The following is a 57,671-nucleotide window of genomic DNA, read 5'->3' on the forward strand; positions in this document are numbered from 1 at the left end:
ACTGATAACTGATAACTGATAACTGATTACGCGATAATGTCAAAATGGGGAGTGTAGCCTTGCGTTAGGGACAATTTGGAATCGTGGTTTTTAAAATTGGTTTATTAGGACTGGGAACCGTTGGGACGGGAACCGTTGAAATTTTGTTGAACCCAGAAGGTCGTCATCCGTTGTTATCGGAGTTAAGTTTGCATCGGGTGGGGGTGCGATCGCTGTCTAAACCCCGGAATGTAAATATACCCGAATATTTATTAACAACGGATTTAGAAGAAATTGTCATTGATCCGGCGGTTGATATTGTTGTGGAATTAATTGGCGGTTTGGAACCTGCGCGATCGCTAATTTTACAAGCCATTGAAAACGGCAAACACGTTGTTACAGCCAATAAAGCCGTGATTTCTCGCTATGGAAGTGAAATTTTTGATGCGGCGAATCAAAAAGGCGTTTATGTTCTTTTAGAAGCCGCTGTTGGAGGGGGAATTCCGGTGATTCAACCTCTCAAACAGTCGTTAGGCGCAAATCGAATTCATAAAGTCACCGGAATTATTAATGGGACGACTAACTATATTTTGACCCGGATGAAAAATGAAGGGGCAGATTTTGCTGATGTTTTAGCGGATGCTCAACGCTTAGGCTATGCAGAAGCTGATCCCACGGCCGATATTGATGGGTTGGATGCTGGGGATAAAATTGCAATTCTGGCTTCTTTGGCTTTTGCAGGCAGAATTAAATTAGAACAAGTGTACTGTGAAGGCATTAGAAAAGTTACGGCGACGGATATTACCTATGCGGAAAAATTGGGATTTGTGATTAAGTTATTAGCGATCGCCGCGCGAGATCCCCACGCGACTCCTGAACAGGATTTATTATCTGTTCGAGTTCATCCCACGTTAGTTCCTAAAGTTCATCCGTTAGCGAGTATTAATGATGTTTACAACGCGATTTTAGTTGAAGGTGAACCCATTGGACAGGTGATGTTTTTTGGACGAGGTGCTGGTTCTGGGCCAACGGCTAGTGCTGTCGTTTCCGATATTTTAAATATTGTCGCTGTTCTGCAAATGCAAGAAGCGGAAATTGTGAACCCTGTTGTCACCCATGAACTGATGAGTTGTACCCATCAACATTATTGTAAAATTGCACCGATGGAGGATTTAATTACCCGGTTTTATGTTCGTTTTCTCACGAAAGATTCTCCGGGGGTGATTGGGAAAATCGGAACCTTTTTCGGTCAACATAATGTTAGTTTAGAGTCGATTGTTCAAACCGGATTTCATGAAAACTTAGCGGAAATTGTCGTCGTGACTCATGATGTTCTGGAGGGGAATTTCCATCAAGCGTTAAATGAAATTAAAAGCTTAGATTCCATTGATAGTATTCCGAGTATTTTACGGGTGCTATAGCCGTTTTATTGCTCATTTCCAGAAATCGGGTTTCTGAAATAAAAATCTTGATATCAGCCTTTACAAAAGCTGAGAAACCCGGTTTTTGGATTAAATAGGGCTTGCTGAAAAAGTAACAGAAAAAGAAAAGAATGATTCACTAGCTGAGGAATTTAATTATTATCGGTATAATTATTATCACTATTTTTATCCGTCTGACAATCAGGTATCGAGAGTTCAGGGAGTTCTGATGTGGGGATTTTTAGATTAAAATGAAAGACGATTTGATGTTGATCAATATTAATAGTAGTGATATTAATAACGCTTTGTTCAGGTATTAAAGTTTTAACAGCAAGTTTCTCTAATTTCGATTTATAACCGGATTCATCAAGCCATTCACAAATTTTACGCCAATTTTCGACTTTTTCAGTTTTATCTAACAAATATTTAACATATTTATAAATCGTAGCACATAGATCTGATTCGACACCCCTGGGAATTTTATCTAATTTTTCGGCAATTTCAGAGGGACTACAGCCAGACAATAACCCCCTTAAGTGAGCTTTTTCAATGGGAGTGAGATGCTTTCCCTTCGCAGATGCCAAGTCAGCATAAAGACTATCTAAATCCCACTCTTGGGCTGCTTGGCTGAACATTTTGTCCACTTGAGCCATATTTCGGGTATAAAAAAGAGCTAACGCAATTCTAACATAAATTCTAACGTTAGTCAGTAGATAATTAGAACTTAGTTAATTTATTATCAGTTATAGCAGAGTTTGACAAGCCAGAGAAAGAGAGGAAACCTATGCCAACAGGCAATCTAGCGGATTTTGCGATTAATCAGGAACCACGCTGTCCAGTTGTTTTGTTATTGGATAACTCAGGTTCAATGTCCGGTCAACCTATCCAACAGTTAAATCAAGGGGTTGCCGTGTTTAAGCAATCTGTCGAGGAAGATGCACTAGCCAAGAAGAGAGTAGAAGTAGCAGTTATTTCCTTTGGCCCAGTGGTAATGCGTCAAGATTTTGTGACAATCGATCAGTTTGTCCCTCCCCAGCTACAAGCACAGGATTTAACCCCGATGGGAGAAGCGATCAATTACGCTTTGGACTTACTAGACAATCGCAAAGCTGATTATATGAACAGTGGTACTCAGTATTTCCGACCTTGGGTTTTTCTGATTACAGATGGTTCTCCCACTGATAACTGGCAAAACGCTGCACAACGAGTCAGACAGGGTGAGAATGATAAGAAATTTTCCTTTTTCGCAGTTGGCGTTCAAAATGCAGATATGAAAATTTTAAGCCAAATTGCTCCTCCAAGTCGTCCACCTTTATTACTCAATGGTCTTGATTTTAAATCAATGTTCTTATGGCTGAGTCAATCGATGAAACAAGTTTCTCATAGTCAACCTGGAGCAACAACAATGGTACAAACTCCCCCCCCAGGATGGGGTCAAGTAGCGACCTAATAGAGTGAGGAAATTTCATGTCTTGGAAAGCGATCGCTTGTTCTGAAACAGGTACAAGCCATCAAAAATTAGACTTACCCTGTCAAGATTACGCTGAGTTTATCAGAGTTAATGGCTCTGGGAAACTTGACAATAATGGTGACGTTATTATCGGTGCTGTATCCGATGGGGCTGGGAGTTGTAAACATTCTGATATTGGTTCTAAGTTAGCAGTTGCAACAGCCCTAGAAGATTTAGCACGTTGGCCTAAATACTTAAAAAAAAATAATCAAGATTCATCGCCAGAAATCTTAAAAGAGTCTGCTGATAAAGCTTTTAAACGAACTTTAAGAAAAGTTCAAGAAGCGTTTAATACAGAAGCGGAAAACATAAAATGTTTTCCAAAAGATTTATCCTGCACTTTGCTAGTTGTGGTTGCTACACCTAATTGGCTTGCCGCTATGCAGATTGGGGATGGTTTTATTGTGATTCAACAACCTGAATCAGAATATCAATTACTGTTTCATCCCAGTAAAGGAGAGTATGCGAATCAAACAACTTTTGTAACTGCCTCAAATGCTTCACAGATGATGCAAGTTCAGATATCATTTGGGGCGCAAGAGTTTATCTGTGTTTCTACTGATGGACTCGAAAGATTAGGAATCAATATCAAAGATTGGCTGCCACACCCGCCTTTTTTTGATATGTTTAAAAAAGCCTTAGAAATTAGGGTTGAGGATGAGGAAAAACTTTCAACACAAGAGTGGTTAAAATCTGAAGAAATTAACAAAAGAACCGATGATGATAAAACTCTATTATTATGTTGGTATGACCGTGGCTTAAAAACTCTTCCTCCTAATGGGGGTGAAAAACCCGGTTTCTTCGAGAAACCGGGTTTTTCGGGCGTACCTAAAGGGATTGCACATCGCTATAATATAGATTCTGATTTATTAATTATCAATGTTTTATTAGGGATTGTCTGGAACGCACTTTACCACGATTTATTTGTAGATAGAACATTTGATAATTTTTATTTAAGATCAATTATTGCTTTCTTGATTGCAACTCTACTTGCTGTAATTATCTTTGGGATTAACAGGAATATATATAAACCAAAACTGAAACTTAATAATTCTCCAACAAAAAAAATAAAAATATTGGTTTTTCTCATGATCATTTCTGGTTTTAGCTTGGGGTTAGGCGGGATATTGTATTACTCAATTTATAAATATATTTTGTTGCCTTTATCACAACTAAAAATTTGACTTAAACCTAAATTATTATGGCTAGTTACTTTTATGGTCAAAATCAATCTATCTCTCTCGTTAAACAAGTAGGTCAAGGAGGTGAAGGTACTGTTTGGACAACAAATCGGCGAGGATATCTAGCAAAAATATATCATAAAATTAGTCCTGATAAAGTTAAAAAACTCGAATTAATGATTAAGAACCCGCCAAACAATCCAACTGCGGGACAAAACCATACTTCTATTAGCTGGCCTACTGATTTAATTAAAGATCATCAAAATCGATGTGTAGGCTTTTTAATGCCACAGATTACTGATGCTAAAGAAATGATCTGTGTCTATCTCCCTGTATCTAGGATTAAGGACTTTCCTAGATCTAACTGGTATTGCCTGCATATCATCGCTTTAAATTTTATTTCTATTATTAAAGAGATTCATGATAAAAATTATATTATTGGAGATATTAATACTAAAAATATTCTGGTTAATGAGCGCAGTTTAGTTTCTTTAATTGATACTGATTCTTTTCAAGTTACAGACTCTAAAACAGGTGATGTTTATCGTTGTTCGGTCGGTGTAGAAGGTTTTATACCTCCTGAATTAATTGGTCAAGATTTCTCTAAATTGACACAATTCCGATCTCATGATCGATTTCGATTAGGAGTAATGATTCACTATCTACTGTTTGGTTATCATCCCTTTATGGGAAAATGGACAGGTTCGGGAGATCCACCCGGACAAAATGAATCGATTAGTAAAGGTTATTGGCCTTATGGTAATAATAGTCTTTTAAAACCCAGTCAGAATACAATTCCTATTGATGTTGTACATCCTAAACTTAAAAAATGCTTTCTCAAATGTTTTAATGACGGTCATCAATCCCCTCGCTCTCGTCCATCTCCTGAAGATTGGTTGAAGGCTTTAGAGGTTGCTATCAATGATTTAGTTGTTTGTAGTAAAAATAAAAATCATATCTATAGTAAACATTATGGTCGCTGTTGTTGGTGCGATCGCGCTAATACTTTAAACGTTGATATTTTTCCATCTGTTCAAAATCCTATTCCCCCCAAACCACTAAGGTCACCATCTCCCCCGCCACCTCCACCAACTCCAACGCCTCAACCGCCACCTCGACCAACTCCAACACCTCAACCGCCGAGGCCGCCATCTTCCCGACACACCCTAAAACGTCTTCAACCTATGTGGAAAACCGCAGCTATTATTTCTACAACCATTGCTACAACTTTAGCAGGTTTATCTCTCTTTCAATATTACGAAAGAAATCAAATTATTAAGCAAATTGAGCAATTAAGAAAAGAGAATAACCTTTCCTCTGGAAAATGGAACTTATCATCTTACTCTTTTGAGTCTGAGTTAGAAAATTTTAGCAATATTATTAACGGTCGAAATCCTTTGATTTCCTTTGACTTGGATGAGTTAATGAAGGAAATGCAAAAAAAAACAACGTCCTTAGATAATAATATTGGCAAACTTCAAGAGAATATTAATAACTTGGAAACTGTCAATGATGATTTAGAAAATGAGAATAATTCTCTACAAAACGCGATAAATAAATTGGAAAAATACACTTATGTCAATTTTTGTAATAAAACTTCTTATTCAACCATAGAAGCAGCATTCGCGTACTGGGATGGAACCGGATTACGATCAAGGGGTTGGTTTTCTGTTAAATCAGGAGAATGTAGTGGAGAAGTTAGTGTAGCTCAAAACTATAATGGTAATGTCTATGTCTATGGAATGTACCATCGGGGTGAACGTGAATGGGGAAGCGGACAATACTCTTTTTGTGTAGATATAGTTTACGGGTTCAGTATTTCCGAAAGTGATAAAGTCAGTTGTAGTGGGAGTAATCAAAAAAGAGTAACAATGAGTGCATGGTCTGTATCCCCTGGTACAAATACTTGGAATCTTTCTCCGTAGGGATTTAATCATAAGGTAAAGCGTGAGTGCTGTCAGAAACCGGGTTTCTCAACAAATCTGGTGGGATATAATTAACTTTAATTAGAAACCCGGTTTCTTAAGTGTTTGCGATCGCAGTGCAGAAACCGGGTTTCTCAACAAATCTTGATAAGATACAACTAACTTTAATTAGAAATCCGGTTTCTTGATTGTTTGCGATCGCCGTCCAGAAACCGGGTTTCTCAACAAATCTTGATGGGATACAATTAACTTTAATTAGAAACCCGGTTTCTTGAGATTACTAATCTTCTTGCTCATCATCCGATAAAATATATTCATCTTCAAACACTTCTGACCAACTCAGGGAAGTCAAATGACATTTAACTTTCCTCATTTCAAGTTCAGCTTCTTTCACAGCAGCTTGAAAACATTTATCCCAAATTGATTCAATAAAATCTCGATTTAAGCTGGGTACTTCCTCTTGAATATCCTCTATTTCTCGACGAGCCGAAAGAATACTAATTGCCCAACTAGAACTGCGTTTTTGAGGTTGACATTTCCATTTTATCACATGAACCATTAAGCGAATTAACTGACTTTTTAAGGCGCGTCTGTCATTTCTTCCCATTGCTTCAATTAGAGATTCTAAACCTTCTTTAGCTTCCATTACTTGATTCTCCTGTAAGAGTTGCTGAATCATGACAGCCATTTGATACTCTGATCCAGTCGCTAACCAGTCCCAATCTTTTTTAGTCAGCATGGCTATTTCCTTAATATTACTACTATTTAGAAATTGATGAATCTAATAAAAAACAGGATTTATAGCTATTATCTAGGAAATAAAATTATCCTATTTTTACTATAAAACCCTGTTTTTATATAACTTCAGTTTGACTGAGGCTAAATTCTATTAAGCAACAGGAGCACGTTCAGGTACAATAAAGGTTTTCTCACCCGATAATTCAAAAATTTCATGAACGGCTTTTAACGCTTCTACCCCTTGGTCTTCATCTACTAAACAACTAATTTTAATTTCAGAAGTCGCAATCATTAAAATATTAATATTGCGGTTTGCTAAGGCTTCAAACATTTTAGCAGCAACCCCAGGATGATGAATCATTCCTGAACCCACTACACTGACTTTAGCAATGGATTTATTCACGATAATTTCACTATAACCCAATTCAGATGAGCCTTGTGCTAAAATCTTTTCCGCTTCATCAGCATCCCCTTGGGCGACGGTAAAAGCAATATCCCGTGCTAAAATTCCGTTGACTTGATGACAGCGTTGGGATTGAATAATCATATCCACACTAATATTATGATCCGCTAAGAGAGAGAATATTTTGGCTGCCATCCCTGGACGATCTGGAATATGGCGAATGGCTAAACGAGCTTGTTTAATATCTAATGCTACACCTCGGACAGGAGGTAAACTGGGATCAATAGGCGGTTTTTCTAGCTCAAAATTGCTAGTAATTTTACAATCAGAACTAATTTCAAAAGATTGACATAAGGCGGTAACCGCTTGTTGACAATCTTCGGCTGCAATGACACAACTCACTTTAACTTCTGAAGTCGAAATCATCTGAATATTAATACCCGCTTCTGCTAAAGTATTAAACATTTGAGACGCAACTTTTGGCCGTCCAATCATTCCCGCGCCGACAATACTGACTTTAGCAATAGGGGTGTCATCTCCAGTTACTTCAGCATTACCTAGATCAGAATGATTCGGTTTTCCTAAAGCAGGTAATAAAGCATCAGCAACGGCGATCGCTTTAGTAAAATAATCTCGTTCTACAGTAAAGGTAATATCATTACTATTCCCTTCATGAATGGATTGAATAATTAAATCCACATCTAAATTTTGTACCGCAATTCCTCCAAATAATTTAGCAGCAATGCCGGGGCGATCGGGTATTCTTAATAAAGAAACTGCGGCTTGATTGGTATCAAATTCTACCCCATCTACCGGACGGGCTAATTCTAATCCTTCTAAGGGTCGGGGTTGAGGTTTGGGGGCGATTACTTTGGTTCCGGGGTCATCTGTCCAACTAGAACGCACGACTAAAGAAACCCCATAATTGCGGGCAATTTCTACCGCACGGGGATGTAAAACTTTCGCGCCTAAACTGGCAAGTTCTAACATCTCATCACAGGTAATTTCTGTCATTAATTGAGCATTGGGAACTAAGCGAGGATCGGTGGTTAAAATTCCTGGAACGTCGGTATAAATTTCACATACATCTGCTTTTAAAGCGGCTGCTAACGCCACCGCAGAGGTATCAGACCCCCCTCGTCCTAATGTTGTAATTTCCAAATCATCTTGACTACTTACCCCTTGAAATCCGGCGACCACCACCACTTGTCCTTGATTTAAGTGGCGTTCCATACGTTGAGTTTCAATACTTAAAATTCGGGCGCGAGTGTGTTCAGCTTCAGTCACAATTCCAACTTGAGCCCCGGTTAAAGAAATCGCAGGTTGTCCTAATTCCTGCAATGCCATACTTAATAAAGCAATACTGACTTGTTCTCCCGTAGAGAGTAACATATCCATTTCTCGACGGTTGGGAGTTGGAGAAATTTGTTGAGCTAAACTTACTAATTGATCAGTGGTTTTTCCCATTGCAGAAACAACGACAACCACTTGATGATCTTGGGCTGTTTTTATTACCCGTTGAGCAACGGATTGAATGCGTTCAACGGAACCGACAGAACTACCACCGTATTTTTGAACAATCAGCATATTAACTTCAGAATTAGCAATGGGAAAGGTCAAATTAAACTGAAAAATCAGAAGTTTTAGCCTGTGAAATTAAAGCGAATTCGCTTAATTGAACAGCAGGATAAATCAGCCTTTTGTATTTTACAGGATAAGACGAGAAAATTATCCTTAAGTTTCAAGAAAATTGTTTAAGGAATTTGGGACTGAGAGAAGAAAAGTTAAGGTTCCCGGTTATGATAGCCTAGCAGAGAGAGAAGGAACCTGAAAGACTTGATCAGCTAGATTGTGAAATGTTAAATTTTTTACAGAATCTCGCTACTGTCCCCTGCGTTCTTTCGGAAATCTACGCTGACTTGGTATTTTAAGATGAATGACGCAGGTTCACTTACCCAGTTACCAGAGGGAAAACATGATCAAAATTAATCACCCGATGTTTCAGAAACTTCCTCTTCGCATTATTCTGATTGTTCCCTTTGTTTTACAAATTTTTATAGCGGTTGGTTTGACGGGATATTTATCTTTAAGAAATGGTCAAAAAGCAGTCAATAATTTAGCAATTCAATTACAAAATGAAGTCAGTAGCCGCATTTCTCAACATTTAAGTAGTTATCTTTCAATTGCTCCTCAACTCAATCAAGTCAATGCTCATGCGATCGCTATGGGAACAATTACGCCCAATAATTTAACTCAAATGGGGCATTTTTTTTGGCAACAGCGAATCAGCTTTAATATTGGTTATGTTTTGTTTGGAACACCCACGGGAAAATTTTCCAGTATTGGCAATTATTTTGGAGATCAAAGAATTACCTTTGATACGGTAGATTCTCAAGCTTACAGTGATGGTAGAGACTATGTTTATGAAATGAATAATCGCGGTCAAATCACCCAACTTTTATATAAAAGTGCAGAGGATTATTTCTTTCAAAAAGAAGGATGGTATGCTGCTGGAGCCACATTAGGAAAACCCACTTGGAGTCAAGTTTATAACTGGGAAGTTGAACCCTATAACCTTTGCATCGCAGCGAGTTATCCCTTATTTGATAATAATGAAAAATTAACGGGGGTCTTAGGTGTAGAAATGCGATTATCGCAATTACATGATTTTTTGCAAAAATTGAAAGTGAGTTCTTCCGGTAAAACCTTTATTATAGAACGGAATGGATTACTAATTGCTAGTTCTACTGATGAACAACCTTTTCGCATCAAACCTGGAGAAAAACCGCAACGATTAAAAATTACAGAGAGTCAAGAACCGTTAATTAAAGCAACAGCTAATTATTTAGACTCTCAAATTAAAGATTTGAAAACAATCAAAACTATTCAACAACTTAACTTTTCTTTAAAAGGTGATCAACAGTTGGTTCAAATTACACCTTGGCAAGATGAATTGGGGTTAGATTGGCTAGTCGTTGTGGTTGTACCAGAGTCCGATTTTATTGGAGAAATTGATGCCAATACTCGGACTACAATTTTACTTTGTTTTGGGGCATTAATTTTAGCCATTATATCAGGAATTTATACCACCCATTACATTACCCAACCCATTTTACGCTTAAGTTCTGCATCTAAAATGATTGCAACATCGGCTCAACAGGGGTTGAGCGGTGACTTAGTTCAAACCAGAGTCGAAGAACCTAAAATCAAAGAATTAGGCGTTTTAGCTCGCTCCTTTAATCAAATGAGCCAAGAATTACAGGATTCTTTTGGTGCTTTAGAACAGACCAATAAAGTATTAGAAAAACGAGTGGAAGAACGAACGGCCCAACTCACAATAGCAAAGGAAAAAGCGGATGCTGCTAACCAAGCTAAAAGTGAATTTCTAGCCAATATGAGCCATGAGTTACGCACCCCATTAAACGGAATTTTGGGCTATGCTCAAATTTTAGGACAATTGGAACCCCTGACAGAGAAAGGACGCAAAGGAGTAGATATTATTCAGCAATGTGGTTATCATCTTTTAACCCTGATTAATGATGTTTTAGATTTATCCAAAATTGAAGCTCGAAAACTAGAACTCTACCCAACTGATTTTCATTTTCCTGCTTTTTTAGAAGGGGTTGTTGAAATTTGTAATATTAAAGCTCAACAAAAAGGAATTCAATTTCATTATAGACCCCAAGAAAATCTTCCTATTGGGATTCGTGCTGATGAGAAACGTCTGAGACAAGTGTTAATTAATTTATTAGGAAATGCGATTAAATTTACGGACAAAGGAAGCGTAACCTTTTCAATTCAAGCCACACCGATTCCCCCAAATTCAAGGTATCGCCTACATTTTCAAATTAAAGATACCGGAGTGGGGATGACATCAGAACAATTAGAGCGAATTTTTCTTCCTTTTGAACAAGTGGGAGAAACAAAGAAAAATACAGAAGGTACAGGCTTGGGATTAGCAATTAGCCAAAAAATTGTTGCCTTAATGGAAAGTCAGCTTCAGGTACAAAGTCAATTAGAAGCAGGCAGTATTTTCTGGTTTGATGTGGAATTACCCGAAGCTAAAGAATGGGCAAATACCTCTCGTAATATTCGCAAAGGAAAGGTTACGGGATATCAAGGAGAACCCAAAAAGATTTTAATTGTTGATGATAATTGGGCAAATCGTTCGGTAATTGTAAACTTATTAGAGCCGATTGGGTTTGAAGTCATAGAAGCGAATAATGGTCAAGAAGGATTGGAAAAAGCAATAGTTATTTCCCCCGATTTTATTATTACTGATCTGATCATGCCTGTTATGGATGGGTTTGCGTTTATTGCTCAGTTACGTCAATTGCCCAAACTCAAAGATATTGTAATTATTGCTTCCTCAGCTAGTGTATTTGATAGTGATCAACACCGCAGTTTAGATGCGGGAGCTAATGCGTTTTTACCCAAGCCTGTTTCCGCAGATCTATTACTCGAATTATTACAAGTTCACCTGAAGTTAGAATGGATTTATATTTCCTCTGAATCTCCAATTTTGGATCAGAATCCACCTTCCCATTCTCAGCCGGAAACTCCAAAAATCCCATCTGAAATTTTATCAAATTTGTACGAATTAGCTCAAGAAGGAGACGTAGATGGTATACTAGAAGAAGCTCATTTGATCCAAACTCATGATCCGATTTATTTCGCTTTCACTCAACAAGTGATCCAGCTTGCGGAAAATTTTCAACTCAAAAAGCTGCGAGAGTTGTTGAGTCAAACCATCAGCCAATCTTAAATTCTTTATTCTCGGATTAATCTCAATATTTATCCCCTAGCTTCATTCATGCAAGACATTGGTTTTATCCTGATTGTTGATGACAATCCTACTAATTTATCGGTTTTATCTCAAACCTTAAAGGGTGAAGGATTTTCAGTACGAGTCGCAGAAGATGGAGAAAGTGCGTTGCAATTAGTGGAGCGCAAACAACCAGCTTTAATTTTATTAGATGTGCAAATGCCCGGTATTGATGGGTTTGAAACGTGTAAAAAATTAAAATCTGCTCCTAAAAATCAAGGAATTCCGATTATTTTTTTAACCGCGTTAACGGATGTTGAAAATAAAGTCAAAGGACTTTCTCTAGGAGCAGTTGATTATATTTCTAAACCTTTTGAAAAAGAAGAGGTATTAGCCAGAGTTCGAGTGCATTTACAACTGAAACAACTTACAGAAACCCTAGAACAACAAGTTGCGGAACGCACTGCTGCTTTAGAAAAAACCCAAATTCAATTAGTACAACAAGAAAAACTTTCGAGTTTGGGACAATTAGTAACGGGAATTGCCCATGAGATTAATAATCCGATTAGTTGTATTATCAATAATCTTCCGTTAGCTCAAGACTATGTTCGGGATCTAGCTGATATTTTAACTTTATGTCAAACTTCTTATGAGCAACTGCCAATTCCCCTACAAGAGGCAATCTTTAAAGCAGATTTAGATTTTATTTTAAAGGATTTACCTCAATTACTAAATTCCATAAAAATTAGTGCTGATCGAATTAAAGATATTTCGATTTCCTTAAGAAATTTTGCCCGTTCTGATTCCTCAACTCAAGTTTTATTTGATCTTCATGAAGGCCTTGATAGCACTTTATTGATTTTGAGTCATCGCCTCAAACCCGTAGGGAAACGAGCCGCTATTCAATTAGTTAAAGAATATGGGAATTTACCCTTAGTTGAATGTTATCCTAGTCAACTCAATCAAGTGTTTATGAATGTTTTAGCAAATGCCATTGATGCCATTGAAGAAGCGGGACAACAGGGAGAGATGAAAAACCAAATTCCTACCCTGAAAATTTGTACAACCCAGCCCGACCCCCAATCAATTTTAATTGAAATTTCTGATAATGGAATGGGCATACCAGAAGAGATTCTGCCGCGAGTCTTTGAACCCTTATTTACCACAAAGCCTATGGGTCATGGAACTGGATTGGGATTAGTGATTGCCTACCAAATTATTGAAAAACATCAGGGTAAACTCTATCTTGATTCAACCCCAGGACAAGGAACAAATGTCAAAATCTGGCTTCCGGCTACTTCTTAAAATCAATAATTTCAGGGGCAGTTGATTATTCTATCATAAACTTATAATATTAAGCCGATGACTGAGCGATTTTTAATTTAATTTAAACTTTTCTTGAGATTGACTGCTTATGCTTACAAAGGAACAGCAACAGGAATTATTAACCCTATTGTTCTCATTAATTAGCGAGTTTGGGACTCGAATTTTGATATCAACCCTGATTCTATTATTGGGTCTGTGGTTAGCAAAATTTATACAACGTCTGAGTCAACGTTTAATGATTAGGGCACAATTGGAGCCAACGCTGATTCGATTTCTGGTCAACTTAATTTATATTGCGGCTGTTACTTTTGTCGTGTTGGCAACCCTGGGAAAACTGGGAATTCAAACCACATCTTTTATTGCCGTTTTAGGGGCTGCTGGGTTAGCAATTGGTTTAGCCTTACAAGGGTCTTTATCTAATTTTGCATCCGGTGTGTTTATGATTATTTTCCGACCCTTTAAAGTTCAAGATTATATTGAAGGAGGCGGAGTCGAAGGAACTGTTGAGGAAATTTCAATTTTTACAACTCTTTTAACCACACCCGACAACAAAATTATTATTATTCCGAATAGTAAACTTTACGGTGATAAAATTGTTAATCACTCTATTCAACCGATGCGCCGCGTAGATTTAAAGTTGAATTTCAGTTATAATACTAATCTGGAGCAACTTCGAGAATTATTTCTGACTCTCGTTCAAGCTGATCAACGAATTCTCTTAGAACCTACACCTGGTCTGGAGGTTCAGGAAATTGCGGGGAGTGGGATTAAGATTTTATTAACAGTTTGGGTGGCGACTCCTGACTACTCTCTGGTACGTTCCGATCTCAATGAACGTCTGAAACAAAGCTTAGATGCTCAGGGGATTTTATTAGTTTAATCCGTTTATTTTTACGGTCTATCGTCACAGAATAAGTTATCAATGCTAAAATCTCTCCTAGAGTTAGGCAAACTAAATCATGACATCCGACTTAGATCGTGGCATTATGAAATTTAAAGGGGCAGACAGCCCCACTGCAATTATTGTTTCTTCTGTGCTGGTTTTGGGAGGAATTGGCTTGCTGGTTTGGTGGGCTTTACAGACCGCCTATTCCCTATCCTAAAGGTAGAAATAGGAACAAAATCCGTGACTAATCTTGAGGATGCTGGCCAGCATCCTTTTTTTGTATTATACTTGTAACTTGTACGTCTTATATTGTAGTGTTTCACGACTCAAGATTATGGCGACCTTTCGGGATCTCGGTCAATCTTACCGAAAATATTTATCTTTATCTATCCTAAGCATTAGTGCATCCAGTACCTTTGAACTGATTGATTTAATGGTTCCTTATGCTATAGGACAAACGCTCAATGTCCTCTCAAATCAACCTGTTGATAAATTAACCCAATATTTGATTCAAGGAATCTCTAATTTAACGGGAATTGCCCAAACCCCTCAGCTTTCTTTAGGGGTTTTATTAAGTTTAATATTCTGTGTTACTGTTGTTAAAGCTCCCATACAGCCTTGGTTAGGGGTTTGGTATCATTGGTTAATTACATTAAAAACTCGTCGAGATCAATATCAGAATTCTTTGCAAAAAATTCTTACCCTTCCCCTAGAGTTTTATGATGAAAATAACCCTGGACGAATTGCTAGTCGAGTTGCAAAAGGGATTTCTAACCAAACTTGGACATATCCTGAAATTGCGGGTCAACTGATTCCTAAACTCATACGAGTCTTAGGAATTCTTGTAATTATTGCGTGGATTGCATGGCTGATTGCTATCTTCTTTTTATTGTCTTTTATGCTAATTTTGGCTTTTAGCTTAAAAACATTGAAACGGCTAATCGACTTAGAAGAAATTATCGCCCAGTATGAAGAAAATACTGAAAGTCGCAATTCTGAGATTATTACAAATATCAAAACGGTTAAAGCATTTGCAACGGAATCTCAGGAGTTAAAACGACAAACTACTCGTTTAAACCGAGAGTTTAAAATGGTGGTGGGTCGGATTCACAGAGGCTATGTTCATTTAATTACTCGTCAAGCAACCTGTGTACAATTTAGTCTATTTATAGTCTTAGGATTTACCTTAGCTGCAACGATTTCAGGTTATATTTCTCTAGGGTATTTTGTTACTATCTATACTCTAGCGAGTATGGCTTATTCTGAAATTACACCGATTAGTAATATTGCAGAAATTTTCGCCCGTCGCTATGCGTCAATGATTCGTTTACACGAATTTATGCAGTTACCAAGGGGACAAGATGCGGGTGATTTAACGCTCAATAAAACCGAGGTTATTGGGGAAAATTCTGATCAATTTAACGGAAAAATAGAATTTTGTCAGGTGAATTTTAGCTATAATCCCAATACTCCGGTTTTACAGAATATCAATTTATTGATTGAACCTTATCAAACCGTAGCTTTAGTTGGACGTTCGGGTTCAGGAAAATCAACATTAGTGAAACTGCTGTTTCGTTATTTTGAACCTGATCAGGGTCAGATTTTAATTGATGGAATTGATGTTCGCAATTTGAATATTAGGGGTTATCGTAAACGGTTGGCTATTGTGCATCAAGAGGTGGATATTTTTAATGGAACTTTGTTAGAAAATCTGATCTATGGCAATCCTCATGCAACCTTTACAGAAGTCAAAGAAGCTTGTAAAATTGCTAAAGCTGATGAGTTTATTCAACAACTTGCGAAGGGTTATTCTACTCCGGTAGGAGAACGAGGTGTGCGGTTATCAGGAGGACAAAAACAACGGCTGGGAATTGCACGGGCGTTATTAGTAAATCCTGATATTTTAATTTTTGATGAAGCAACATCTAGCTTAGATTATGAATCAGAACGAGCCATCCAATTAGCCATGCAAAATATTTTAGGAACACGCACAACCCTTATTATTGCCCATCGCTTGAGTACCATTCGAGAAGCGGATCAAATTGTAGTGTTAGATCAAGGTCAAATTGTAGAAGTGGGAACCCATGAAGCCCTGCTTCAACACCAGGGAATTTACCACCGTTTACATACTTTACAAGAAACAGGAGAATTATTGGTTTAATTAATAAATCGTCATTATAGAGTTCAGAAACTGGGTTATTGCAGAAATCCAGTTTTTTTGACTTCTGACAGTTGAAGACGGGCTATATTAAGATTAAAGGGGTGTGATTCGTGCAATTGCAAGTTTAGGACAGGAAGGCAGAAGAGTATGTTTGAAATTAAACAAGGGTTATTTCAGTTTGAGTTTACAGATAATCATGCGATTTTAGGGGTTTCCCTAGAAGCAGACTTTGAGGATATTCGCAAACGCTATATGCGGATCGCCCGTCGTTTGCATCCTGATACTTGTCCCTTTGACAACCCCCAGGATCAAGAGTTAGCCAAGCAATTATTAGCGAAGTTAGTCAGTCCCGCCTATAATCAGTTTTCAAAAGAAGGTGAACGGAAAGAATATATTCTGCTGTTAAAAACCATGGGCGATCGCACGGTCAAAGAACAGCATAACCTAAAATTACAAACGGAAGCAGCCCAAAAAATGATGCAAGCTTCTGATTATCAAAATGCTTATGAAGCTGCTCTTCAGGAGTTAGCTAAAAATCAATATGAATCTCCTCAAAAAGTATTAGAAATTATTGGTAAAATTAGTGAGTTAAACTTAATTTATCTCCTCCGTAAAAATCAAAAAGGGGGTGTTTCTCCGGCTCCATCTGCCAAAGTGATCGATCAAACTCCACCGCCACCTTCTGTAATGCCGAAGAAAGATTCTTTTGTTGAACAAGCTTGCCGCCGTGCAGAACAGTTAATGGCGAGTCAAAACTATGCCCAGGCGATTTTAGAGTTAAAAGATGCGATTAAACGAGAACCCGAGAATAGTCATTGTCATGGTTTATTGGGGTTAGTTTATTTAAAACAAAATCAACCGAAATTGGCGACACCCCATATTAATCGAGCCTTACAATTAAACCCGAAACAACCTCAAGCCTTAGAAGCTAAAAAACAACTGGAAAAAGCCACACCCCAAGCTGGAGGAAAATCCAAAACAGCCCAACCAGCATCTAAAAAATCAGAAGGCGGTTTATTTGGGGGGTTGTTTGGAGGGAAGAAGAAGTAGAGAATTGACGGTTGACGGTTGGCTGTTACCCGACAACGGACAACCAACACCCGGAATGCGGTATTGTAGAAAAAGTTACAAATTGCCGTTTGTAACTGGATTCTTAATGATTAATTGTTAATTTTTACGCTCAGTATGGTTTATCAACCCCCGTCGGGTGCGCGAGATTTACTTCCCCTCGATGTTACCCAAAAAGTTTGGATTGAACGGCGCTTACAACAGGTGTTTCACCGTTGGGGCTATCATCAAATTATTACCTCAACCTTGGAACGGTTGGACACGCTGATGGCTGGGGGTGCGGTACAACCCTCAACGGTGATTCAACTCCAAGATTCTGAAAATCAGGGGTTAGGACTGCGCCCTGAATTAACGGCGTCCATTGCTAGGGCGGCAGTGACTCGCATGGGGAATCTACAATCTTGGCCCCAACGTTTATATTACAACGCCAATGTTTTCCGCAAACAAAAGACAATTGATCAGGGACAACAGTTAGAATTTTATCAAGCAGGTGTGGAACTTTTGGGTGCTGGCGGATTACGCGCTGATTCAGAAATTCTGCTGTTATTGCGAGACTGTTTGCAAACTTTGGGGTTAAATAATACTGATTTAATTCTGGGAGAAGCCGGTTTAACTCAATCGTTATTATCGCCTTTTCCGCCTAAAGAACGGGAAAAAGTAAGAACGGCGATCGCTAATTTAGATCGAATTGGTTTAGAATCGTTATCACTTACTTCAGAACTGCGAGAACGAGCCTTATTTTTATTTGATTTACGAGGTCGTCCAGAAACCGTATTATCCCAAGTTTCTCAACTGGATTTAGATTCATCTCAACGACAAGCGGTAAATAACCTCAAATCCTTAATAGAATTATTGCAAAAATGTTGGGAAAATTCAAAAATTCAACCTGCAATAACCTTAGATTTAAGTTTAGTTCAAACCTTTGATTATTACACCGGAATTGTGTTTATTGCGGTGAGTGATACCGCATCAGGGGCAAGAATTTTAGGTCAGGGAGGACGTTATGACCAACTTCTCGGTCTGTATCATCCCCAAGGCAAAACAGAACCGGGAATTGGCTTCTCCTTGAATCTTGAAGACTTGCATCAAGTGTTATTGGGACAAGGTGAATTACCCCATCAAACCCCGGCTAGTGATTGGTTGGTGGTGGCCCAAACCCCAGAAGCCGATGCGGCGACTTTTGCCTATGCCAGTCAGTTAAGACAGTCCAGTGAGTTAGTCCGGGTAGAAGTGGAGTTAGGACATCGGGAAACTGCTGAAGAGATTCGGGACTATGCTCGTCGTCGAGGCATTGATCAAATTGCTTGGGTTGATGTTAACGGCGACCCCAAGATTGAGAAAATTCTCTAAGGGTAGAGAGGGTGAATTGTTAGGGATTTCTAATTAATTTTAGCATAACCTTTTCACCCCCTCTATAATTTTTATCCCTTGCCAATTCGTTGATTTATCGTTAACAATTAAAAAGAATTAACCGCCCTATTTTTTAGCAGGAGAATACTAATTATGCCCCATAGCATTGTCACGGACGTTTGTGAAGGTGTTGCCGATTGTGTTGTGGCTTGTCCCGTTGCCTGTATTCATGAAGGGCCGGAAAAAAACCAGAAAGGAACGGATTGGTATTGGATTGATTTTTCCACCTGTATTGACTGCGGAATTTGTCTGCAAGTGTGTCCTGTTGAAGGGGCAATTGTAGCAGAAGAACGCCCCGAATTACAGAAAACGCCTCATTAAAAAGGGAATGGGGAATGAGCATTCTTGCAATAGGAATTTTACCTTTGCTTATTCCTTATTCATTATTCTCTATTTAATATGCAAAACGCTAATCTATTCGGTCGAGAGATTTATCAGAGGATTAATAATAATATTCAGAAGGTGATGAAAGGGCAATCTCTAGCGATTAGAAAGTTATTAGCAGCCTTTTTCAGTGGGGGTCATGTCTTACTTGAAGATTATCCTGGAACCGGAAAAACTACCCTTGCTAAAGCCCTTGCCTTTTCAGTTGATGCCAGTTTTAAACGGATTCAATTTACCCCTGATCTTTTACCTTCAGATATTTTAGGGGTTTCTATTTTTGACCAAAATGAACGCAATTTTCATTTCCATGAAGGGCCGATTTTTGCTAATATTGTTCTAGCAGATGAAATTAATCGGGCTTCTCCGCGCACTCAATCTGCATTATTAGAAGCAATGGCAGAATCTCAAGTCAGTATTGATGGAAATCTGAGAAAACTTAAGGATTTATTTTTTGTAATTGCCACTCAAAATCCCGTCGAATCTCGTGGGACTTATCCTTTACCAGAAGCCCAAATGGATCGATTTGCTTTACAATTTAGTTTAGGTTATATTTTACCCGAAGATGAAGTAAATTTACTCTCAGATCAAATCGATCAAAATCCAATTGATACCCTCAAACCCTGTGTTTCCTTAGCGGAAATCTTCACGTTAAAACAACAGGTGAAACAAATTAGAATCAGTACGGAAATGAAGCGTTATATTGTTGATTTAGTCAAGGCAACTCGAACCGCAACGGATGTACAATTAGGGGCAAGTCCGAGGGCTTCTATTGCCTTAATGAAAATTGCTCAAGCGCTGGCTTTATTTGATGGCTATGAATTTGTAACTCCTGAACAAATTCAAGAATTAGCAATTCCTGTTATCGCCCATCGTTTAGTCTTAGAACCCCGTTCAAGATTTACAGGAAGAACAGCCCCGGTTATTGTAGAAGAAATTCTCAAATCTGTTCCTGTTCCTGCCTAAGTTAATGATTAGCGATCGCACTAAAATTACTTCACTTGTTCGTAATAGCCTCTAGTTTGTCCTGATTGGGAGAGTAGCCTTTCTTTTGGGTATGGGTTGCCATAGAATGGGTAATTTGTTCCATTAAATAGCTATTTTGTAAAACATACAAGGTTTCTTGTTGTTGTTCCCAATCTTCAGCACTAATAATAATAAAGTCTCCACTATTTTGATCAGTGATTTTGAGAGGAGTATGTTGACTGATAACTTGTTTAAGAAACTCTTGGATGTTATTTTTAAATTGAATAAATGGGATTGAATTCACTTTTTTCTCACTTCAGCTTGAGTTACCCTCTTATTATAACTGTATGTCAGCTAAGGCTGTAAATCCTCTTAATGCCTGATAAGACCAAAAAGCCTCCGAGATCAATTTAAGTTTTATCAGCACAGTCAGTACGAAAGAATCAAGAGACTTACATTTTTACCTGAAATCATCTAAAATATATCTTAGCTAAAACTTGATTGGTTGAAAAGATAATCTGAAGGATTTTTATGATGTTAACCCAAACCAACTTAAAACAACAATTAATCACTAAAATTGAAACTGTTCAATCTCAACTTGGAGGAATAGACGGTTCTCCGGTCACAAATATTAAAATTAAACCCGCCCTTGCTGAAGAAATTGAAGCAATGGTGGTTCAACTAGAGTCTCAAAATCCCAACTATCGACCCTTACTGTATAGTCCTTTATTATTAGATGGAGCTTGGTTACTGCTCTATTCTACAGCCAGGGAAATTCGCAGTTTAGCTTCTCTACCTTTAGGGTTAAAAGTGGGAAAAATCTATCAAATGATTGATGTCAATTCTCGGCAATTTTTTAATCAAGCCTTTGTTAGACATCCATTAGGATTAATTTCCGGTTATGTTAAAGTAACGGCTACCTTTGAACCCGTTGTTGATGATAATAAGTTACCCAATAATCGCCTGAATGTTTTCTTTCAACAACGCTATATTGCTATTTCTAATATTATAGGGGTTAAGACTCCTCAATTAGAACCCGCCCGTGTTGTGCCCGCCCGAAATCCCGTAGGTCGTATTCCCAGTTTAGAAATTACTTACCTTGATGAAACCTTCCGTATTGGTCGAGGAGGAGATGGGAGTTTATTTGTTTTAATTAAGAGTGAATTAGAGTAAGTTTTAATTGGTGCGTGGGATGCAGCTTACGCACCCTACGTTAATTATTTTATGTGTAATATTCAATGAAACGGTTATTTTATCGCCTGTTTTATTTCAGTTATGCCGTTGAACAATCTCGCAAAAAGCGATTCACAAATCGGGGGTTAATCGTTCTTGCAGGCGTTGTTGTTACGGCTTTATTAGGGTTAGATACTAATCAAAGTTTAACTTATCAAATTTTTACCTTTTTAGTCTCTCTTCTGGTTGTTTCTCGAATTTCAGGCTTATTTTTTCGCTTTCATTTTCATGCCACCCGAACTTTACCCAGATTAGCAACAGTAGGTATTCCTTTTAAATCTCGGATTATTATTTATAATAACACAAATAAACTTCAAATTGGATTACAAATTATTGAAAATTTTGCTGATCCTCGGCCCACCCTGCAAGAGTTTCTGGAAACTCCAGAACCCCAGGAAAAACAGCGAAATCCTATTGATAAAATGTTAGGATATTATCGCTGGTTATGGTTAATTGATCAAAAAAAATATGCGATCGCAAAACCCCAAAATTTACCGCCTCTTCCGCCCCATCGTTCAACGGAAATAGAGATTAAAATTACACCCTGTCATCGAGGTATTTTGCAACTTACCAGCTTAACGATTTCCTGTTGTGATCCGTTGGGTTTAGTAAATGCTCGAAAAACAATTTCTTTACCTCAAAAATTATTAATTCTTCCCCCATTATATCAGGTTCCACCGATTCAGCTTCCAGGTTCGAGACGATATCAATCTGGTGGAGTAACCTTCGCTTCATCTGTTGGAGATTCAGAAGAATTTAGAGGATTACGAGATTACCGTCCAGGAGATTCTTTAAGAAAAATTCATTGGAAAAGTTGGGCAAAATTAGGTAAACCCATTGTTAAAGAAGAACAGGATGAATTTTTTGTCCGTCATGCTTTAATTTTAGATACCTTTCATCCGTTAAAATATAGTGAATGTTTAGAAGAAGCGATCGCCATTGCAGCCTCCCTTGCCTATCAAGTTCAAACTCAAGAATCTTTATTAGATTTAATGTTTGTGGGTGATGAAGCTTATGTTTTCACCTTTGGTCGAGGATTAAGTCATACGGATAAAATGTTAGAAATATTAGCATCTGTTGTTCCTTGTCAAGATAAAAATTTTGATTCTATTATTCCTGTTATTCTCGATAGAATTTCTTTATTGAGTGGGTGTATTTGTATTTTTATTGATTGGGATGAAACCCGCAAAACCTTAATCAATCATCTCAATAGCATGGGAATTCATACCTTAGTATTAATCGTAACAGACAAGCAAAAATCAGAAAAATCTATAGACTTAAACTCTTTTAATCTCGATTTAACCACGTTTCATCAATTACATTTAGGAAAAATAAAAGAGGAGTTAATGAAACTATGAAAACCCCACCTTTTCTTTTAGGTGTAACTTTAATTTTTTGGGGATGGCAAACCGGACTGTTAGCGTTTGCCTTACCAATGGCTTTAATTCTTGAAAGTTCCAGGTTCATCCAATGGCGTTGGAATTTTTCATCTCAAGATATTAGAAATATTACTAATTTTTGTTTAATATTGGTAATTTTAATTGGAATTATTTTAATTATTAATACCCATTCTATTCAATTTATTTATACTTTATTACAATGGCTTCCCATTATTCTTTTTCCGCTTGTACTTGCTCAAACCTATTCCATCAGCGATACTATTGATATTCGGACTTTATTTTTATTATTAAATTCCTTCTCATCTCCCCACCAAAAACCAGAACAATTTTATCTGAATTTAACCTATTTCTATTTTATTCTCTGTATTCTATCTACCAGTGCTGTTAATATCCAAGATATCTCATTTTATATCGGGATGTTTTTACTCGTAGCGATCGCACTTTTCTCCAGTCGGTCTAAACGATTTTCGACCCTAATTTGGATAGGGTTAATTCTATGCGCTGGAAGTTTAGGACTGGTCGGACAAATGGGACTCCATCGCCTGCATTTAAGCTTTGAACAAGCTATTATAGAACAATTAAGCAGTTTATCGTTTCAAGATGCTGATCCCTTTCAAAAAAGTACAGCAATGGGTGATATTGGCGTATTAAAGCTTTCTAACAACATCTTCTTTAGGGTGGCGACCGATGACTCAGAAACAACACCCATTCTTTTAAGAGAATCTACCTATAATAAATATAAATCATCGAGTTGGTTTGCAACAAATTCTCAATTTAAGTCAATTCAACCTGCTCAAAATCTTACAACCTGGCAATTAGCACAACAACAAAAAAACTATTCTAAAATGATGTTTACTGGGGGATTAACTCGTAAAAAAGGATTATTAAAACTCCCTAATGGTACATTTAAAATCAATCAATTACCGGTTTTAAAGGTAGAAAAGAATCAATATGGGACAGTTAAAGTACAAGGAAACCCTGATTTAATGTCCTATCAAATTTTATTTAATCCTAATATTAATAGCGATAGTCCTCCGACTGAAGCCGATTTACAAATTCCCCCATCCGAAAAATTAGCAATTTCTCAAATTGTTCAACAACTCAATTTAAAAGGAAAACCCCCCCAAGAAATTTTAAAACGGGTTAAAGGGTTTTTTGAAGATAATTTTAGTTATTCTTTGCAATTATTAGGAAAAGATCGAGGACAAACACCCCTTTCTAGTTTTTTACTCAAAAATCGGTCTGGACATTGTGAATATTTTGCGACAGCAACCGCACTTTTATTGCGAGAAGTCGGAATTCCCACTCGTTATGCAATTGGATTTTCTGTGAGTGAATTTAGTGCTTTAGAGAATCAATTTATTGTTCGAGGTCGGGATGGTCACGCCTGGACTTTAGTTTATATTGATGGAATTTGGCAAAATTTTGATACTACTCCGGGGGGATGGTCAACTATTGAAGATGCTGCTGCGCCTCAATGGGAAATAATAACAGATATCGGGTCTTTTGTTGGGTTTCAATTGACTTTATTTCTAAAATACATATCAACTCTAAATCTATTAAAATATAGTGGGTTATTGATGATTCCTTTAGTGTTAATAGTTATTCAGTTTTCGTCTAAAAAACGAGTCCACCGTTTAACTGCTAAAAGAATATTATCAAAGCCTGTTTTTTCCGCTCAACAACCGGGTACAGATTCAGAATTTTATTTAATTGAGAAATCCTTAAATGAATTAGGCTTTTTTCGCCATTCTTCCGAGTCTTTAAAATATTGGATTCAACGGTTAAAACAAGAGTTACCTAAAAACCCATTAATAGAGGATCTATCGGCTATTGTTGAGCTTCATTATCGTTATCGTTTTGATCCTCAAGGAATTAATAAAATGGAGAGAGAGGAATTAAAAGCGATGATAAAATCTTGGTTAAATCGTTATCAAAAAAAGGAATAAGCTGCTACAGAATACCAGTAAATAGCAGCTTCAATTATTTTACTTCAGGACATAATAAGCTAATACACTTTGAACTTCATAGATATTTAACCGTCTGTTAAACTCTCGTTCAATGGGTGTAGAACTTCCAGATATCCAGATTTTTAACTCTGCATCTAGGTCAAAGTGTCCCGATGTTTCAATACTAAAATGAATAATACTGCGATAGGGGATAGAATGGTATTCAATTTTTTTCCCGGTAATTCCTTGTTTATCAATAAAAATCAATCGTTTATTTGTGAATACAATTAAATCCCGAACTAACTGATAAGCTCTCTCGACAGACTCACCATCGGCTAAAAGTTTCTTAAGTCCGTCTTGTAGCTTTTCTGAATCGACTTCAGATGCGTTACCTAATAAACCATCGATTAATCCCATCATTGACCTCCAAACGAAAATTGATGCCTTTGGATTTTAAAGGTTATGTTTATTATAGCAATTCTATTTGATGGGGGCTTTTAAGCTTGCTGGAAGTTCCCAAATGGGAGTGTCTACCTCGGCTGAAATTGCTAACCTTGAAATTAGTTAGCAAGAACGCTCGCACTGCCTACATTATTAATTAAAAATAATCCGAATTGATCAGGGTTATTAAAAGGATTTTATGCCTTTTATATCAAAAATAATTTAACGCATTGCTAAAACAGAAAAATGAATTGATAAAGATTTAACATTCTCATCAATTAAAAGAAAAATGGGGGTTTTCCCTAAGTTTAATCAGGTTACCAAGGATTAAAAATTGTAATACTACACCCTTCAAAATCAGAAACATTCCGAGTAGCAAGAGTAGCTTGGCGAGTGTAACAAATACTAGCTATTTGAGCATCAGCTTGGGAAATTGGTTTACCCATTTGTCTTCTTTCCGTGGCAATTTTAGCAAAAGCGTTCGCTGCTGTTTCATCAAACGGTAAAATCCGCCCGGCAAAATCTTCAGCAAACATCAATTGAGCAGATTTGCTGAGTTCAGCTTGGCGTTTTCCAGAAGGCAACAAAGCAATTCCATAGAGAATTTCAGCTTGAGTGATAGTTGTTGTAAAAAGATTCGTTATCGGTTGTGCTGCTACCCATTGACGAACTACTAACGAACCTTTCGGGTGCATCAGTTCAGACAATACATTGGTATCAAGTACAATCATATAAATCCTCAAAATTAGGGGGTTCGCGTAAAGGTTCCCTATGAATAGTTGGAAGTTCAAAATCGCTAAAATGAGCAAAGCGTCGTTCAATAGCCACAGCAAGATTTAACGGTTCGGGAGTGTTTTCTGTCAAGACAGCCCGGAGGATTTCTCTAGCTTCTTCTTCGAGAGAACGTCCATAGGATTCGGCTCGCTTTTGCAGGCGATTTTTTAAGTCATCATCAAAGTTTTGAATTGTGATATTGATCATAGTTAATTCAATTGCTAAAGCTACCTTATTAATTAATAATAACCCTAATTGATTGCGGTTATTAAGAATATTTTCTTGATATAAAATCAAGAATATTTTAACGCATCGCCAAAACAGAAAAATTAATTGATAAAGATTTAACATTGTCATCAATTAAACTAGGATAACTTTCTTTGATTTTTTCAAAACTAATCATTTTTTGTAGAAAATCGCTATTGGCTATTGAAAAATCGTGATCAAATTCAATGACAGGAGGATCGGAAACAACCGCCCATAACTTAAAATCACTCGCTTTTGGAACTTCACCTCCTACAACAGCTTGGAGAATTTTTTGGAACACTTTTTCGTGTTTGTTCATAATTAATTAACATATTTGTTACCTAAATAATCAATAAAAAAAGCCATTTTTTTGGGCTATTCTTTGAGAGTAGCATAAATTTCCAAAAATGAGGAGTTACGGATTAATGGGATTAATCGGTAGTTAGCGAGCGAGGACGCTGGGGCTGCTCATAGATCATGAATTCAGCAACGGAACATCCCAGCCAACCGTCAACCCCTGTGGCAGATTGTCCACTTAACGCTATAATCTCTTGATTATTTCTTTATGATCACAGACAGGCCCGACTGCGCCTGGTGAGGAGATGTCAATGAACATACTTGGAATTTCAGCTTATTACCATGACAGCGCTGCGGCGCTCGTCTGTGATGGTAAAATCGTGGCGGCGGCTCAGGAAGAACGGTTTACACGCAAAAAACACGATCCTAGATTTCCAGCCAACGCCATCCGCTATTGTCTTCAGGAAGCAAACATCACCTTTTTTGAAATTGATCAAGTCGTTTTTTACGATAAACCCCTGGTAAAATTTGAGCGACTCCTCGAAACCTACCTCAGCTACTCACCGCGCGGGTTTCGTTCTTTTATTAAAGCCATGCCTGTTTGGTTAAAAGAAAAACTTTACCTAAAATCTGTATTAAAAAAAGAATTATGTGCGATCGCAGGCGCTAAAAAAGCCAAACTTCCCCCCTTATTATTTACAGAACATCATCAATCTCACGCGGCTTCTGCCTTCTTTCCCAGTCCCTTTCAAAAAGCGGCTGTGATGTGTTTAGATGGCGTGGGAGAATGGGCAACAACCTCCGTTTGGTTAGGGGATGGTAATAGTTTAACGCCCGTTTGGGAAATTGATTTTCCCCATTCTTTAGGTTTACTTTATTCCGCTTTTACCTATTATACAGGGTTTAAAGTAAACTCTGGGGAATATAAATTAATGGGATTAGCGCCTTATGGTGAACCCATTTATGTTGATAAAATCCTCACCCATTTAATTGATTTAAAAGACGATGGCACATTCCGATTAAATTTGGAATATTTTAATTATGCCGTTGGTTTAACCATGACCAATACCAAATTTGATCAACTATTTGGTGGCCCCCCTCGCAAACCCGAAACCCCCATTAGTCAACGGGAAATGGACATTGCCGCTTCAATTCAAGTGGTGACGGAAGAAGTGGTATTGCGTTTAACTCGCAGTGTTCAGAAAGAATTAAACGTTGATTACCTTTGTTTAGCTGGGGGTGTAGCCCTTAACTGCGTGGCTAATGGCCGGATTTTGCGGGAAGGCCCGTTTAAAGATATTTGGATTCAACCGGCTGCTGGAGATGCAGGAGGGGCGTTAGGAGCAGCCTTAGCGGTTTGGTATCAATATCATCAGCAACCTCGTAACGTGGAAACGGATCTCGCCCTTGATATTTCGGCTGAAAAACTATTAGAAACTAATGGGGGTTTAAAATCGGCTGTTGTTGCCCTAAAAACCACCCAAAAACGCTTAGATTATATGCAAGGTTCCTATTTGGGGCCGAAATTTAGCGAGGTGGAAATTCAGGAATATTTAGATAACGTCGGAGCCAAATATTTACGATTAGATGATGTTGAATTAATGCCTCGTTTAGCAGAAATTTTAGCCGATGGAAACGTGGTCGGATGGTTCCAAGGACGGATGGAATTTGGGCCGAGGGCGTTAGGCGGGCGTTCAATTATTGGTGATCCGCGCAATCAAAAAATGCAGTCAGTGATGAACTTAAAAATCAAGTATCGAGAATCTTTCCGACCCTTTGCCCCATCGGTGAGGGCGGAACGAGTTTCTGATTATTTTGAATTAGATCGCCCCAGTCCCTATATGTTAATTGTGGCTCCGGTTCAAGAGGATTTAAGAATTCCCATGTCCCCGGAACAGGAACAATTATTTGGGATTGAAAAACTCAATGTTCCTCGTTCAGAAATTCCAGCAATTACCCACGTTGATTATTCTGCACGGGTACAAACCATTCACAAAGAAACCAATCCTCGCTATTACGATTTAATCCATCATTTTGAAAAACGCACGGGCTGTGCTGTGATTGTTAATACCTCTTTTAACGTGCGTGGCGAACCCATTGTGGGCAGTCCAGAAGATGCCTATCGTTGCTTTATGCGAACCGAAATGGATTATCTGGTTTTAGAGAATTTCCTGTTAGCCAAAACTGAACAAACCGCTTGGGAAAAAGATGATTCTTGGCAAAAAGAATTTGAATTAGATTAATTCAGTTATCAGTTATCAGTTATCAGTTATCAGTTTCTAGGTTTTACCTAGAACGACTTTCTGGATGGCTGTGCCATCTGTTATTGAAGAGGCGTGAATGCCTCACTACGGTTTTTCAACATTGAATCAACATTATGACTGATCACGATATTCCTCAACTTGACGCGAAAGGATTACGCGAATTTGGATTAACAACCGGAGCCATTATTATTGGCTTATTTGGTGTTGTTTTGCCTTTATTACTCGGACATTGGCCGCCGCGAACTTGGCCTTGGGTATTAGGAACCATCCTCATCCTTTGGGCATTAATCTCTCCTAAAACCTTAAATCCGGTGTATCACCTGTGGATGAAATTTGGGTTATTCATGGGGGCAATTAACAGTAAGATTATTCTCGGTGTCGTCTTTTACGTTATGATGGCTCCGATGGGATTTATTAAACGCCTATTCGGTTCTGATGCGATGCAGCGTCAATTTAACCCTAATCTCTCAACCTATCGGGTTGCGAGTAAAGTCAGACCTAAAGAAAGTATGGAGCGACCGTTCTAGTGTTTGAAGCAACATTAGATTTTTTAAAAGACATTTGGGCGTTCATGAAAGAACGCAAAAAGTATTGGTTATTGCCTCTAATTATTACACTCGTTTTATTAGGGGCGTTGATTGTTCTCAGTCACGGTTCTGCGATCGCACCCTTTATTTATACCTTGTTTTAAACGATGGGGCAGTGGAAAGCATGGGCAGTAAATCTAGGGCTGGCTTTAAGTAGTTTAGTCCTAGGGATTGCCATCGGAGAAATTGGTTTAAGGTTAGCCAAAATTGAGGGATTAAAAAAACTTCCTGAACCTAGTCATGCAGTTTTTTCTCCCTCCTTTTTTACTCAATCTGATCTTGATCGAGGCTGGTCAAATCGACCCGGAGCAAAAGGATGGTGGCAGTATGAAGGGGAATCCTACGTTGAAATTAATAGCGATGGATTACGGGATCAAGACTATGCGATCGCTAAACCTAAAAATACCTTTCGGATTGCAGTTTTAGGGGATTCTTTTACCTTAGCCTCCCAAGTTCCTGCTAACAGTAACTATACTTCAGTTTTAGAAAAAACCTTGGGAAATTGTGCGAAATTCAAGGGAAAAAATATTGAAGTTCTCAATTTTGGAGTGGATGGCTATGGAACAGCCCAAGAATTAATTACCCTGCGAGAAAAAGTGGGGAAATATAACCCGGATTTAGTAATTGTTTCCTTTTTTATTGGGAATGATGTGATTGATAATTCTCGAAAATTAGAAAACAACTATTATCGGCCGTTTTTTGTTTATAAAAATGGTCAGTTAGAGCCGGATTTTTCCTTCCGCAACTTACCTATGGGCTATAGTAACCGCTATTTAATTACAACGGTTGATCATCTTCCTGATTGGTTAGTCAACCATTCTCGAATTTTACAAGTTGCCAAAAAAGCCGAACTAGAATATCGTAAAAACAATTTAGTTAAACACTCAAATCAGTTAAGTGTAACAACCTTTAGAGAACCTCAAAACTCTGACTGGAAAGAAGCTTGGCAAATTACTGAAGCTCTCCTCAGATTAATGGCTCAGGAAGTCAAAGACAAAGGAGCTAAATTTTTATTAATGGTGATTGCTGATCCAATGCAAGTTCATCAAGATGAAGCCACCCGACATTTTTTTAAAGTCTCTAATAAAATTGATAATTTATATTATCCCAATGAACAATTAAAAAACATTGGAAAACGCAACAATTTTCCTGTCTTAGACCTAGCTCCCGATTTTCAAGCTTATGCTAAACAAAATCAAGTTTGCTTACATGGATTTGAAAAAAATAATACCCTTTGTGGGGGACATTGGAACTTAAAAGGACATCATTTAGCCGCAGAATTAATTACAAATCAATTGTGTAAAACTGATAACGGATTATGAAAGTTTTGAAATCTTTAATTCTCAATACAAGTTTAGTTTTTGGCAGTTTAATCCTAGCTGTTATTTTCGGTGAAATAGCCTTGCGAGTTGCAGGAATTCAATATCCGCCGCCCCTTCCTCCAGACTCAGAAGCCTTAGCTTATACCGTTAAAGATCCCTATCGGGGTTGGTCGCCTCGCCCCAATGCTAAAACCGTTTGGCGGGGAGAAGGAGAAGCGTCAGAATTAAAAATGAATGCCTTTGGAATGCGGGATTATGAACGAACTTTAGAAAAGCCAGCCAATAGTTATCGAGTTGCAATTTTAGGGGATTCTTTTATGGAAGCGTTACAAGTTCCCCTGGAAAAAACCGCCGCCTCGGTAATGCAATCTCAACTGAAAAGTTGTCCTGTTTTAAAAGGCAAAACCGTTGAAGTTTTAAATTTTTCTGTTCAAGGTTATGGCACTGCTCAAGAGTTAATGACATGGCGACATCATGCTCAACAATTTTCGCCAGATTTAGTGATTTTGGGGTTCTATCCGGGTAACGATATTAGAAACAATTATCGTCCCTTAGAGCATGATCATTTACGTCCCTATTTTGTGGAAAAAAATGGTCAACTTGTGGAAGATTTATCGTTTAGAACCTTAAATCCTGCCAGTTTGGAACGAGATTATTATATGTTCTCAAAACTGGATCAATTGCCTTATGAATTAATTGCTAATTCTCGAATTTTACAGCTGATTCGACAAGCCGAGATAGAATCTAAACGTCGTCAATTACAAAAAGATTATGAACAAACCGATATTAATTTTTATAAAGAACCTCCTGATCAAAACTGGCAACAAGCTTGGAAGATTACAGAACAATTAGTCACCTTACTAAAAAATGAAGTCACAGCAAAAGGCAAGGATTTTATGGTGGTAATGGTGAGTGATTCCTTTCAAGTTCAACCTGACCCGAAAAAACGTCAGAAATTTATGGAAGCTCATCAAATTCAGGATATTTTTTATCCTGATAAACGAATTTATGCCCTAGGACAACGAGAAGGATTCCCCGTTTTCCGACTCGCAGAACCCTTACAAAAGCAAGCCGAAAAAACAGGAGTCTGCTTACATGGATTTAAAAATGCTGAAGCCTGTGGCGGACATTGGAACCGGGAAGGAAATCGCCAAGCCGGGGAATTAATCGCAAGTGAAGTCTGTCAACGGCTGATGGGTCAATCCCCAAGCCCTCAAAAATAAAATCAAAAGGAAATTTAAGATTAAATTATTATATAATCAATCTTTATTACCTCAAAAAACACTTAATTTTTTTTAACGTTCTCAGTCTTACCATGAAAAATTTTAAAGTCTCCCCTAAAGTCAAAGAAGGTATAAAAATCGGGTTAATTAACTTAGTTGTTTTATTCGTTTTTTTAGAAATTGGTTCCTTAATTTTTTATTATTTTAAACATCAAAAACTTTATTATACCCGTGACCGTTCAGAGGATATTCAAAATTTAGGAATTAATTTAGAAGGAGTTAGAGTTAACGAATCTGTTGTCGAACGATTACACCCCTATTTTGGATATGTTCAAAAACCAGGCCCGGATTTTAGACCCGGATTTAAGTATAATAATTATGGGTTTATTTCTCCCTACGATTATCCCTACAAAAAAACGAATTCTAATCAAGTGATTGTTGGGGTATTAGGTGGTTCTGTTGCATCTAACTATTCGATTTATGAAATTCAAAATAGAATTTTAGAAACCAAACTCCAAAAATTACCTCAATTTAAAGATAAAGAATTAATTATTATATCCTTAGCGATTGGAGGATATAAACAGCCTCAACAGCTACTTACATTAAATTATATGCTATCTTTGGGGCAAAAATTTGATTTCGTGGTTAATATTGATGGCTTTAATGAAGTTGCCTTAGCGAGTATTAATAATCAACAGAAATTGAGTTTTGCGATGCCCAGCGCATCCCATGTTCAAGCCTTAACAGGTTTAGCCAATAATAGCCTATCTACAAAAGCCCTAGAAGCCTTATTAAGCCTTAAAGATAATAAACCTAAACTCAAAAATGCCTTAGAAACTTTAAAAAATTGTCCCTTAGCTTCCTGTCATGTTGTGATGTCTTTGTATGTTCAGGAATTAGTTAAAGATTATCGTCGGGATGTCGCCCGCTTTGAACGGTATCGTCAGCAACCCTCTGAGGATGGCAGTGCAGAAAGTGTGATTTATTTTTATATGGAAGAGCAGGTTTTACCCGATGCTGAAGTGTTCCAAGACATTACCAATAATTGGGCTGAAACTTCGATTTTAATTCATCAAGTTTTAGCTGCCAATAATATTCCTTATTTTCATATTTTACAACCCAATCAATATTATCCGACAAAACGAGTCTTTAGCGAAGCTGAAAAGAAAATTGCCTTTAGTGAGGATAGTCCTTATAAAGATTCTATCAAAAAAGGATATCCTTTCTTATTAAAAAAAGTGGATGAACTCAAAGCCAATAACGTCCAATTTTTTAATGGGGTATCTATTCTCGATAGTGCTCAAGAACCCGTTTATATTGATAATTGTTGCCATTTTAATAAATCAGGGGAGACAATTTTATCGAATTTTGTTGCTGATTCTCTGTTTAATGTCTTCAAAAATCAGACAACTCCCTAGAAATCGATATTTTTTAATCTTCAATTCGCTCTAAAGCCGCTAATTCAGAGCGACGTTGCTTTAATTCAAACTCTAATTGTTGAATTTCTTGCAATAATTGTTGTCTTCTTTCTTCTCCAGAATTTTGCTGTCGAATAAAATAAGCATCGATTTCGGGCCATAATTGGACTCCCCAATCTTTACTAGCGGTTTTTAACTCATTGAGGACTTCTACACTTCCATCAGGTTCTAAGATAAATAACGTATATAATCGTTCAGTCCCATTCTGTTTTTGTTTTTTCTTTTCACAAAATAAGTATAATCCCGGTTGTTGCGTGGATAATTGATCACATTGATTCACAAAACCGCCAAGAATAGAATAGCCATCGGTGCGACTTTTATCTAAACCTTCGACTAATTTACACCAATTTCCGGTTTTGATTAAAAATCGACTTTGCCAAAATCCAGGCGCATTAAAAAATGCTTCTCTTAAATTGACTAAAATAGCTTGACTCATCATTAAAAACAATTAAGACTGTGAACAGTTTGTTGATAAAAAGTCTCTAAAGCTTGTACACAACTTTTATCGTCATAGAGTTTTTCTATATTCTGTTTAATTTTTTCTCCAATGGCTAATCTCCAGTCTGGATTTAAACCTAACTCAATTGCTATTTTAATATATTCTTCTCGATTTTGGGCAATGGTTTCTGTAATTCCTAATCGCTGTAATAGTCCCGCAGATTGACGACTTCTCATCCATTTCCCCTCACAAGTAACCAGGGGAAGACCACAGGATAAACTATCTAAAGTTGTTAAAAATCCTGTAAATTGGATAGAATCTAAACCTATATCCGCTAGGGTATTTAATTGTAAATAATCTTCTTTATCTAAACGGGGTAAAATAATACAATATTCATCAATGTCTAAACTCGCTTTAGCAAATACTCGTTTTAACCGTTGTCTAAACTTTTCGGTAATGGCAGGATTCCAATGGGCTAAAAACACAAATTGAGCGAATTTAACTTGTTTTGATATCTCTACTAATAAATGATCAAAATCAGGCAAATACTTAAATAAAGATTGACAGGATAAATACAAAACTCCAGCTTGTTTTAATCCAAAATCTAAACGATTTTTGAGGGTTTCCGGTGACAGATGTTGAGAATAATTAATCCCTAAATTAGGTAAACGAATTAACTTTTCTGAATAATGATTTTCAGCATCTTTACGTTCTAATAATTCAGCCGAAATAAAATAGTCAATTGTTGGTAAACCTGTTGTTATCGGATGTCCCCAGGCGGCACATTGAATCGGTGCTAATCGTAACCCTGCGATTTGGGTGAGTTGGGGACACATCCCAATATCTAAAAAAACAATAATATCTAATTCATCTGCTAAAATTTGTTCAACAATTGTCTCTAAATTGCTATTAATATGATAAAATTGATCACTATAAAGATCAAACAAATCTGTAATTTGATCGGCTTCTTCCCCCGTAAAATAACAATAAATCTCAAATTGACTGCGATCGCAATCTCTCAACCAGCCTAAAAATACTAATCCCACAGTATGCCAGGTTAAATGGGGAGAAATATATCCTATTTTTATTTTTTGATCAGACTTCAAAGGCGGTAAAGATAAAGGTTTTGACCATTCAGGATAATTCGCTTTCATCACCTGATAAACCCATTTTCCATACTGTTGTTGTAACGCTAAATCATCATATCCCTGATATTGTAAATAAAAATGAGTTCCCCTGCCAATAGCCGTTAACGCCTGTTGTCTAACCTCTAATTTTTCTAAATCTGTTTCTGCAATTAAGGACGTTAATTCTTGAGTAAACAATTGACGGTATGCTTCAACTTCTTCAAACTGATTATATAAAATCGGAAGTAAAGATTGTTTAGCCAATTTAACAGTAATCTGATGGGGAAATCGAACAATTGCTTGTTGAGCTATTTGCAAAGCGTTCTGAGTCTCTCCTAAATTTTGCCAAGCTGAAATTAAAGCCAAATACAATTCCATCTCATCAGGAAATTGTTGTAAACCTTGTTCATAACTATCAACTGCTTCTTGCCATTGTTCTAACCTTTGGTAACAGTTTCCTAACTTTAAATAAATCTCAACTGTTTCCCCAAAATTCTGTAAAACAGTTTGATAAAATTGAATGGCTGTTTCATACCGATGTTGAGATTCTGCTGCTAACCCAAAATATAAATTAGCGCTCTCTGAATCCTGATGAACCGTTAACACTAATCCCATCTGATATAATAAATCAGAATCATGGGGATGAAGATTTAACCCCGTTTGATAAATGGCGATCGCATTGAGATCTTGATTCTTTCCTAAAAAAAGATTCCCTAATTTTAAATAACCTGTAACTTCATAGGGTTGTCGTTCAATTGCCTTTTGATAACACAATTCAGCCGATGCTAACTCCCCCAATTCCGCCCAAATATCCCCCAATTTTAGACAGCCATCACTGGCATCAGCATCTAACTCAATTCCCGTTTGATAAGCTAGAATTGCTTCTGTAATATTCCCCAGTTTTTCCCAAATTAAACCCAAACGATAATAGTAATAACCTTGAGTTCCATCTAATCTTAAACAACAGTCCAAAGCATCCAACGCAGCATCATATTGATCGAGATCAAAATAAATTCTCGATAACCCATCCCATCCCTCAACTTGATTTTTATCTAATTCTAAAAGCTGCTGATACTTGGCTTCAGCTTCCTGAAGATATCCAGCCTGTTCTAATGCCAACGCCTCAGCATATAAGCGTTGATTCTTAATCGTTAATCCCTGATCCTTCATATCAATAAATAATAGGGTGCGTAAGCCCCTAGCACACGCACCAATCAATAATAGGACTTACGCAAAAACCCGGTTTCTGAACCCAAAATTAAGTTTATAGCTCTTAGCCTTGAGGAGAAACCGGGTTTTTTATCTCCTTGTGCGTAAGTTCTCAATAATTAAGAACGTCTGGGACGGATTTGATTTCCTTGGGGTTGAGGACGAGTCCCCGGTCGGTTCATAAGGGGTCGATTTCCCAGAGGTCGATTTCCCAGAGGTCGGTTCATCTGGGGTCGATTTCCTTGGGGACGCACTCCCGGTCTGTTGGATACCTGAGCTAACTCGTTAGAAGCCAGTTCATCCAAGGTCAGCGCCGCCGTTTGACGAATTTGACGATCACTATTTTGGAGGGCTGCTGTCACCCCCGTAATTCCTGACGCCTGAATATTCCCCAAAGCAAACGCAGCCCTGGCCCGAACCCCCATATCTTGATCATTTAAAGCCTCTTTCAACGCGGGAACCGCCGCAGCCCCCATGCGCTTCAACGCAATAGCCGCCGCCAGTCGCACTTCCTCATCGGAGTCTTTTAAGGCCAGAATTAACGGAGGAATGGCATCCGTCGCCTCTGCACCCACCATTCCTAACCCAAAGGCTGCCCCCTGACGCACGGCAGTATCAGGATGATTTAATGCTACTGTTAACTCCTGAACCGCTTGCTGTAAGCTTTCTGGAGATGCTGTACCAATTTGCTTCAGGGCGACTGCAACATCCATGCGAACCGCAGATACGGGATCTTTCAACGCCGATAGCAACGCCGGAATGGCATCGACTCCCTCACGGCCCATCGCCCCTAATGCAAAGGCGGCACCCCGGCGAATACTCTCCTGGTCGTCGGTTAGAGCTTCCACCAAAATTGGAATAGCCGGAGAACCCAAGGTTTTTAAGGTTTTAATCGCCTCTAAACGGTTTTGTCGGTTAGTATCGGTCAATTTTTGCAATTGATCAATGACTTCCGTTGTGGCTGTGACTTGAGTTTGGGCTTTTCCGGCAAATAATAACATTATTGATAGACATAATAATGCTAATTTTGAGGAACGAAACCCATTAAATTTGGTGTTGGTTTCCATGAAAAAATCCTAGGTTTTTGGATATATATAGCAATCCCAAATAGGTGTAATAATTGACAACTGACCTAAAACAGCCAGAAGTATTATCCCTCTTCCCTCTTCCCCATTCGTAATTCGTAATTCGTAATTCGTAATTCCCTATTCCCTCTTCCCTGCTACAAATTAAAGTCAAAATTGTTACTAAAAACAAAATCTAAATCCAGAGATAATTGAGCAGGTAAGAACCCATCATTAATCACAACACCCAAAATTCGCCCATCTAATAATTCTACGATGATATCATTCAATCCATCGCCATTGAGATCATTGTCTTGGGGTAACAAATCAAACCGATCTCGAAGTAAGGAATTAGGATCAATTGCTGTTCCTATGGGTACTGCAATTTTATCTCCATTTAACACGCTAGTTCCAGCTTCAAATTGTCGAATTTCATCAACATCTCGTACCAGAAAACTCGCTTCACCAGGATCAAAAATCAAGGTATCAAGTCCTAAACCTCCTGTTAAGGTATCAACACCCGCATCCCCATCTACAATATCATTTCCCACATCTCCAAACAGGAGATCATTATTTTCGTCACCATAGAGGGTATCATTGCCTTGACCTCCATAAAGGGAATCCGCATTTAATCCGCCTTCTTGAGTATCATTACCTAAATTTCCGAAGACTAAATCATTATTAGATCCAGCAAAAATTCGATCATTATCTTGACCTCCAAATAAGGTATCAAATCCATTACCTGAAACGATTGTATCATTTCCTTGATTCCCATTCACTAAGAGATTATCGCTCAGATTAATAGCTTGTAAATTATCATTTCCTGCCAATAATAGGATGCCATCTCGATAGGCAGAAACTTGGCCCGAAGATAAGACAATATTATCATCTTGAGGGCTTCCTAATAGTGCAAATAAGCCGGGAACAGTGCTGGGGGTCAGAAAATTAGCCATCGTTAAAACAGTCCTAAATCTTGAATTTTTGAGTGATCTCCGGTGATTTTAACACAGTTAAAAATTATTGGCTAGATTCTCTAGTCATCCTATTTGATGTGTGTTAAAATTTTGATAAAAAAAAGGGTTATTTATGATCCCTTTCTACCCAGAGGAAGAGGCAAAATGATGACAGAGGGTAATATTGAATCGGTCAACTCTTTCTATTTTTATGGGGTTGAGGGTTGACTTGAATACCCAGACAGTACAATTCTAACAATTGTTCCGCCATTGGGTTGAAAAGTTTATCAATCTTTATAATTTTTACCCGAATAATTTCTATTGTTTAAAATTAAATCATAGATCAAGAAGGCTTGCTCACGATAACTCGGGGGAAAAAAATCATAATCAGGATGAGAGTAAATTTTATAATAAAAGTTGAGATCCATTGCTTGATCTTGCTGCATATTCTCATAGGTTTTTTGGTGAAGATGGAGACGAAAATAAGATAAGGTTTCTTCTACAAAGCCGACTTTAAACTGTGCTAATATTCTCCACCATAAATCTAAATCAACTAACTGATTTAATTCCGGGTCAAAACCGGTGATAACTTCAAAGATTGATTTCCGTAATAATACGGTACTGGGTTCCCCAATTTTATTAATCGGATGTTCCCATAAATTGGGATCGTTGAGGAGTTCTATTCCCCATTGAATCAAGTTTAAATTTGACCAACTTTGATGTAAATTAGCAAAATCTTGATACACGGCTATCAAATCTAAATCGATATTATCTTGATTGAGAAAAAACATTTTTCTGGGTGAAAAGACTAATCCAATATCCGGGTCAGTTTCTGCTAAAGTTACCATTTTTTCAATACAATTTGGAAGTAAAATATCATCTTGATACAGAAATTTAATATATTTCCCTTGAGAGTGTTCAATACAAAAATTACTATTTTGGGCAAGTCCGAGAGAATTATGGGTTAAAATAGAAATGGGAATGGTGGTTTGTTTTTGAAAGGATTGAGCGATCGCTACAGTTTGATCGAGAGAATGATCATCAGAAATAATTAATTCAATTGCAGAATAGGTTTGAGATAAAACACTAGAAATTGCTTCAGCAATAAATTGTTCTCCATTATAAGTGGGAATACAAACACTCACTAAACATAATTCTTGAACTTTTAACCTTTGATTTTCTGATTCAAAAAAATCATTTATTTTAAGTTTATATAGTTTTTGATTCAGATAATAAAATTTGTTATAGCTTTGATTATTTTTTAATTTTAATTTAAAATCAAACGCTTCTGTAATTGTTGAACTTTCTTGTAAAACAATCTCTGTTTCCCCAATTGATTTTCTAAAAATCCCTTGAATTTCTGGTTTTTCACCTAGATTTAAATGCTCTAAATTCCATTGATTATTACTATAAACTCCCCAAATTTCTAACTGATTATCTAAAATTTCAATCGCTTCCTGTAACCTTTCAGAGAAAAATACTACCGGATATTGTATCCAAATAATATACTTCCCTTTTGCTTTTGAAATAGCTTGGTTAAAAATAGTTTCTGCTGTCTGGGAAGGTTCAAACCCCAAAAATTGATGACCTTGCAATTCTAAATAATTCCGAATATCTTCTAACTCAAAACTCAATAAATTGCCCTGACCTAAAGTTAAAATAATAATTTCATAATCCACCTCCATCGTGTATTCTAAATCTGTAATAAAATCTAATAAAAAATCCCTCTGTTTCCAGTAGGGAATAATTACCGATAACTGAATTTTTTCTAAATCTAAATTTTTTAACATACAACTTTAGAATAACTGACTAAACACTCAAAGAGAAAATAGTCCCTATTTAATCCAATAAATGGGATAATCAGAACTAACGATTTGTAGCTAAACTCTATCCATGATCCAAACTCCTAAGATTTCTCTACCTTATTTTGATATTCTACTAGAACTTTTCGCCGAGGGCGATACAGATGCACAACAAGTATTTGGTCGTCATGTCCACTGGGGTTACTGGGAAAATCCAGCCAAAGCTGATGGGTCAATTGCAGATTTTGCCGCCGCAGCAGAACAATTATCCCAACAAGTTTATGCAGCCGCTCAAGTCAAAGATGGCTATCGTGTACTGGATGCAGGATGTGGTTTTGGCGGCACAATTGCTAGTTTGAATGAGAACTTTAATCAGATGCAGCTAGTCGGTTTAAATATTGATGCTCGACAATTAGAAAGAGCCAGACAAGAAGTTCAACCCCGTGAGAATAACCAGATTGAATTCGTCGAAGGAGATGCTTGTCACCTTCCATTTCCAGACGCATCTTTTGATGTCGTTTTAGCTGTGGAATGTATTTTTCATTTTCCCAGTCGGGAAGCCTTTTTTAAGGAAGTTAAGCGCGTACTTCGTCCCCATGGGCGGTTAGCAATTTCTGATTTTGTACCCAACGCAATCTTTTATCATTGGTACAAATTTTTACGCACTATAGATAATTCTTCTATCCGTTCAACTTACGGAAAAGTAGATAGTGAATTGACCATCAGTGATTATCAAAAACTAGCAAAAGCAACGGGATTTAACTTGAGTTTGAAAGAAGATATTACCCGAAATACACTGCCAACCTACCCAATCGTTCGCCGTTTTTTTGAGCAAGTCGGGAAACAGGACTCTGCCAATATCACAGCGAGTATAGAACTGGTAAGTCGCTTAAATTTGTTACGTTATTGGGTATTGGGTTTTGAGTTGATTTGAAATTTAAAAATCATCATTCATATCTCTAATTTGGGGATAGGGGGTGCTGCGTCTGTAGGGCGCACGCACCCGACCCTAAAACTCTAATTATCGCAATTTTGCGGGAGTTGCATAGGGGCCTGTTTTCAACGCTGTCGCCAAGGCATTATTATTTTGTCTGAGGGCTTCATAAAAGAAAAATACCTCTCCCTTTACCCCTTTAAATCGATTGTAATCAATTGCTTTTAATAAGTCATCGGTCGTAATACAATAGGAACCAATTTTTGCTAAAATTCCTGGAGAAAGTTTAGGGAGTTGCCAATCTCTAAACTGAACATCCACCAATTGATCCACTAACCCTTTATAACTCCAAAAATTGCGTCGATATAATTGAGGATGAATCCAATCGACTAAATCTTGATCAATCCAGGCAATATAATCTTGTAAATATTCATCTAAACCCCATTTATAAATACTCGGAGCCATTGAAATTAATAAATGCGGTTTAATCGCTTTCACGTCTCGACGTAAACGCACTAAAAAATTCGTTAAAATATTAGCTCGCCATTGTACCCATTGGGGATCTTTATGATAGGTTGGAGGTTGACGGCCAAATTCTGCCCGATAACGAGCCAACGTTTTTGGATCATAGCCTCCTTCAGACGGCATGGCGGGCATCCGGTCATCTCCTTGAATGCCATCAATATCATATTTTCTAACAACTTCTAAAACCAAACTGAGAACAAAATCCTGCACTTCTGGGTCAAAAGCATTCATCCACTCAAAGCCATTTTTAACAACTAATCCTCCCGTAGAATTAATACCTGACCAACTCGGTTTTTGAGCGAGAATTCTACCGCCATTTTGTTGATAAGAACTAGCAAATCCAAATTCAAACCAAGGAATGACGTTTAACCCCACTCGATGAGCTTCCTCAATCACCTCTTGCAGGGGGTCACGTCCCTTAACATAAAAATCGATTTCTACACCAAAGGCTTGAGCCATGACTTGACTGCGATACAACGTCACGCCTTTATTCCAAACCACTGGAAATACAACATTAAAGCCCGTTTCCGCCAAAAACTCCATCGCTTCTGCAATGGTCTGTCGAGAAAACATGACTCGACTATCGGTATTCGTTAACCAGACACCACGAACTTCCATAGAATCTCCTACATAATCGCACTTTATCTTAATAGTCAGGTTTTTCGGGATACTGATTGAGTAATCAGCACTTTTAACCTGCCTCAGAGCTAACAGAATTGAAAAAACCTACCTTGCCTAGTTAAGTTTTCAGCTATTATGTTTAACTAAGAGGCAATTTTAACGGATCGAGGTGAAAAGATAAGTTTTCCCAAATCCTAGCCCAGATGAACCCCCTAGCACAGGTCAAGACGGCAATTATGCCTAGCTTGTCAGCGATTAGGAAGAACGGGTTGTTAGGGTTTGAGGATTCAAACTGCTTTTATGAATATCCCAAATCAACAGCGATGGAGGAATCTCTTTCGGGGTAGACATCTAGCCCGTTATACTCGTCTGAAATCTACATTAGACTCAAGCTTCGTCAATTTATCGAGTTTTAGCTTATCCCTAAAACATCCGGGTCAACCCGTCGCTACGACTGCTCTACATTTTCGCTCTTGTGTTGTTTTTGAAAGTTTGGGGAATGTTCCACTTCAGCCACAGGATTATTTTCAGAAATTTTGTTCAGCAATTGTTTGGAGATTAATTGAACAATACACTCGGATTGCAGGTGATACGAGTTAAGCTGAACTCACTCTATGATCAGTTGTTCACCTGGATAAAGCCGAGGAGCAAAGCCCGATACAGTTAGATTCCGATCAAGAATTTATACTCAAGATCATTCGGGCTAAGTGATCCATAATAACCGACCAAAAACCTTTGGTTTTTTCTAACATCTCAACGTCTATTTTGCATTGTTTTCCGTTGCCATGAACTGCACTAAAAGCGATTCAGGGTCAATTTCCACTATTAACACATTAAACTAAATCGTTCATTTTTTATGAAGGCCAGTGAAATTATCGATGCCCATAAGTTGTTAACGCGATATGCTACAGGAGAAAGGAATTTTAGTTCTGCTAATCTCATAGCGGCAAGCCTAAAAGACGTTAAGCTCAATCGCATTAACCTCAGTAATGCTACGTTACAAGGCGCTAATTTATCTCGCGCTCGATTGATTGGAGCGAACCTGAATGGCGCTGATTTGAGTCAAGTTAACCTCTCAATGGCCGTTTTAGTTGAAGCGAATCTCAGTGGTGCTAGTCTGACCGATACCATTTTACGCCATGCTGACTTAAGTGGTGTTTTATTGAGTGGGGCAATTTTATCTCATAGTGATTTGACGGGCGCTAATCTGACCTCTGCCAGTTTAATTTCAGCTTGTCTGCTCAACGGTTGTAAACTAACCGACGCGATTTTGGTGGGGGCAACCCTGAGCCGAGCTATTTTAAGTGGTGCTGATTTAAGTGGGGCCAATTTAACCCGAACAATTTTAAGTGAAGTCGATCTCAGTGGTGCGAATTTAACGGGAGCTAAATTTGTGCGATCGCATCTTAACCGAGCGAACCTCAGTGGTGCTAATCTGGTGAATGCGGATTTCAGCGAAGCCAGTTTGCGAGACGCTAATCTGGGTGTTGCTAATTTAACGGGGGTTAACTTACAAGGGGCTGATTTAAGTGGCGCGAACTTAAACGGAGCCAACCTCAATGGAAGCCATCTCCAGGATGCGAATCTCCAAAATACAAATTTAAACGGTTTGAGCTTACATAATGCTGATTTGAGACACGCCGACTTGACTCAAGCCAATTTACGCGGCGCTAATCTCAGTGGGGCAAACTTAGAAGGGGCGACCCTTTTAGAAGCCGACTTGCGGGGTGCAAACCTCAGTCATGCCAACCTGACCGGGGCTGGACTCCTGTTGACCTCTCTCAAGGGCGCTAATTTAACCGGGGCTAACCTCTGTGAAGCTAACCTCATCGGTGCGAGTCTGAGTATTGTTAATCTGAATGAAGCCACTTTGGAAGGAGCGATTCTTCCTAATGGAGCCACCTCTTCTTAAGGATTAAATTTTTGCACAAATTCTCAAAATGTATGATATGATGGTCAAGTTTGAGACACTATAGGGTGGAGGTAAAACCACACAGAATGAAACAATTGGGAACTCATCTGGTCGTTGACGCTTGGCAGTGTCCCGCAGAACTTCTGAACGATCCTGAACGCATCCGCCGCGCGATGCTTGATGCAATTTCTGCTGGAGGGGCTACCCTTATCGACTTATGTGTACACCAGTTTAGTCCTCACGGAGTAACTGCAACAGCAACCTTAGCTGAATCTCACATTGCTATACACACTTGGCCAGAACTGGGATATTTCGCGGCTGACTTGTTCTTTTGTGGAAAAGGAAATCCTCAGCGAGCCATTAAATTTCTAGAAACCGCGCTTCAAGCCAAACAGGTAAGATTCCGGGAATTTAAACGCGGTTATGAACCCGAAGACACTGAAATTCCAGATTCAGTTAGTGAAGAATCCTTAGCAACTTTAGTTGAGACTGGAACTCGCGGTTAAAACCCGTCTATCGGTCATCGGAATGAAATCAAGATAGGTTTTGTTCTTCGTCCTTTCGTTAGTTTTGGCATCTCCTCAAAATTGAGTTGAAGAATCCTTAAACTTAACAAAGAAGTAACATTTCCTGTCTTCAACCTTCGTTACAGTCACACAGTGAAGTGACTCATTCTTTGAAAGTTGCATCAACATTCACAACTTCAAACTCAATCTTGGCGGAGGGTTTTCCTTCCGCCATTGTTTGTTGAAATGAACATTCATAGAAAAAAGCATGGGAGTGTGGAAACGAGCGCGTCTTCAGACAACAGAGGAAACACGATGCAGGGGAAGTTATGCCCCTAGATATATTGAATTATGTTAACATGAAGAAGCTGTGCGAGACGTTCCTGTCAAATAGACTCTTAAGCCGTGTGCGGTGAAAGTCGCTCTTCACGGTTCTGAATGGGAGTTGGGGGTTGCAAAGCCCCCCTCGACCCCTAATATATACTCTACTCTAGTTTGAGTGTTTCAACCCTGTTGAGTTAATATGAGACGTAGAACCAAAATGGCACCTGCTAAACCTTCACTCTTTAATTACACAGCTTTAGCAGTGATTGGCGGGGTACTGATTCTGGGAATTGGGATTGGGATTGCAATTAGTTCCACAACCACCTTAACCCCAGAAAACGTCGCCTCCAGTCAATTTATTGACCGCAATGCACCGAGTACCGAAACCTGTATTAAATTTGGTGCAAGTGCGATGGTAACGGATCTGCGTGTCTTTGTCACCCTTAACCCCTTCAATGTTTATGTAACACAACCGAAACTCCAACCCGGATGTGTTCTCCGCACGAGTAACTGGGCGATTTTAAAACAACGGAATCTCCTGAATAATCAGCAAGAGCGAGATTGTAAACAACGGATGAATACCTTTGGATTTACCGGAGAATTAGAAAATAATCCCACGATTAACTGTATTTATCAAAATGATAGTGCAGCTAACCTGTTTATTAATCAACCTGGGGCTGTTCCCGCACCTAGCCGACCAGAAACAGAACGATTTTAAGCAGTATTGGCTTTCTAACAGGTTTTAAGATCAAATCCATTTTAGAGACGCGCTAATAGCTTTTTGGTAGATATAGGCGCGTCTTTGCATTATGTTATTATTTTCTTTTCCATAGCCAAATATTATATGAAATCCTGAAATTGATACTACAGATAATCGTCTAAATCCCCTGTAGAGACGCGCCATGGCGCGTCTCTACAGGGGACAGATGCGTAGCAAACATTTAAAGATTTCATATTAGATTAACGTAAGTTAAGATAAACGAGCTAATACTTCTCCTGCGGATAAAATAGCAATTGGGGAGTTAACAAATCCTTGTAAATCACGAGTAACAATGGCATCCAAGTTTTCATTCAGTGCACAAGCGAGTTGAACTGCATCTTCAAGATCACTAATATTAGACGTTAAGGCAATTTCTATTATTTTTCGATCAACAGTACAAACCTCTAAGAGCCTCAACAGTTCAGATAATGCTTGTTTAACTAAAGCACTCCCTTGTTTTTTTCGGCTAATATAGAAAATATCGGTGCAGGTTGTTGCCGTCATATAACCTTGAATCTGCTTAAGTTCAATCCCATTAATTAAACGGTTGGCTTCATCAGCAAAAGGTTCTCGCTCCAGTAAATGATCAAGAATAATATTAGTATCTAGCAGCACTCTCATTTTAAATATTTCTCCGTCAAGTATTCTTCTTTTAGCGTTTCTCCCTCAATATCATTAGGTGGAGCTATATCTGTTTTTAAAATTCCCCGCAGACGTTCTGTAATTCCAGAGGGAACATCAGGACGAGGACGCAATTCTTGAGACAGTGAATGAATAATAGACTCTACCAATAATAACCGTTCATGAACGGGAAGTTGATAAGCGGCATTTTTTAATTCTTGTAAATTCATGGTTGATTTTTACTCTGTATTTATTCAATTATATCTAATTCAATTTTGAACCTGTGTATAAACAGATTCAACCCTGAATTTTTAGATCATCTTCAGAACAAATAGCATCACAAATCTCAAATCTAACTATTGATTAACTAAGAAAAAATTCGGAGTTGTGAGATCTTGAGTTAATTGAATTGAAATCATTTGACCCGGTTGTAATGTTGTGGGTGAGGGGGAGGTTCCCAGACCAATTCCAGCACCTGCAATTGCACCGACTAACGCCCCAATTCCGGTAAATCCACTGACTAGAAATCCCGCTAAACTTCCTGCACCCGTCCCAATTCCCACCCGTTCAGGACTGACTTCTAAAGACCCTGGAATCCAGTTAGATTGACCTTGAATGGGGATGCTGCGACCGTCTAAATTAATGGCTTGAGCTATAAATCGACTGCCTTTTGTAGTGGTTTCAAATTCTCCTACAATTGGCGTATCCGGTGGCACAATATAATTGCCCAAACTATCAACAATTCCCCCTTGTAATAACAACACATCCTGACGTTCTGAACGACGGGTCAGACGGACTTGATCTTTCGTGGGATAAAGTAACGTTAAAGTAGTTCCCGTCGGGAGCAAAATTGCTGACGGACTAGGATTAAAATAAGATTGTGGTGTTCCTGGCGGTACTGAGGGAGGTAACGGTTGACCAAAGGGAACCGCTTGGGGGAGAGATTCTGTTCTACTGAATTGAGCATTGGGTGCAACAACGACCACGGTTTCAGAAACGGGAACCGGAGGACGATAACCCGGTGTTTGAGGGATATATACCACCGTCTGAGGAGGTGGCGGTGGGGGTGTCATCGTCGGAAGCACCTGCACTTGAGTCGGTTGATTAACGGGAACCTGCACAATCTCTAAGCGGGAGTCTCTCATCGGTTGAGGGTTGGGTAAAGCCGTCTGTCGAGGGTCGTATTGACGGACAGAATATTGAGGCGGTTTAGGGGGTTCTGGCGGTTTAACCGTTGTAGAGGTTGGAGGGGTGGTCGAGGGTGCTACCTGGGTCCGAGTTGAAGTTGTTTGGGGTTGAGTCGTCGCAACATTCGTAGGGGTGGGGGGTTCTTCTGGGGGTAAGGTTTGCAGTGTCGGACGCAATACCCAGAGGTTATCAATGCCAATTTGTCGTAAATCTAAGTCTTCTGGATCAATCGTAATCCCTGTTGCAAACTCTACCACTAATTGCGCTTGTTTGGGTTTCGTTTGGATTAAACTAACTTGACGCACAACCCCGGTTTCATAGTTTTCTGTAATCTGAACTTTAACTTCTGTATTCGGAAGGTCGAGGACTAAACGAGGGGGAATATTATAAGCGGATACCTGGGGTTTATTACCAGCCGGAAGTTCAACCTCCACAATTCCAGTGTTCGGGTCAATTTTCCAGTCTCCCAAAATAGCCGCCTGTACCGCTAAGGGGTAAGCGGTTGTGATAGCCACAGCAGCGACAAGACTAGAAGTTCTCAACAGCAGACTTCCATACAACGCGGGTACATCGGAGGCGACTAACGTTTGTACAGTTTGCTTAAATTGTTGCTTGAAGTTTTGCGGTTGCATGGTTTCTGCATGAAAACTCTAGTTTATGCAAGTTTTATTAGCACGTTTAAGGGCAAAATGCAAGTAGAGACGCGCCATGGCGCGTCTCTACACGATACAGATATGTAGCAAACTTTTAAGGATGGAATATAAGATTATAGATCTCAAACCCCCATGAAACTGATTCAAAAATGGAAACGATTAAGCTCCTATTTTGTGTTTGATCATCTTTGGTGCAGAATTCGACAGGATAGGGTTGAGTTACCGAATGGAACTATTATTGATGATTTTTTTATCCATGTTCGACCGGATATTGCGTTAGTTTTACCCATTACCGAACAACAGGAAATTGTTTTTGTGCGTCAATATCGTCATGGCGTTGAACAAATTTTATTAGAATTACCCGCAGGCGCATTTAATCCCGAAAAAGAAACTCCAGAAGCAGCGGCGTTAAGAGAATTAACCGAAGAAACCGGTTATATGGCAGAGTCTATGGTTAAACTCGCAACGTTATATGATAATCCAGTTAAAGATACCAATTCGGTGCATTTATTTTTAGCCAATCCGGTTAAATTGTTATCAAAAACTTCCCTGGATATTACAGAAGAGATTGAAGTCGTTTTGATTCCCATAGAAATGGTATTGCAAAAAATTCAAACCGGAGAAATTTGTGTAGCGGGTTCGGTGGCTGCTCTGTTTTTAGGTTTAAATTATTTACAAGCAACTAACTAGGGTGGTTGATTGAAATAGAGGGGTTAGATTAATAGGCAAAACCTTATAATTTCATGCTTCTAATTTATTCCCATTCTTGCTTAATTTTATTGCGGTTACGAGTAATTTTTTCAGGGGTTGTATCTCTATTTTCTGATCATTCATCATTGAATAATTCCGACATAATATGACCTAGCTTACAATAACCCTTGATTTCTTTCTAAAGCTTTTTTAAATATTCAGTAGCTTGCTTTAAATTATCAATTTCTTGTTAATTTTCTTGTTTATTCATCATTAGTAATCAGTTTCTACTATAGAGCGAATCAGAGGTTTAAGCGATCATAAGACCGGATAACCGTAAGGCGAAAGGGCATCGGGCTAAGAAATCAGAAGCCAACACTTACTCGTAGAGAAGTGTTGGTAGTTCACTCTATTATATACTCATAAACCCGCCTCAGTTGTAACCAACTCAGACGGGTTTTGTTTCTGTATAATTGCGTTTTAAAATCAACCCGTAACGTTTACGATCTCAGACCGCTCTGATGAAGGGTTTAGCCTTCCTTTGACCGTAATCAAGTGGAGGAAGCGATAAAAACTCCACGCCGTTTAAGTTGACCTATAATTGTACCGTTCGCATCCCTGACAGTTCGCTCTCCTTCGGTTTGCAACAATGGAACACAGCGGCATAACTTCCATCCGGTACTTACCTTATACTCTCTAATTTAACAGCTATTCTACTCATCATCATCTAGCTTATGAAATAAGTCGTTCTCATCATTTAGATTTAGCTTTAAAGGAACAGTATCCCCACAAAGATTGAATCTGATATTTAAAGTAAAATTAAGGATAAAAATTGAAATCCCCCATCCGAAGATAGGGGACTTTTTGAGTCAGCGATAGTCATCTGTATATAAGATGACAAAATACCCACCTGATTTTCAACTAACTAGAGGAATAATTGTAGAATATTCTAAATCAATCTTAAGAAAGAGGATAAAAATCGTTAAAGTAATCATGATGTAGGGTGCGTAAGCAGAGCACACGCACCAACTCCAAATTAACCCATGCTGTAAAAAAAATCGGGAGCGATCGCTATTTGATTTTACTCCAATATTGGCTCTACTCCCGTAACTGGTTTATAAAATATTAAAAATGGTTCTAAACACATCCAAATTTGCTAAAATTGCATAAGCAACTAAAGCTCCACCGACACCACCCACTAAAAATCCCCCTGCATATTCATGCCATCCTTCTGATGTTTTTAACGCTTCGGGAGGGTTCGGTGTAGTAACCGTTGCTAGGGGTTCAGGGGGATCACTAGCTGCATATAAAGAAATCGCAAAAGTGGAAATTAAAATGGTACTAATGGTGGCAAATAATCCCGCCATTAAACCTACTGCTGTATCTCGTAAAGGATTAAAAGTTACAAAGGGGCCTAATAACCAATAACCATGAGCTAAACCCACTTCTAACCCCCGACGTTGGGGTGATAAACCTTTACGATAAGCGGGTAAATTATTAATCAATGCTTTGGTAAACGCAGAAGAATTAATCGGGGTTGCTAAATTACCAATTTGCGGATCATCATAGGGAGCATGAACCACTTCACGGTTGCGGGGATCACCCGGACGATCATTAGAACGTTGAATATTTTCTACGATTTGAACCATAATCTTTGATTCCGTAATTTTATAGGATTACCTAAACCCAATTTAGAGAAATTTAGGCCTTAATTCATCTTCCAGAAGCCATATAAAATAATCTCTCTTGAGTTATAGGTTGACCCTAGAAAAAAGATGGCTAGTGGGCTACCTGATAGCTTATGGGTCAGGGATAGGGGTTTTGCTGGATTAAAGGTTCCTGGGGAATGTAAAGTTTTATGTCATTTTTTAACCTTTCTGTCTCTGGGGTTCTCAGTTCTTGTTAGAAATATTTTCAAAAAAATATCCCCCTTTGTTGAGAGATTGGGAGATAATAGAAATGTTACCAGTTGATCAAAGCATAGCAAATGACTGAACAAATAGAAAAAATCAAAAAATTAATTGCCACGGCTACCAACCCCAAGCAAAAGGCAATGTATCAGCAATTGTTGGCTAAGTTGGAACCGGAGACTGAAATAGAAACCGAGCCGGAAGTTGAATCAAAAACTGATGAAGTACAACCCGTAAAATTAGAAGCCATCAAACCCAAGAAAATAGATGAAGTCCAAGTAGCATCAGAACCCGTTAAACCCAAGAAAATAATTGCACCCAAGGTTAAAGTTGAACCCCAACCCTCAACAGAACTTGAAACTCCCCAGGAACCCAAAGAACCTAAACCTAAAAATGAGTCCCTCTTCCAAGCCATCGGTATTATCAAAGGTGAAGTTAATTTAGGGGATGTGTCTACGATTAAGATAGGAGATAAGGAATATCGGTTATTTTATATTCCCGGTAGACGCCGATTTGCTTACGAAGCCCTTAAAAAGGAAATTGAAGCCACAGGAAACACGACTCAAAGATTAATCGTGTACCCTAAAATTTTACACTTTCCCGGTCGGGATAAACCTTATATTATCGCCTTCCAATTATCAGGGTTTATCTCCTCTATTCCCACAAAAAAAGAACATCCCTTCAATTCAGAATTAAAAGATTTTGAGTTTAGATTGTGCGGGTTATGGCAATTTATACCCGTTTGCAGAACGCCTTGTATCTCAGTCTTTAGAAATTTTACTAAAGATAGATTAGCGTGGATTAAAGAAGCAGAAGCCTCTCGGAAGGTTAAATTCATGAAGGCTACCCATGCGCCACTTTTGTGGAGAGATTCACCCGTAAAACCCTTTCGATTCAATCCTAAACTCGAAAAAGAACAACAAGCTAAAACTTATTTTGTAGAGTTAAAAGCCCGTTTTCTACCCGACAGAGATGTATTTGGATTTGTGGAATTGTTAAGCGAACCCACAGAGGAACGCCCCAACTTTTTTAAAGCTTCTAAAAAAATGAAGGCAGAAGCTTTAAGGGAAGTGGAATTTAAACGACGGGAAATTGAACAGGCACCGGATCATGAACCGATTGAAACTGTCACAATTGTTGAGGTTTCTAATACTACCCAAACTTTAACTGCACCGGACAGTCAAAACATCCCAGACAGTCAACCCGTAACGGTGCAGGAGGACAATCAAAATATCCCAGACAGTCAACAAACAACGGTTAAGGAGGAGAGTCAAAACACTGAAGAGTTGACAACATTTGGGTTAGAACCACTCAACCCGGATGATTTATCTCTTAACCAACTAAAATCAATTGTTCGAGAACAAATGAATGATGATGATATTAAGAAATTCGGAAAATTGACCAACAAAACGACCTGGATTGAAGCCTATCGTCATCTGAATTAATCCCATCCTTAATGGCGTTTGAGTCGCAACTGTGCGAACAGCGCCGTTAAGCCGGGGAATAGTTACCACAATTGATGAAAAATTCCTTTAGGGAAAAAGTCAAAAGTTCTGTGTCAGGTGCTTGTAGAATTGAGGACAAGCTGTACGCAGCAAGTGTTTAAAACTTAGTGAGGTCATGTATGTCAACGATTCGGAAAATTGAAGGTAATCCAGGTGACACTTGGGATGATTTGAGTTGGACAGATTTGAATGATGTTGAGCAAGGGTTGTGGGTCACTTTAGGTTGGAATGAAGCAAGTTGGGAAGAAGACTCTGACGCTCCTAATTCTAATGAGAAATATTGGGAAGAATTAACCCAAGCGGAACGTGATGCAGCAACAAAACTTGGTTATAACCAAACTTATTGGGATGAAGATTAAGGGCTACAAAAAGCCACCCTCTGTATGATTAAATTACTTTCATGGTGAAGCCCTCTGCCTATGTTGCGGTGGGTTTTCTATGTTTTAATTGAATTTTTTGATAAACAATTGTTGACCAGTCCAAATCTTAACCTAGCTGACTTAAACCCTTGAATACGGAAAAACTGCCTATTGATTCGGCAGTTTAAAGAATCGTAATATTGAGGTTGACAATTGCTGATGGCTGTCTAAGAGGCAGCAAAAGCAATCAGGAGCAGAGACGTCACTAGGAGGACAGCAGCAGCGCCTTGAAGTGCATAGCGACTTTGCTGTTCCGGTGAGGGGTACTCAGCATAAGACATTTTGGGTTCGATGGCGTAGTTATTCAGGATTCCGTTTTCGTTGGTGGTGTACATGGTGTTTTTCCTTGAACTCGCTTGTGTATGTAAATAAATGTAACGCAATGTTAAAGATTGTAACAGTGACTTGACTCAACAACTGAGGTGATGTTAGTCACAAGGGATTTTTCAGCCTACTTCCCCAGAAACCGGGTTTTTCAACAAAAATTCTGATTCTATTCCCTGAAGTTACCTGAGAAACCCGGTTTCTTAGCAGCTAACAAGGCTCTGTACTTCCCCAGAAACCGGGTTTTTCAACAAAAATTCTGATTCTATTCCCTTAAATTAGCTGAGAAACCCGGTTTCTTAGCAGCTAACAAGGCTCTGTACTTCCCCAGAAACCGGGTTTCTCAACAAAAATTCTGATTCTATTCCCTGAAGTTACCTGAGAAACCCGGTTTCTTAGCTTGGGGGGTTAATGATCGCCATTTTATTAATTTATATCTATTGATAAAAGTCTATGCACAGACTACACCTTACAATGATTGACGTGACTGCTCATAAAAGGCTGAACAATGGTTGAAAAATTAATTATCGATAACTTTGCCGGAATTCAACACTTAGAAATAGAGGTTAAGAAGATCAATATTATGATTGGCCCTCAAGCCAGTGGTAAGAGTGTTTGTGCAAAATTATTATTTTATTTTAAAGAGTTTATTACAGAGCTACTTAAAGCCGTTGAAAATGACCAAACAAAGCGTCAATTAGATTCATCTTACTCTGCTAAGTTTAAACATTATTTTCCTCCCATTTTCTGGGGAGAGCATGATTTTATATTGAGATATAAACTTAACGCTCATTTTATCCAAATCTCCCGTAAAAATAAGTTTTCCGTTTTACTTACTTATTCTGATTGTTATAAAGATACTTTTTCAGAATTACGAAAATTTTACCGTAAAAAGCCAGATAAAAATTTGGAAGAACTCATTTCTGATCCTTCACAATTTGCTGTAGATACTCGTATAGAAATGATGAGTTTTTTTCAAAAAAATGTAGGTAATAAATCTACTTTTATTCAATTTTTTATTCCAGCGATTCGTTCATTTTTTGCATATATACAAAAAAATGTATTTTCTGTTTTGTCAACTCAAAAATCATTAGATCCATTCCTTGAAACATTTGGGTCATTGTATGAATTCATAAAAAGAATGATGGAAATAAATGAATTTGAAGAACAGCGAAAACAACTAAATGAAGAGAAAATACAACCCTTAGTCGAAAAAATTTTAGCTGCTAAATATCTTTATGAAAAAGGAGAATATTTTTTGGAATTTTTAGATGGAAGAAAAATCATTATTTCTAATTGTTCATCCGGTCAACAAGAAACACTTCCTTTAGTTGTTCTATTATCGACAATACCATTTTTATCAACTATTGGCGGAGGTCAGACGATATATATTGAAGAACCCGAAGCACACATTTTTCCAGTGTCTCAAAAACATATTGTTGAGTTAATCGCTACTGTGTTTAACTCTAACCCTGATGGTCTTCAATTTTTTATTACCACCCATAGCCCCTATATTTTAACCGCAACTAACAATTTACTCCAAGCCGGTTTAATTTATCAAGAGGCTAATCCTGAAGTGATTGAAAAGCTAGAAACCATTGTTCCTCGTTATAAAGCTTTATTCACAGAAGATGTAGCTGTTTATTCTCTGATGGATGGTTCATGTCAATCGATTATATCTGAAGAAACGGGACTAATTGATACTAATATTATTGACTCTGTTTCCGAAGAATTAGCCATTGAATTTGATCAACTTCTTGACTTGATTTAAGCGCGATATGAAAAAGCGATTTCCAGAGTGCGAAAAAATTGTATCTGATAAACGAATAACTCGTAAAGAAAATCAGAGTCAAATTATTATTGAAAATCCGAATCAATTTAAAGTTTGTGTAGTTCAGGTTGATGGATGTGCAATTAAAGAAGGTCAGCGTTGTGATTATCTGGTTATTCCTGATAAACAAGATATCAAAAGAACATTAGAAATCTATATTGAGCTTAAAGGGTCTAAAATTTTGCACGCCATTGAACAACTAGAAGCAACAATCAAAAAACTCTCTGATGATCCAGCCAAACAAGAAAAGGTTTGTATTATTATATCAACCCGATGTCCTCTAGCCGGAACTGACATTCAAAATTTTAAGCGAGATTTTAAAAAGAAATATAATGCTACATTAGAAGTCAAGAATAGAACTTATACTTATTGTTTAAGCTAATATTATTATAGTTGAAATTAGGAATAATGAAATTGTCTGAAATCGAAGCGTTAAAAGAAAACACTCAACCCTTCTTTGTCCATATTCCCGTACTGAGTCGAGAATTAATTGCGGGGTTAGAAATTCGTGCGGGGGGAGAATATTTGGATGCGACCGTAGGGGGTGGCGGACATAGTTTATTATTGTTGCAAGCAGCAGAGAATATCCGGTTAACGGCAATTGATCAAGATCAAGATGCGATCGTGGCTGCCCGTGTTAAATTTGAACAAACGGAACCCTCTCTACTAGAAAGAGTACAGTTTTGGCAAGGAAATTTTGCTCAATATAACCCCAAAGGAAAACAATTTGATGGTATTATTGCCGATTTAGGGGTAAGTTCCTATCAGTTTGATCAGCCAGAAAGAGGGTTTAGTTTTCGTCATACTGCCCCTTTAGATATGCGAATGAATCAACAACAATCCTTAACGGCGGCGGAGATTATTAACCATTGGGATGAGAAGCGATTAGCGGATATTTTCTATCATTATGGAGAAGAACGATTATCAAGACGCATTGCTAAACGTATTATAGAAAAACGGCCGTTTCAAACTACAACGGATTTAGCAAATGCGATCGCAGGTTGTGTTCCGGGGAGTTATCGCCACGGAAGAATTCATCCTGCGACCCGTGTGTTTCAAGCTCTAAGAATTGCGGTGAATCAAGAATTAACGTGTTTAGAAAAATTCTTAGATCAAGCCCAATATTGGTTAAAACCAGGAGGCAGAATTGGGATTATTAGTTTTCATAGTTTAGAAGATAGAATCGTTAAACATCGGTTAAAAGATTCTCCGATTTTACAGATATTAACAAAAAAACCGATTCAACCTCAACCGGATGAACTAAACAATAATCCCCGTTCTCGTTCCGCAAAATTAAGAGTAGCAGAACGAAAGCTGATCGAATCTTAGAAAATGATCTAACGGTTCAATTCGTTTCAAGAGTCTAATTCTCAAGGGTTAATTTTAGCCCTTGAAATCAAGGTGATTATTTCTACTAAAAGAATTTATAATATTGATAGCCAGCCTTAACAGGTTAATCAAAAACCTGTGAGTTTCTAACCGATGTTAAACCCAGTTCAATTCAGTATAAAATTTTATGAATCGTCGTCAGTTTTTTAATCGCTTAAGTCTGGGTACTTTAGCAACCTCAATTCCTATTATTATTGGGGCTTGTTCTCAATTTTTGACCTCTTCTAAGTCCCCAACCCAAATACCACAATCAAATTCCGAACCGATTTCAAACACCCCTACTGATGGATTTATTAAGGTGGGAACCGTAGAAGAATTAGCGCAAAGTGGACAAATTCTTGACCTTAAACATCAGTTAATTGTCATTCGTAATCCTAATACAGAAAAACTAGCAGCATTCAATGTTAATTGCCCTCACCAAGGTTGTTCTGTGGGGTGGGAACCTACTTCTAAAACGATTATTTGTCCTTGTCATGGTTCTCAGTTTAATAGTGAGGGAGGCATTATTCAAGGGCCAACAGTGAAACCGCTAAAAGCTTATCCAGCCCGAATTGAAAATCAAACTATTTTCGTTAAATTGGGTTAAAATCAAATGATTAAAATTCCATTAAAATCTCGGTTTTTTAAAACATTTTTGTTAATTATTCTAGGGCTAATCTGTGGACTACTGGCTTGGTTCTGGCAATCCTATAAACCCCAAGAAACCGCTAAACTTGTGGCTATTCCTTCCTCAAATAGTTCTCAATTGCGGAAAGAACCCATTCAACCGATTCCGATTCATGTAGACCTGAATCAACAACAAGTTCAGTTAGGACGTAAACTATTTTATGATGTTCGTTTATCTCAAGATAATAGTATTGCTTGTGTCACCTGTCATCAATTTAATAATGGAGGCATAGATCGCCGAGTTCATTCAATCGGAATGGGTGGTAATGAAGGTATTATTAATGCCCCAACGGTATTTAATAGTAGCTATAATTTTAAGCAATTTTGGGATGGACGTGCTAATAGTTTAGAGGAGCAAATTCAGGATGCTTTATTTTCTCCCGAAATGGGGAATGCAAGTTGGTCTGAACTGATGAATAAATTACAAAAAATTCCCAGTTATATCACTGAGTTTAAAGAAGCTTATCCTGATGGAATGACACCCACTAATCTCAAATCGGCGATCGCTATTTTTGAACAATCTCTCTTGACACCTAATTCTCGCTTTGATAAATTTTTACGAGGAGATGAAAAGAGTATTAACGATCAAGAAAAGGAAGGATACCGTTTATTTAAAGCTTATGGTTGCATCGCTTGTCATCAAGGGATACTGCTCGGAGGTAATATGTTTCAAAATTTGGGCTTATTTGGAGATTATTTTAAGGATCGAAAACCGAACATTTCTGGTGAAAAACCTGCCATTACTAAGGCAGATTTAGGTCGATATAATGTTACACGGAACCTAGAGGATCTGCACGTTTTTAAAGTTCCCAGTCTGAGAAATATTGTTTTAACTCCACCCTATTTCCATGACGGTTCTGTTACAACATTAGACGCAGCCATTAAATTGATGGCTCAGTATCAACTGGGTCGTGAAATTCCCCAAACTGACATTGACTTAATCATTCAATTTCTAAATACATTAA

General features: G+C 38.0%; 54 protein-coding genes (1 of these 54 running past the window's edge). 35 read left to right on the forward strand and 19 right to left on the reverse strand.

Annotation, left to right across the window (positions count from 1 at the left end; all coding sequences use genetic code 11):
• Nucleotides 1-83 precede the first annotated feature (83 nt).
• On the forward strand, nucleotides 84-1,400 hold the full coding sequence (locus tag IQ236_RS08370; protein ID WP_193868841.1) for a homoserine dehydrogenase: 1,317 nt from the start codon (nucleotides 84-86) through the stop codon (nucleotides 1,398-1,400).
• Nucleotides 1,401-1,552: 152 nt separating this feature from the next.
• Here IQ236_RS08370 and IQ236_RS08375 read toward each other — a convergent pair whose 3' ends face one another.
• Nucleotides 1,553-2,053, reverse strand: a complete 501-nt coding sequence (locus tag IQ236_RS08375) for a helix-turn-helix domain-containing protein (RefSeq protein ID WP_193868842.1) — start codon at nucleotides 2,051-2,053, stop codon at nucleotides 1,553-1,555.
• A gap of 131 nt (nucleotides 2,054-2,184) precedes the next feature.
• Between IQ236_RS08375 and IQ236_RS08380 the strand changes: the two genes are divergently transcribed.
• From IQ236_RS08380 to IQ236_RS08390, 3 genes are read left to right on the forward strand one after another with little or no spacing between them, the layout of a single operon-like run.
• Nucleotides 2,185-2,850, forward strand: coding sequence for a vWA domain-containing protein (locus IQ236_RS08380; RefSeq protein ID WP_193868843.1), 666 nt, complete (start codon nucleotides 2,185-2,187; stop codon nucleotides 2,848-2,850).
• A gap of 17 nt (nucleotides 2,851-2,867) precedes the next feature.
• Nucleotides 2,868-4,094, forward strand: coding sequence for a PP2C family serine/threonine-protein phosphatase (locus tag IQ236_RS08385; RefSeq protein ID WP_193868844.1), 1,227 nt, complete (start codon nucleotides 2,868-2,870; stop codon nucleotides 4,092-4,094).
• A 17-nt stretch (nucleotides 4,095-4,111) separates the two neighbouring features.
• Entirely contained in the window at nucleotides 4,112-6,016 is a 1,905-nt protein-coding gene (locus tag IQ236_RS08390; protein ID WP_193868845.1) for a DUF1036 domain-containing protein, read from the forward strand.
• A gap of 280 nt (nucleotides 6,017-6,296) precedes the next feature.
• On the opposite strand, the gene IQ236_RS08395 is transcribed toward IQ236_RS08390, so the two are convergent.
• The gene (locus IQ236_RS08395; RefSeq protein WP_193868846.1) at nucleotides 6,297-6,755 is read right to left on the reverse strand and encodes a DUF29 domain-containing protein; all 459 of its coding nucleotides are present in this window, start codon (nucleotides 6,753-6,755) and stop codon (nucleotides 6,297-6,299) included.
• Between the two features lie 150 nt (nucleotides 6,756-6,905).
• Nucleotides 6,906-8,744, reverse strand: coding sequence for an aspartate kinase (locus IQ236_RS08400; protein ID WP_193868847.1), 1,839 nt, complete (start codon nucleotides 8,742-8,744; stop codon nucleotides 6,906-6,908).
• 388 nt (nucleotides 8,745-9,132) lie between these two features.
• Between IQ236_RS08400 and IQ236_RS08405 the strand changes: the two genes are divergently transcribed.
• The 9 genes from IQ236_RS08405 (at nucleotide 9,133) to IQ236_RS08445 (ending at nucleotide 20,120) form a co-directional block, all read left to right on the forward strand.
• Complete coding sequence (locus IQ236_RS08405) at nucleotides 9,133-11,922, forward strand: hybrid sensor histidine kinase/response regulator (protein ID WP_193868848.1); 2,790 nt, start codon at nucleotides 9,133-9,135, stop codon at nucleotides 11,920-11,922.
• 48 nt (nucleotides 11,923-11,970) lie between these two features.
• Nucleotides 11,971-13,227, forward strand: a complete 1,257-nt coding sequence (locus tag IQ236_RS08410) for a hybrid sensor histidine kinase/response regulator (protein ID WP_193868849.1) — start codon at nucleotides 11,971-11,973, stop codon at nucleotides 13,225-13,227.
• Between the two features lie 109 nt (nucleotides 13,228-13,336).
• The gene (locus IQ236_RS08415; protein WP_193868850.1) at nucleotides 13,337-14,128 is read left to right on the forward strand and encodes a mechanosensitive ion channel family protein; all 792 of its coding nucleotides are present in this window, start codon (nucleotides 13,337-13,339) and stop codon (nucleotides 14,126-14,128) included.
• 79 nt (nucleotides 14,129-14,207) lie between these two features.
• Entirely contained in the window at nucleotides 14,208-14,351 is a 144-nt protein-coding gene (locus tag IQ236_RS08420) for a hypothetical protein (protein WP_186440454.1), read from the forward strand.
• A gap of 117 nt (nucleotides 14,352-14,468) precedes the next feature.
• On the forward strand, nucleotides 14,469-16,295 hold the full coding sequence (locus IQ236_RS08425; protein ID WP_193868851.1) for an ABC transporter ATP-binding protein: 1,827 nt from the start codon (nucleotides 14,469-14,471) through the stop codon (nucleotides 16,293-16,295).
• 147 nt (nucleotides 16,296-16,442) lie between these two features.
• Nucleotides 16,443-17,345, forward strand: a complete 903-nt coding sequence (locus IQ236_RS08430) for a DnaJ domain-containing protein (protein ID WP_193868852.1) — start codon at nucleotides 16,443-16,445, stop codon at nucleotides 17,343-17,345.
• A gap of 135 nt (nucleotides 17,346-17,480) precedes the next feature.
• Entirely contained in the window at nucleotides 17,481-18,713 is a 1,233-nt protein-coding gene (locus tag IQ236_RS08435; protein ID WP_193868853.1) for an ATP phosphoribosyltransferase regulatory subunit, read from the forward strand.
• A gap of 153 nt (nucleotides 18,714-18,866) precedes the next feature.
• The gene (locus tag IQ236_RS08440; RefSeq protein ID WP_193868854.1) at nucleotides 18,867-19,094 is read left to right on the forward strand and encodes an indolepyruvate ferredoxin oxidoreductase subunit alpha; all 228 of its coding nucleotides are present in this window, start codon (nucleotides 18,867-18,869) and stop codon (nucleotides 19,092-19,094) included.
• A 78-nt stretch (nucleotides 19,095-19,172) separates the two neighbouring features.
• Nucleotides 19,173-20,120 (forward strand): AAA family ATPase, encoded by a 948-nt coding sequence (locus IQ236_RS08445; protein WP_193868855.1) that lies wholly within the window; start codon nucleotides 19,173-19,175, stop codon nucleotides 20,118-20,120.
• Between the two features lie 31 nt (nucleotides 20,121-20,151).
• On the opposite strand, the gene IQ236_RS08450 is transcribed toward IQ236_RS08445, so the two are convergent.
• Entirely contained in the window at nucleotides 20,152-20,424 is a 273-nt protein-coding gene (locus tag IQ236_RS08450) for a type II toxin-antitoxin system Phd/YefM family antitoxin (protein ID WP_193868856.1), read from the reverse strand.
• 227 nt (nucleotides 20,425-20,651) lie between these two features.
• On the opposite strand from IQ236_RS08450, the gene IQ236_RS08455 reads away from it, so the two are divergent.
• From IQ236_RS08455 to IQ236_RS08465, 3 genes are all read left to right on the forward strand, one after another.
• Nucleotides 20,652-21,293 (forward strand): PAP/fibrillin family protein, encoded by a 642-nt coding sequence (locus IQ236_RS08455; RefSeq protein ID WP_228041495.1) that lies wholly within the window; start codon nucleotides 20,652-20,654, stop codon nucleotides 21,291-21,293.
• Nucleotides 21,294-21,358: 65 nt separating this feature from the next.
• Nucleotides 21,359-22,711 (forward strand): DUF58 domain-containing protein, encoded by a 1,353-nt coding sequence (locus tag IQ236_RS08460; protein ID WP_193868857.1) that lies wholly within the window; start codon nucleotides 21,359-21,361, stop codon nucleotides 22,709-22,711.
• On the forward strand, nucleotides 22,708-24,702 hold the full coding sequence (locus IQ236_RS08465; protein WP_193868858.1) for a transglutaminase-like domain-containing protein: 1,995 nt from the start codon (nucleotides 22,708-22,710) through the stop codon (nucleotides 24,700-24,702). The genes IQ236_RS08460 and IQ236_RS08465 overlap by 4 nt, the downstream gene beginning before the upstream one ends.
• Nucleotides 24,703-24,741: 39 nt before the next feature.
• Here IQ236_RS08465 and IQ236_RS08470 read toward each other — a convergent pair whose 3' ends face one another.
• The 4 genes from IQ236_RS08470 to IQ236_RS08485 all read right to left on the reverse strand — a co-directional run bounded on the left by IQ236_RS08470 (nucleotide 24,742) and on the right by IQ236_RS08485 (nucleotide 26,482).
• Nucleotides 24,742-25,119 (reverse strand): PH domain-containing protein, encoded by a 378-nt coding sequence (locus IQ236_RS08470; protein WP_193868912.1) that lies wholly within the window; start codon nucleotides 25,117-25,119, stop codon nucleotides 24,742-24,744.
• A 341-nt stretch (nucleotides 25,120-25,460) separates the two neighbouring features.
• Entirely contained in the window at nucleotides 25,461-25,874 is a 414-nt protein-coding gene (locus IQ236_RS08475; RefSeq protein WP_193868859.1) for a type II toxin-antitoxin system VapC family toxin, read from the reverse strand.
• Nucleotides 25,861-26,268: a FitA-like ribbon-helix-helix domain-containing protein gene (locus tag IQ236_RS27665; protein WP_228041496.1), complete on the reverse strand. Its 408-nt coding sequence runs from the start codon at nucleotides 26,266-26,268 to the stop codon at nucleotides 25,861-25,863. The genes IQ236_RS08475 and IQ236_RS27665 overlap by 14 nt, the downstream gene beginning before the upstream one ends.
• Nucleotides 26,222-26,482: a hypothetical protein gene (locus IQ236_RS08485; protein WP_193868860.1), complete on the reverse strand. Its 261-nt coding sequence runs from the start codon at nucleotides 26,480-26,482 to the stop codon at nucleotides 26,222-26,224. Before IQ236_RS08485 ends, IQ236_RS27665 begins: the two co-directional genes overlap by 47 nt.
• A 289-nt stretch (nucleotides 26,483-26,771) precedes the next feature.
• Between IQ236_RS08485 and IQ236_RS08490 the strand changes: the two genes are divergently transcribed.
• The 6 genes from IQ236_RS08490 (at nucleotide 26,772) to IQ236_RS08515 (ending at nucleotide 33,274) form a co-directional block, all read left to right on the forward strand.
• Nucleotides 26,772-28,703, forward strand: a complete 1,932-nt coding sequence (locus IQ236_RS08490) for a carbamoyltransferase family protein (RefSeq protein ID WP_193868861.1) — start codon at nucleotides 26,772-26,774, stop codon at nucleotides 28,701-28,703.
• A 134-nt stretch (nucleotides 28,704-28,837) separates the two neighbouring features.
• On the forward strand, nucleotides 28,838-29,251 hold the full coding sequence (locus tag IQ236_RS08495; RefSeq protein WP_190522373.1) for an SxtJ family membrane protein: 414 nt from the start codon (nucleotides 28,838-28,840) through the stop codon (nucleotides 29,249-29,251).
• Nucleotides 29,251-29,415, forward strand: coding sequence for a DUF5989 family protein (locus IQ236_RS08500; protein ID WP_190522375.1), 165 nt, complete (start codon nucleotides 29,251-29,253; stop codon nucleotides 29,413-29,415). Before IQ236_RS08495 ends, IQ236_RS08500 begins: the two co-directional genes overlap by 1 nt.
• A 3-nt stretch (nucleotides 29,416-29,418) precedes the next feature.
• Nucleotides 29,419-30,633, forward strand: coding sequence for an SGNH/GDSL hydrolase family protein (locus IQ236_RS08505; RefSeq protein ID WP_193868862.1), 1,215 nt, complete (start codon nucleotides 29,419-29,421; stop codon nucleotides 30,631-30,633).
• Nucleotides 30,630-31,856, forward strand: a complete 1,227-nt coding sequence (locus IQ236_RS08510) for an SGNH/GDSL hydrolase family protein (protein ID WP_193868863.1) — start codon at nucleotides 30,630-30,632, stop codon at nucleotides 31,854-31,856. The genes IQ236_RS08505 and IQ236_RS08510 overlap by 4 nt, the downstream gene beginning before the upstream one ends.
• A gap of 92 nt (nucleotides 31,857-31,948) precedes the next feature.
• Nucleotides 31,949-33,274 carry a hypothetical protein gene (locus IQ236_RS08515; RefSeq protein WP_193868864.1) on the forward strand — a complete coding sequence of 442 codons (1,326 nt, stop codon included), beginning with the start codon at nucleotides 31,949-31,951 and terminating at the stop codon, nucleotides 33,272-33,274.
• A 13-nt stretch (nucleotides 33,275-33,287) separates the two neighbouring features.
• On the opposite strand, the gene IQ236_RS08520 is transcribed toward IQ236_RS08515, so the two are convergent.
• From IQ236_RS08520 to IQ236_RS08540, 5 genes are all read right to left on the reverse strand, one after another.
• Nucleotides 33,288-33,770 carry a hypothetical protein gene (locus IQ236_RS08520; protein ID WP_193868914.1) on the reverse strand — a complete coding sequence of 161 codons (483 nt, stop codon included), beginning with the start codon at nucleotides 33,768-33,770 and terminating at the stop codon, nucleotides 33,288-33,290.
• Nucleotides 33,771-33,772: 2 nt separating this feature from the next.
• A complete protein-coding gene (locus IQ236_RS08525; protein ID WP_193868865.1) occupies nucleotides 33,773-36,070 on the reverse strand; it encodes a tetratricopeptide repeat protein in 2,298 nt (765 codons plus the stop codon).
• A 158-nt stretch (nucleotides 36,071-36,228) separates the two neighbouring features.
• Nucleotides 36,229-37,176, reverse strand: a complete 948-nt coding sequence (locus IQ236_RS08530) for a HEAT repeat domain-containing protein (RefSeq protein WP_228041497.1) — start codon at nucleotides 37,174-37,176, stop codon at nucleotides 36,229-36,231.
• Nucleotides 37,177-37,331: 155 nt separating this feature from the next.
• Nucleotides 37,332-38,126 carry a calcium-binding protein gene (locus tag IQ236_RS08535; RefSeq protein ID WP_193868866.1) on the reverse strand — a complete coding sequence of 265 codons (795 nt, stop codon included), beginning with the start codon at nucleotides 38,124-38,126 and terminating at the stop codon, nucleotides 37,332-37,334.
• Between the two features lie 287 nt (nucleotides 38,127-38,413).
• Nucleotides 38,414-39,916 carry a glycosyltransferase family 2 protein gene (locus tag IQ236_RS08540; RefSeq protein ID WP_228041498.1) on the reverse strand — a complete coding sequence of 501 codons (1,503 nt, stop codon included), beginning with the start codon at nucleotides 39,914-39,916 and terminating at the stop codon, nucleotides 38,414-38,416.
• A gap of 103 nt (nucleotides 39,917-40,019) precedes the next feature.
• Here IQ236_RS08540 and IQ236_RS08545 point away from each other — a divergent pair, with 103 nt between their 5' ends.
• Nucleotides 40,020-40,862, forward strand: coding sequence for a class I SAM-dependent methyltransferase (locus tag IQ236_RS08545; protein ID WP_193868867.1), 843 nt, complete (start codon nucleotides 40,020-40,022; stop codon nucleotides 40,860-40,862).
• Nucleotides 40,863-40,949: 87 nt separating this feature from the next.
• Here the strand turns inward: IQ236_RS08545 and IQ236_RS08550 are convergent, their stop codons facing one another.
• A complete protein-coding gene (locus tag IQ236_RS08550) occupies nucleotides 40,950-42,005 on the reverse strand; it encodes a glycoside hydrolase family 10 protein (protein ID WP_193868868.1) in 1,056 nt (351 codons plus the stop codon).
• A gap of 303 nt (nucleotides 42,006-42,308) precedes the next feature.
• Here IQ236_RS08550 and IQ236_RS08555 point away from each other — a divergent pair, with 303 nt between their 5' ends.
• The 4 genes from IQ236_RS08555 (at nucleotide 42,309) to IQ236_RS08570 (ending at nucleotide 45,468) form a co-directional block, all read left to right on the forward strand.
• Complete coding sequence (locus IQ236_RS08555) at nucleotides 42,309-42,608, forward strand: hypothetical protein (protein WP_190522394.1); 300 nt, start codon at nucleotides 42,309-42,311, stop codon at nucleotides 42,606-42,608.
• Nucleotides 42,609-42,864: 256 nt separating this feature from the next.
• A complete protein-coding gene (locus IQ236_RS08560; RefSeq protein WP_193868869.1) occupies nucleotides 42,865-43,920 on the forward strand; it encodes a pentapeptide repeat-containing protein in 1,056 nt (351 codons plus the stop codon).
• An 86-nt stretch (nucleotides 43,921-44,006) separates the two neighbouring features.
• Complete coding sequence (gene speD, locus IQ236_RS08565; RefSeq protein WP_193868870.1) at nucleotides 44,007-44,426, forward strand: adenosylmethionine decarboxylase; 420 nt, start codon at nucleotides 44,007-44,009, stop codon at nucleotides 44,424-44,426.
• Nucleotides 44,427-44,949: 523 nt separating this feature from the next.
• Entirely contained in the window at nucleotides 44,950-45,468 is a 519-nt protein-coding gene (locus IQ236_RS08570; RefSeq protein WP_190522399.1) for a DUF3172 domain-containing protein, read from the forward strand.
• A gap of 252 nt (nucleotides 45,469-45,720) precedes the next feature.
• Here IQ236_RS08570 and IQ236_RS08575 read toward each other — a convergent pair whose 3' ends face one another.
• The 3 genes from IQ236_RS08575 to IQ236_RS08585 all read right to left on the reverse strand — a co-directional run bounded on the left by IQ236_RS08575 (nucleotide 45,721) and on the right by IQ236_RS08585 (nucleotide 47,951).
• Nucleotides 45,721-46,131: a PIN domain-containing protein gene (locus tag IQ236_RS08575; RefSeq protein WP_193868871.1), complete on the reverse strand. Its 411-nt coding sequence runs from the start codon at nucleotides 46,129-46,131 to the stop codon at nucleotides 45,721-45,723.
• A complete protein-coding gene (locus IQ236_RS08580; RefSeq protein ID WP_193868872.1) occupies nucleotides 46,128-46,361 on the reverse strand; it encodes a hypothetical protein in 234 nt (77 codons plus the stop codon). Before IQ236_RS08580 ends, IQ236_RS08575 begins: the two co-directional genes overlap by 4 nt.
• A gap of 126 nt (nucleotides 46,362-46,487) precedes the next feature.
• Nucleotides 46,488-47,951, reverse strand: coding sequence for an AMIN domain-containing protein (locus tag IQ236_RS08585; RefSeq protein ID WP_193868873.1), 1,464 nt, complete (start codon nucleotides 47,949-47,951; stop codon nucleotides 46,488-46,490).
• 153 nt (nucleotides 47,952-48,104) lie between these two features.
• On the opposite strand from IQ236_RS08585, the gene IQ236_RS08590 reads away from it, so the two are divergent.
• Nucleotides 48,105-48,662 (forward strand): NUDIX hydrolase, encoded by a 558-nt coding sequence (locus IQ236_RS08590; protein ID WP_193868874.1) that lies wholly within the window; start codon nucleotides 48,105-48,107, stop codon nucleotides 48,660-48,662.
• Between the two features lie 1,115 nt (nucleotides 48,663-49,777).
• On the opposite strand, the gene IQ236_RS08595 is transcribed toward IQ236_RS08590, so the two are convergent.
• Entirely contained in the window at nucleotides 49,778-50,311 is a 534-nt protein-coding gene (locus IQ236_RS08595) for a photosystem I reaction center subunit XI (RefSeq protein WP_190522413.1), read from the reverse strand.
• 338 nt (nucleotides 50,312-50,649) lie between these two features.
• Here IQ236_RS08595 and IQ236_RS08600 point away from each other — a divergent pair, with 338 nt between their 5' ends.
• Nucleotides 50,650-52,017, forward strand: a complete 1,368-nt coding sequence (locus tag IQ236_RS08600) for a hypothetical protein (RefSeq protein ID WP_193868875.1) — start codon at nucleotides 50,650-50,652, stop codon at nucleotides 52,015-52,017.
• Between the two features lie 179 nt (nucleotides 52,018-52,196).
• A complete protein-coding gene (locus IQ236_RS08605) occupies nucleotides 52,197-52,436 on the forward strand; it encodes a hypothetical protein (protein WP_190522417.1) in 240 nt (79 codons plus the stop codon).
• A gap of 227 nt (nucleotides 52,437-52,663) precedes the next feature.
• Here IQ236_RS08605 and psb34 read toward each other — a convergent pair whose 3' ends face one another.
• On the reverse strand, nucleotides 52,664-52,831 hold the full coding sequence (psb34, locus tag IQ236_RS08610; RefSeq protein ID WP_193868876.1) for a photosystem II assembly protein Psb34: 168 nt from the start codon (nucleotides 52,829-52,831) through the stop codon (nucleotides 52,664-52,666).
• A 497-nt stretch (nucleotides 52,832-53,328) separates the two neighbouring features.
• On the opposite strand from psb34, the gene IQ236_RS08615 reads away from it, so the two are divergent.
• The 5 genes from IQ236_RS08615 to IQ236_RS08635 all read left to right on the forward strand — a co-directional run.
• Entirely contained in the window at nucleotides 53,329-54,591 is a 1,263-nt protein-coding gene (locus tag IQ236_RS08615) for an AAA family ATPase (protein ID WP_193868877.1), read from the forward strand.
• A 7-nt stretch (nucleotides 54,592-54,598) separates the two neighbouring features.
• Nucleotides 54,599-55,033, forward strand: a complete 435-nt coding sequence (locus tag IQ236_RS08620; RefSeq protein ID WP_193868878.1) for a hypothetical protein — start codon at nucleotides 54,599-54,601, stop codon at nucleotides 55,031-55,033.
• A gap of 26 nt (nucleotides 55,034-55,059) precedes the next feature.
• Nucleotides 55,060-55,980 (forward strand): 16S rRNA (cytosine(1402)-N(4))-methyltransferase RsmH, encoded by a 921-nt coding sequence (gene rsmH, locus IQ236_RS08625; RefSeq protein WP_193868879.1) that lies wholly within the window; start codon nucleotides 55,060-55,062, stop codon nucleotides 55,978-55,980.
• Nucleotides 55,981-56,167: 187 nt separating this feature from the next.
• Complete coding sequence (locus IQ236_RS08630) at nucleotides 56,168-56,626, forward strand: QcrA and Rieske domain-containing protein (protein WP_193868880.1); 459 nt, start codon at nucleotides 56,168-56,170, stop codon at nucleotides 56,624-56,626.
• Nucleotides 56,627-56,632: 6 nt separating this feature from the next.
• Nucleotides 56,633-57,671, forward strand: partial view of a cytochrome-c peroxidase gene (locus tag IQ236_RS08635; protein WP_193868881.1) — the 5' portion only. The gene runs 20 nt beyond the window's last position; only the first 1,039 of its 1,059 coding nucleotides appear in the window; it begins with the start codon at nucleotides 56,633-56,635; its stop codon lies beyond the right edge, outside the window.

It is taken from the genome of Planktothrix mougeotii LEGE 06226, from assembly GCF_015207485.1.
Lineage (GTDB): Bacteria > Cyanobacteriota > Cyanobacteriia > Cyanobacteriales > Microcoleaceae > Planktothrix.

Bases quoted from the DNA above. Each gene is read 5' to 3' on its own strand.
- IQ236_RS08550 (WP_193868868.1), bottom strand. From the start codon at position 42,005: ATGGAAGTTCGTGGTGTCTGGTTAACGAATACCGATAGTCGAGTCATG.
- IQ236_RS08425 (WP_193868851.1), top strand. From the start codon at position 14,469: ATGGCGACCTTTCGGGATCTCGGTCAATCTTACCGAAAATATTTATCT.
- IQ236_RS08410 (WP_193868849.1), top strand. From the start codon at position 11,971: ATGCAAGACATTGGTTTTATCCTGATTGTTGATGACAATCCTACTAAT.
- IQ236_RS08405 (WP_193868848.1), top strand. From the start codon at position 9,133: ATGATCAAAATTAATCACCCGATGTTTCAGAAACTTCCTCTTCGCATT.
- IQ236_RS08615 (WP_193868877.1), top strand. From the start codon at position 53,329: ATGGTTGAAAAATTAATTATCGATAACTTTGCCGGAATTCAACACTTA.
- IQ236_RS08445 (WP_193868855.1), top strand. From the start codon at position 19,173: ATGCAAAACGCTAATCTATTCGGTCGAGAGATTTATCAGAGGATTAAT.
- IQ236_RS08620 (WP_193868878.1), top strand. From the start codon at position 54,599: ATGAAAAAGCGATTTCCAGAGTGCGAAAAAATTGTATCTGATAAACGA.
- IQ236_RS08580 (WP_193868872.1), bottom strand. From the start codon at position 46,361: ATGAATTTACAAGAATTAAAAAATGCCGCTTATCAACTTCCCGTTCAT.
- IQ236_RS08475 (WP_193868859.1), bottom strand. From the start codon at position 25,874: ATGATTGTACTTGATACCAATGTATTGTCTGAACTGATGCACCCGAAA.
- IQ236_RS08415 (WP_193868850.1), top strand. From the start codon at position 13,337: ATGCTTACAAAGGAACAGCAACAGGAATTATTAACCCTATTGTTCTCA.
- IQ236_RS08530 (WP_228041497.1), bottom strand. From the start codon at position 37,176: ATGGAAACCAACACCAAATTTAATGGGTTTCGTTCCTCAAAATTAGCA.
- IQ236_RS08570 (WP_190522399.1), top strand. From the start codon at position 44,950: ATGAGACGTAGAACCAAAATGGCACCTGCTAAACCTTCACTCTTTAAT.
- IQ236_RS08555 (WP_190522394.1), top strand. From the start codon at position 42,309: ATGAATATCCCAAATCAACAGCGATGGAGGAATCTCTTTCGGGGTAGA.
- IQ236_RS08590 (WP_193868874.1), top strand. From the start codon at position 48,105: ATGAAACTGATTCAAAAATGGAAACGATTAAGCTCCTATTTTGTGTTT.
- IQ236_RS08600 (WP_193868875.1), top strand. From the start codon at position 50,650: ATGACTGAACAAATAGAAAAAATCAAAAAATTAATTGCCACGGCTACC.
- IQ236_RS08385 (WP_193868844.1), top strand. From the start codon at position 2,868: ATGTCTTGGAAAGCGATCGCTTGTTCTGAAACAGGTACAAGCCATCAA.
- IQ236_RS08375 (WP_193868842.1), bottom strand. From the start codon at position 2,053: ATGGCTCAAGTGGACAAAATGTTCAGCCAAGCAGCCCAAGAGTGGGAT.
- IQ236_RS08575 (WP_193868871.1), bottom strand. From the start codon at position 46,131: ATGAGAGTGCTGCTAGATACTAATATTATTCTTGATCATTTACTGGAG.
- IQ236_RS08380 (WP_193868843.1), top strand. From the start codon at position 2,185: ATGCCAACAGGCAATCTAGCGGATTTTGCGATTAATCAGGAACCACGC.
- psb34 (WP_193868876.1), bottom strand. From the start codon at position 52,831: ATGTACACCACCAACGAAAACGGAATCCTGAATAACTACGCCATCGAA.
- IQ236_RS08390 (WP_193868845.1), top strand. From the start codon at position 4,112: ATGGCTAGTTACTTTTATGGTCAAAATCAATCTATCTCTCTCGTTAAA.
- IQ236_RS08490 (WP_193868861.1), top strand. From the start codon at position 26,772: ATGAACATACTTGGAATTTCAGCTTATTACCATGACAGCGCTGCGGCG.
- IQ236_RS08585 (WP_193868873.1), bottom strand. From the start codon at position 47,951: ATGCAACCGCAAAACTTCAAGCAACAATTTAAGCAAACTGTACAAACG.
- IQ236_RS08520 (WP_193868914.1), bottom strand. From the start codon at position 33,770: ATGAGTCAAGCTATTTTAGTCAATTTAAGAGAAGCATTTTTTAATGCG.
- IQ236_RS08540 (WP_228041498.1), bottom strand. From the start codon at position 39,916: ATGTTAAAAAATTTAGATTTAGAAAAAATTCAGTTATCGGTAATTATT.
- IQ236_RS08435 (WP_193868853.1), top strand. From the start codon at position 17,481: ATGGTTTATCAACCCCCGTCGGGTGCGCGAGATTTACTTCCCCTCGAT.
- IQ236_RS08465 (WP_193868858.1), top strand. From the start codon at position 22,708: ATGAAAACCCCACCTTTTCTTTTAGGTGTAACTTTAATTTTTTGGGGA.
- IQ236_RS08630 (WP_193868880.1), top strand. From the start codon at position 56,168: ATGAATCGTCGTCAGTTTTTTAATCGCTTAAGTCTGGGTACTTTAGCA.
- IQ236_RS08535 (WP_193868866.1), bottom strand. From the start codon at position 38,126: ATGGCTAATTTTCTGACCCCCAGCACTGTTCCCGGCTTATTTGCACTA.
- IQ236_RS08605 (WP_190522417.1), top strand. From the start codon at position 52,197: ATGTCAACGATTCGGAAAATTGAAGGTAATCCAGGTGACACTTGGGAT.
- rsmH (WP_193868879.1), top strand. From the start codon at position 55,060: ATGAAATTGTCTGAAATCGAAGCGTTAAAAGAAAACACTCAACCCTTC.
- IQ236_RS27665 (WP_228041496.1), bottom strand. From the start codon at position 26,268: ATGTTAAATCTTTATCAATTAATTTTTCTGTTTTGGCGATGCGTTAAA.
- IQ236_RS08420 (WP_186440454.1), top strand. From the start codon at position 14,208: ATGACATCCGACTTAGATCGTGGCATTATGAAATTTAAAGGGGCAGAC.
- IQ236_RS08440 (WP_193868854.1), top strand. From the start codon at position 18,867: ATGCCCCATAGCATTGTCACGGACGTTTGTGAAGGTGTTGCCGATTGT.
- IQ236_RS08510 (WP_193868863.1), top strand. From the start codon at position 30,630: ATGAAAGTTTTGAAATCTTTAATTCTCAATACAAGTTTAGTTTTTGGC.
- IQ236_RS08515 (WP_193868864.1), top strand. From the start codon at position 31,949: ATGAAAAATTTTAAAGTCTCCCCTAAAGTCAAAGAAGGTATAAAAATC.
- speD (WP_193868870.1), top strand. From the start codon at position 44,007: ATGAAACAATTGGGAACTCATCTGGTCGTTGACGCTTGGCAGTGTCCC.
- IQ236_RS08395 (WP_193868846.1), bottom strand. From the start codon at position 6,755: ATGCTGACTAAAAAAGATTGGGACTGGTTAGCGACTGGATCAGAGTAT.
- IQ236_RS08595 (WP_190522413.1), bottom strand. From the start codon at position 50,311: ATGGTTCAAATCGTAGAAAATATTCAACGTTCTAATGATCGTCCGGGT.
- IQ236_RS08545 (WP_193868867.1), top strand. From the start codon at position 40,020: ATGATCCAAACTCCTAAGATTTCTCTACCTTATTTTGATATTCTACTA.
- IQ236_RS08430 (WP_193868852.1), top strand. From the start codon at position 16,443: ATGTTTGAAATTAAACAAGGGTTATTTCAGTTTGAGTTTACAGATAAT.
- IQ236_RS08495 (WP_190522373.1), top strand. From the start codon at position 28,838: ATGACTGATCACGATATTCCTCAACTTGACGCGAAAGGATTACGCGAA.
- IQ236_RS08505 (WP_193868862.1), top strand. From the start codon at position 29,419: ATGGGGCAGTGGAAAGCATGGGCAGTAAATCTAGGGCTGGCTTTAAGT.
- IQ236_RS08560 (WP_193868869.1), top strand. From the start codon at position 42,865: ATGAAGGCCAGTGAAATTATCGATGCCCATAAGTTGTTAACGCGATAT.
- IQ236_RS08525 (WP_193868865.1), bottom strand. From the start codon at position 36,070: ATGAAGGATCAGGGATTAACGATTAAGAATCAACGCTTATATGCTGAG.
- IQ236_RS08400 (WP_193868847.1), bottom strand. From the start codon at position 8,744: ATGCTGATTGTTCAAAAATACGGTGGTAGTTCTGTCGGTTCCGTTGAA.
- IQ236_RS08485 (WP_193868860.1), bottom strand. From the start codon at position 26,482: ATGAACAAACACGAAAAAGTGTTCCAAAAAATTCTCCAAGCTGTTGTA.
- IQ236_RS08460 (WP_193868857.1), top strand. From the start codon at position 21,359: ATGAAACGGTTATTTTATCGCCTGTTTTATTTCAGTTATGCCGTTGAA.
- IQ236_RS08470 (WP_193868912.1), bottom strand. From the start codon at position 25,119: ATGGGATTAATCGATGGTTTATTAGGTAACGCATCTGAAGTCGATTCA.
- IQ236_RS08455 (WP_228041495.1), top strand. From the start codon at position 20,652: ATGATGTTAACCCAAACCAACTTAAAACAACAATTAATCACTAAAATT.